Raw genomic sequence first — 56,620 nt, forward strand, 5'->3', positions numbered from 1 at the left:
CCCCGCCCGGAACGAACCGCCGCCCGGCTGACGAAGGCGCCCTCGCCCCTTTCCCTACCGCCCGACGCGAACCGCCGCCCGGCAGGCAAAGGCGCCCCCGGCCCCTCTCCCTTCCGTAGCCAGCCTTCCAACTCGCACCGAGCAAGACGCCGAGCCGGCGACGCTGCCGTCACCATCCGATACCAACTCACCCGCTTCAACCGAGCGGACGGCTTGGCATCGGATGGTGACGGCCGCGTCGCCGTCGTACGCGCAATCCCGGTGCCGGTCGGAAGGCGTGCTACGGAAGGGGGGAACGGCGGGGCGCGTTAGCCTGCCGGGCGGCGGTTTCCGGTTGCAGGGCGGCTGGCGAGGCCGGTGGCGGGCGGCGTTGCCTGGCTGCGGTTTCCCGGATGCGCTTGCCGGGTGGCGGTTCCCAGGCCCCGGTTCGCGGGCTGCGCTTGTCGGGCACAGGCTCCCAGGCACCCGTTCCCAGGCTGCGCTTGCCGGCCCCGAAGCCCGCAGCCTGACCGCCAAGCCCCCCATCGCACCGGATAATTCCTCCGTGGACGAAATGGACCTGCTCACCCACTCCAAGGGCCCGCTAACCCGAAGCCGGCTCACCCAGGACCTCACCGCCCTAGGCATCACCCCCGGCGACATAGTCATGTTCCACACCCGCCTCTCCGCCCTCGGCTACGTCGCCGGCGGGCCGCCCACCCTCATCGGCGCCCTCCAAGACGCCGTAGGCCCGCACGGCACCCTCATGGTGACCTGCGGCTGGAACGACGCCCCGCCGTACGACTTCGTCACCTGGCCGCAGGAGTGGCAGGACGCAATCCGGGCGGAGCACCCCGCGTACGACCCCGCCGTCAGCGAATCCGACCACAACAACGGCCGCCTCCCGGAAGCCCTGCGCCGCTGGCCCGGCGCCGTCCGCAGCCGTCACCCCGACGTGAGTTTCGCGGCCCTTGGCGCGGCCGCCGTCGACCTGATGGCCGACCACCCCTGGGACGATCCGCACGGCCCCGGCAGCCCCCTCGCCCGACTCGTCGCCCACGGCGGTCGGGTGCTGATCCTGGGCGCGCCCCTCGACACGATGACGCTGCTGCACCACGCCGAGGCCCTCGCCGACGCCCCCGGCAAGCGCTACGTGGACTACGAGCAGCCCATCCTGATCGACGGTGAACGGGTCTGGCGTCGCTTCCACGACATCGACTCGGAGGAGGAGGCCTTCGATTACTCGGTGGCGGTGCCGGAAGGCCTCGAGCCGTTCGAGGCCATCGCCAGCGAGATGCTCGCCGCGGGCCTCGGCCGGCAGGGGCGGGTCGGTGCGGCCGAGAGCTATCTCTTCGAGGCTGCGGAGACGGTCGACTTCGCGGTCAGCTGGATGGAGAACAGGCTGCGCCGCTAACGGGCTGCAGGTCCGCCATCAGGCCGTAGTGATCGCTCGGCCAGACCCCGCCCACCGGCTCGTCGAAGACGCGCTCGGACCACATCCTGGGCGGGGGCGGCGGGATGCGCCGGAACGGCCACCACGCATCCTCCATAAGCCCGTTCTCCGGCGTATACGTCACCGGAGCCGCCTCGCCAGGTCGTGCCTCAGCCCACGCGTCGCGGAAGCACACACTCATCCCCTCCAGGGACTGCCGCCCGTACCAGAAGCGCATACTGGCCGCGTCCGGGTCGGCATCCATATCGCCGACCAGCACCACGCTCCGTTCCGGCCGCCCCGCCAGAAACCGCGCCGCGACCACGGCCTGCAGCTCCCGCTCTCGCTCATGATCGATCTGGTAGTCCGGAAAGTGGTTGACCAGCAACAGCGGTGCGAACGGCTGCTGCGCCTCCACCCGGGCCACCAGCCCACTGCACGCGAAGTCCCCGGTACGAGACGTGACCTTGTAATCCAGCTCGTGCACCTCGCTCATCGGCCGACGCGAGGCCACCGAGATGCCCTGCCCGTCGGCCTCGCGGGCGGTCGAGTGCGCCACGTCGTAACCCTCGCCGAGCAGCTCCCGGACCTGGTCGTAGCCATCAGTCACGATCGTCTCCTGAAGCGCCACGAGATCCGGCCGCAGCCGCGCGAACCCCTCGGCCAGCACCTTCCGCCGGGCCGGCCAGTCGCCTCGGACCCCCCACACGTTGAGCGTCACCGCCGGGGTGCCCCGGAACCCACACGTCATGCAGCGCGCATAAGCGAGGCAGCCGCACGGCGGAGGCTGAACGGACCGGAGCAGCTGAGCGGCTAGGCGTCGGCGTCGTTGACGAGGCCGAAGGACTCGGGGAACTCCTCCAGGAACTCGCGCCGCTCGGGGTCGCTCTCCTCCTGCGCCATGGTGCCCAGCAGCTCCACCAGCTCCGCTCGCCGGCCCTGCGGGAGCCCACCCAGCGACGCGGCGGCGTTCTCGAGGACCTTCACCGCGTCATCCGGATTCATCTGCTCCTCGTCCGTGCCCTCGATGTACCACATGACATCGACCAGGGTCTCGGCGAGCGTCCGGGTCACCGACGGATCTGACCGCATCACGCCTCCTCCGCCTCCAGCCGCCCGGCAAGGTCCGGATCCGCCGTCGACAATAGTGCGGTCAGCGACCCCATCAGCAGCTCGATCAGCTCCTCGCGCGGCAGCGGCCGGTCCCGGGCCCACTCCAGCGCCGTGTCCTCGACCAGGCTGAACCAGCCGCGGACCAGCAGGCGTACTCGCGGAGTCTCCGACTCCGGCCCCAGCGCGTCGTGGACGCGGCCGGTGAAGGCGGCGCGCGTGTCCTCGTGGACCTGGATGACGTAGTCCGCGCCGCCCGCCGTGCCGCGCATCAGGGCCAGGTACGGCTCGCGGCGGCGTTCCAGGAAGGCGACGAAGGCGTCCAGGGACTGGTGCAGTTGGGCGGCCGGCGCCGCCTCCGGGTCCGGCGCCGTCTGCTTCAGCAGGCGCCTCGCGGCGGCCTCCAGCACCGCGACGTAGAAGTCCTTCTTCGTCGGGAAGTAGTGGAAGAGCAGGCCCCGCGAGATGCCCGCCTCGGTGGCGACCTCGTCCAGCGACAGCTCGTGGATGGGGCGTTCCACCAGCTTCTGCAGGCCGATGCCGATGAGCTGGCGGCGGCGGTCGTCGGCGGACAGGCGTTGCGTCATGGATCTCACCCTACTGAGCAGTGCTCAACACGCTACGCTTCTTGAGCACTGCTCAACAGCCGGAGGCGACCATGGACTTCACCCCCTCGGAGCGGGCCCAGGACTACACCGAGCGCGTGCGCGCCTTCATGGCCGCGGAGATCGCCCCCGTCGAGGAGGGCTACCTGCGCGAGCTCCTCGCCCTCCCCGAAGCCGAGCGCTGGCAGGTGCTGCCCGTCATCGATGAGCTGAAGGCGAAGGCGCGGGCGGCGGGCCTGTGGAATCTCTTCCTGCCGGACGACAAGGAGGGCGCGGGACTGACGGCCAGCGAATACGCGCCCATCGCCGAGCTGATGGGCCGCTCCTTCATCGCCGCCGAGATCTTCAACTGCAACGCCCCCGACAGCGGCAACATGGAGGTTCTCCACCACCACGGCTCGGCCGAGCAGCAGGAGCGCTGGCTGCGGCCGCTGCTGGACGGGCGGATACGGTCGGCCTTCTGCATGACCGAGCCGGACACGGCCTCCTCCGATCCGGGCAACCTCATCGCGACCGCCGTCCTCGACGGCGACGAGGTCGTCCTCAACGGCCGCAAGTGGTTCGCCACCGGCATCGGCCACCCGCGCTGCGAGGTCATCCTCTATCTCGGCCGCACCGACCCGTCCGCCCACCGCTACGAGCAGCACTCCATCGTCGCCGTACCGAAGAATGCGCCAGGTGTCACCGTCGAGCGGATGCTCCCGGTGATGGGGCGTTACGACGAGCCAGGCGGCCACGGCGAGGTGTCCTTCGACGACGTCCGGCTCCCGGCGAGCGCCATCGTCGGCGGCCCGGGCCAGGGCTTCGCCATCGGGCAGGGCCGCCTCGGGCCCGGCCGGATCCACCACTGTATGCGGCTGATCGGCGTCGCCGAGATGGCCCTCGAGGCCGCCTGCCGCCGTGCCGCCGAACGCACCGCCTTCCGCAAGCCTCTCGCCAACCTCGGCGGCAACCGCGAGCGGATCGCGAACGCCCGTATCGCCATCGAGCAGTGCCGCCTCCTCGTCCTCTATACCGCCTGGCTCCTCGACACCCAGGGGCAGTTGGCCGCGCTGTCGTACATCTCCCAGATCAAGGCGGCCGTGCCGCTGATGACGCAGGAGGTCGTCGACATGGCGATCCAGCTGCACGGCGGCGCCGGGCTCTCGGACGACCACCCCCTCTCCGCCGCCTGGACGATGGCCCGGGCGCTGCGGCTGGCGGACGGTCCGGACGAGGTGCATCGCGGGGTGGTCGCGCGGATGGAGCTGGGCAAGTACGGGATGGAGCGCTGATGGCTGCCGGTCGGGTGGACGAGCCCCGGCCCGTACGGGACGAGGACGCCTTCGACGTGGCGGCCGTGCACGGCTGGCTGGGGGAGCGGGCGCCGGGGGAGGAGCCGCCGCAGGTGCGGCAGTTCTCCGGCGGCGCCTCCAACCTCACGTATCTGCTGCGCTATCCGGCGGGCGGCGAGCTGATCCTGCGGCGGCCGCCCACCGGCACCAAGGCGCGCTCGGCGCACGACATGCGGCGCGAGCATCTGATCCAGTCGCGGCTGGCGCCGGTCTTCCCGTATGTGCCGCGGATGGTCGGGCTGTGCACCGACGAGGCGGTGATCGGCAGCGAGTTCTACGTCATGGAGCGGCTGCCCGGCGTCATCCTGCGGCGCGAGCTGCCGGCCGGCACCACGCTCGACCCGGGGCAGGCTTCGGGGCTTTGCCGCAACGTCCTCGACCGGCTGGTGGACCTGCACGGCGTGGACCCGCGGGCCGCCGGGCTCGCGGAGATCGGGAGAGGCGACGGCTACGTTCGGCGGCAGGTGTCGGGCTGGTCGGACCGCTACCGCCGGGCCCGTACCCGTAATGTCCCGTCCTTCCGCCGCGTCATGGACTGGCTGGACGCGAACCAGCCGCCGGACGCGGGCGCCCGCCTGATCCACAACGACTACCGGCTCGACAACATCGTCCTCGACCCCGAGTTGCCCTGGGACCGCCGCGAGGCCGTCCGCGGCATCCTCGACTGGGAGATGGCCACCATCGGCGACCCGCTGATGGACCTGGGCGGCGCGCTCGCCTACTGGGCGGAGGCCGGCGACGGCCCGGTCGCCACCCGGCTGCGCACCCAGCCGACGCACCTGCCGGGGATGCTCACGCGGCGCGAGGCGGTGGCGTATTACTGCGAGAAGGCCGGGCTGCCGGCCGACAACTGGGCCTTCTACGAGGTCTTCGGGCTCTTCCGGCTCGCGGTGATCATCCAGCAGATCTACTTCCGCTACCACCACCGCCAGACCCGCAACCCGCGCTTCAAGAACTACTGGATCGCCTGCCACTGGCTGCACCACCGCGCCCGGCGCGCGATCCGCGGCAGCGGCATCTAGGTCACACCGCGCCGGGCGCGTCGGCCAGCGGGATGACCCGGGCGGTCGCCGTCGCGGTGGCGATGAGGACCCCGTCGGGGCGGGTCAGTTCGGCCGACAGGCGTGCCAGGTCGCCGTCCCGGTGCAGTACGCGGCCGGTGGCGAGCAGGCGTCCGGGGCGGGCCGGGCGGAGGAAGTCGGTCTTCATCTCCAGGGTGGACTGGAATTCGTCCGGTTCCAGGGTGGCGAGCAGCGCCGGTCCGAGGGTGTCGTACAGCATCGCGGCGACGAAGGCGCCGAGGATGTTCCCGGCCGGATTGGTGAACTCCTCGGTCGCCGTAAAGGCCAGCTCGATGGTGCCGGCCTCGGGGTCGGCGGCCACGAACTCTAAGCCCAGCGTGCGGGCCGCGGGCGGCATCGGCAGCCGCCCGTGCACCCCGTCCCAGAAAGGGCCGGTGCGGTCGGCGCCGGTTTTGCGGATGTCGCGCACGAGGGCAAGCCTACGAGGCGTACGGCACGGATGTCTGCAGACGCCGCGCAGGCTGTTGTTGGTGCTTCGCGGCCTTAAAGCTTCCGCATGAAGGCGTACCGCAGCCGGTGATACTCCGCGCCCGGGTCGTAGAACGTCTGCCGCATCTTCGCCAGCTCGTTTTCCCGGTAAGCCGCGAGCGGGCGGGCCTCCTCGTGCTTCGCCCGGTGGTCTGCCTTCCCGCGCAGCCAGTCCGCCAGTTCGGGCGAGCCGGCCATCCGCTCCGCGACCGCCTCGACCTCTCCGGTGAAGGCGTCCGGCGAGGCCGGGATCACGTAGTCGACGAGTCCGAGCTCGCGCGCCCGCCGGGCGCTTACCGGACGGGCCTCGGTCAGCAGCGACCGCGCCTGCTCGACGCCCGTGCGCAGCGGCAGCGTGTACGTCCAGTACTCCGACCCGGTCAGGCCCATCTTCCGGTAGTGCGGGTTGAGTACGACCCCCTCGCGCGCCCACACCTCGTCGGCGGCCAGCGCGAGCATCACGCCGCCGGCCGCCGCATTGCCGCCCAGCGCCGCGACCGTGACCTTGTCCGTGGTGGTGAGGACGGCGTGCACCAGGTCGTTCATCGCGTTGATGTTCCGCCATGACTCGTCTGCCGGGGACGGGGCCGCCTCGATCACGCCGAGGTGGATGCCGTTGGAGAAGAAGTCCCGGGTGCCGCCGAGCACGAGCACGTCCGTAGGCCGGGACCACGCGTGCTCGTACGCGGAGAGCAGCCGTGCGCACTGCGCAGTGGCCATTCCGCCCGATGGGAAGGAGAAGTGCAGATACCCGACCGACCCCCGCTCCCGGTAGCGGATGTCCGTCCAGGTGCCGGGACCCGCCGACAGCGGCGCCGGCACCTCCGGCAGCCGCTTGGCCGCCGGGCCGAGGGCGAGGGTGGCCGGGACCTTGTACGTCGCCGGGCCGCCCGGCGTGCGTCGCGGCCGCAGCTGGGTCAGCCACACCGCGCCGTCCGCCGTCGCCCGGCACACCGCGCCGGCCCGCCGGGCCAGCAACTCGCCGGGGCGGCCGCGCAGTTCATCCTCTTCGTGGCCCCCGTAGAGGAAGAACTCCCGGCCGTCCAGCTCGTCCAGCACACCCGGAAAGGAATCGGCGGCCCGCAGCTTGCGCAGCACGATCTCGGTCGAGTCCAGCGCCCAGTCGATGCTGCGGATGTGCTGCCGCAGATACGGGCGGAGCCCGCCGGTCACCGCGGCCGTGCCCGCGCGTGCCGCCAAGGCGCTCTCCAGCGGCTCCGGTACGTACGTGCGCAGCGCGAACCGCTCCACCGCCAGGTGCACCGCGGCCAGCGCGGCATCGGCGATCTCCCCGCGGTACAGGTCGCTCTTCGCGACCCGGGGCAGCGGGCACTCCACCGACGCCCACACGTCCCCGGCGTCGAACTCCCGCGCCGCCTGCAGCACCGTCACACCCCAGCGGTCCGCGCCCTCGGTGATCGCCCAGTCCAGGGAGGAAGGGCCGCGGTCGCCGACCGGGCCCGGATGCACGATGAGGCACACCCGGGACGCCCAGACGTCCTCGGGCAGCGCCGTCTTGAGCATCGGCGCGACGATCAGGTGCGGCAGGTGCCGCTCTATGGCGGTGCGTAGCGCGTCGTCGTCGCTCATCACGTGCGACGCGACAGTATGGCCGCGGTCGGTGAGTTCGGCGTCCACCCGCTGGGTGAGGCTGTTGTAGGCGCTCGCGACGAGGAGGATGCGCAGGCCGGCTGCGGGCGCGGCGGAGCTGGGCATGACGGCGGACCTTCCGGGGGGAGTTGCGGTGGGGCGTCGGCGGGTACGGGACGGGGTCAGTCGACCGTGCCGGAGAAACCGGCGGCGGGTGCGCGTTCCGCGCGTTCTCTGCGCCACTGCTCGCGGTCCACCGGGTCCATGCAGACCATCAGGCCGACGAAGAACAGCAGCAGCACCGGGCCCACCAGCATCGGCGCGAGCACGGCGACCGGCTGCCGGCCCGCCTCGGCGATGCCGCCGGCGGCGGAGATCCGCAGCGCGGCCATGCCGGTGTAATGCATGCCGGAGACGGCGGCGCCCATGATCAGGGAACAGCCCACGGCGGCGCCGAAGTTGGTGACCGTGACGGCCAGCCACAGCGCCACGGTGGCGGCGACGACCGCGATGACCACCGACACGATCAGGATCGTGGTGTCGTACGAGATATGCCCGGCAAAACGCATGCCCGCCATGCCGAGGTAATGCATGGCGGCGACGCCGAGGCCGGTGAGCACACCGCCGGTGAGCAACGGCACGGGGCCCCGGCCGCCGTAACCGACGACGAAAGCGCCGATGCCGACGACCACGATGGCCACGGCGAGGCTGGCGAAGGTGACCGGGACGTCGTAGTCGATGTCCATGGATTCGATGCTGAATCCGGTCATAGCGATGAAATGCATCGTCCAAATGCCGGTGCCCAGCGCGATGGCGCCGAGGACCAGCCACCGGGCTCTCGCCGCGGTGGTGTGGGTCATGGCACGCAGCGTGCAGCGCAGGCCGAGCGCGGCGCCCAGACAGGCCACCGCGTACGCCGCGATGGGCGTTATCGGGCCGTAGGTGAAGTCGTTCACCGGGACCGCGGATAGGTGCATGCCGGCTCCTTCGGGGGTGGGGGAAACCGGCGGCAGAAGCTAGCAGGAGGTTAGTGGCGGGTGTGAGTGAGCAGAGTGCTCAAGAAGTATTTGGATTTGCTGACCGAATGAGCATCCGGCGCGTAAGCCCGGGCTCGCGCAAGGGTCGCTGAATTCGGTTCCACGGAAGCCTTGTTGTCTATGTCACAGGGCTTCCTCACGAAATGGTCGCAACTATTTCACTCGGTGCCGCAGGTCTTCACGGGACCGCCAGCGCACAGGCCCGCTCGCTGCCGGAGGCGCGACCGTGCTTGGTCATCAGCTCGGTGTAGTAATCGATGTACTTCTCGGACACCGGCAGATAGCGGTCGGGGGTGAAGCCCTCCGCGTCCTCGCGGTTCTCGGCGTGGAACAGCGGCAGGTCAGGATGCGCCATTGTCCGCGCTCGCTCGGCGAGCTGAGCGGTGTTCCGGTGGTCGGGATGCCCGCTGCGCCGCCAGTGCGTGACGACCGACTGCGGCGCCACCTCGCGGATCACTTCCGCAACCCGCTCCGCCACGTTTCCCCGGCGTCAGCGCCAGGATTACCGCCCGGCCGCCGCCCAGGATGTGCTCGGCGAGCATCGGCCCCGCGGTGAGATCCATGTCGCCGATATGCGCGCCGATGGCCAGGACGGGGCCGCCGAAGCCCTGTATGGCGAGAGCCCGCGACGCGGGGCCCAGCAGCGAGGCGGCTGCCGCGCCTGCGGCCGAGGCGAGGAGGGTTCTGCGACTCAAGGAGGACATTGGGTCGAAATTAACACCCTCTGGTCATTCAGGGCATCCAGCGCGCCAGTAGCTCCTCCTTGATCGCGGCCCGGGTGCCGAAGACCTGCAGGAAACCGGCCTCGCGCAGCAGCCGTTGGCCCGGCCGGCCGCGCAGCACGGAGCTTGCGCCGCGCGCCACGACCACGGCGGCGGCTCGGCGAAGGGCCAGAGCGGCGGCGTCGGCGCGCGCGGCCGCCATCGCCTCGGCGTCGGCCATATCGAGCGCGCGGCGGCAGGCGTCCAGCTCCGGGTCGGTGTCCCCGGTGCCGATGCCGAGCAGCGTGCCGCAGCGGCTCGCGAGGCCGAGGGACAGGGAGCCGTTGGTGCGCAGGCCCTGCGCGTCGCGGGCCGGCCAGTCGGCGTACGGGAGGGTGCCGGTGACCCGCTCCTCGGGCACGTACAGACCGTCGAAGCGCAGCTCGGCGGTGCGCGCGGCATCGACCGCGCTGAGCGGCAGCGGCTGCGCCGACAGCCCGTCGCCCTCCGCCGCGTCGAGGAACATCCACACGATCCGGTCGTCGGCGTCCCGCGCCGCCGCGTACAGCGTGTCGACCAGGCCCCACCCGGTGACGAACGGCGAGGCCCCGGTCAGCCGGTACCCGCCCGCAACCGCCTCCGCCCGCAGCCGCGGCTCTCCCGGCAGCTGCCCGGCGAGCGCGAGCCCGGCCCGGCGCCGCCCGGTGGCGAGCGGCTGCAGCCAGTTCTCGCGAATGCCCGGCCGCTCGGAAGCGGCCGCGGCTCGCACCGCGCCATGGTGCTGCAGCCACACAAAAGCCGTGGCCAGACACCCGCTCGCGACCACCTCCACCACCCGCGCGAACCCCGCCAGATCCAGCTCCTCCGGCCCACCGGCCTCGGGCGGTGCGGCGATCCCGTACAGCCCGGCCTCGGCCAGCGGCTCGAAGTGGCCCGGCGGGAAAGCCTCTTCGGCGTCCACACGGTCAGCCGCGGGATAGAGCACGTCATCGGCGAGCGTCCGGGCGCGCTTGAGGAGGTCGGCGGTCACGCGTGGGTCCTTCCGGTACGGGAGGCAGCGGCCGCTCTTGATCGTACGGGTGCCGCGTCGTCCCGCCGGAGGCGTAGCGCCGGGCCAGGGCGTGGAAGGCTTGCTTGGGTTCCCAGTGCCAGTCGGAGGACGGGTCCTCGGGCGTGTCCCGGATCGTCTTGACCAGCGCATAGCTGGCCATGTCGAGGTCGTGCCGGGGTTCGCCCGGCCAGTGCGGGGTCTCGGGGGTGACGAACTCGAAGGCCATCGCCTCGTGCAGCCCCATGGCCTCGAAGACGTCGAAGAGTTCGGTGACGTACCGGGCCTGGGTCTCTTCGCTGCGGACCAGGGGCTTGCTGAGTTGCGGTGGCTGCTTGGTGTAGTCGATGACCTGCCAGGCCATGCCGCCGGCGTCCGGGGCGCCCCGATACGCGCAGGTGCCGAACTCGGCGATGGCGACGGGTTTGCCGAAGCGCTGGTAGCGGCGCAGCTCGCGCACGTAGTCCTGGCGGCGCGCGTGGTGGGAGTAGTAGTCGATGCCGACGATGTCGAACTGGTCCCAGTCCACCTGATCGTCCTGCGCGGCGGCGTAGCTCAGCGGGCCGTGGAAGACGGACCTGCCGACGGCGGCGGCTCGCGCGGTGAAGCGGTCGAGCCGCCGCTGCACTTGCTCGGGGTCGATGGTGCCGCTGGTGAGGTTCTCGATCCGTTCCACGGCGTCGTCGCCGGGGATGATGCCGGGCACGAACAGCCAGAACTCGCACCCGACGCTCAGCTCGACCGACGCCCCCTGGCGCCGGAGGCCTTCCGCCTGCCGCCCGACCGCGGCCAGATGATCGAGGATCTCCCGCTGCGGCCGGTCGCCCAAGGTGGGTTCGGCGCGTACGTGCAGCCCTTGCTCGGCCACCTCTTGCGCGGTGAGTGTCAGCCGCTCGACGCGGTGGCCGGGTTCTCGCCCGGCCCGACGGTGTAGCACGCGCCGCGGTACCGCACGCCGCACCGCCCACCGCCCGGCGACGACGATGCGGCAACCGCCAGGCTCTGGTCCGCGGTGCTTTTCGCATGCTGCCGACGCTATGGAGAGCGGCCCGGGGCGCGCCTCGGCCGGCCGGCCAGGACCGCTCGGCCATCCGGCCAGATGCGCAGTTGACGCGACAGGCCGCTAGCGCCGCCGCGGCGCCGTCGAGCCGCGGACCACCAGCTCCGGGTGGAAGACGAACTCGCGGTTCGGGGCCGGGGTGCCGCCCGACATCTCGTCCAGGAGGGCGCGGACCGCGGCCTCGCCCATGGCACGTACCGGCTGGCGGACCGTCGTCAGCGGGGGATCGGTGAAGGCGATGAGAGGGGAGTCGTCATAGCCGACGACGGAGAGGGCGCCGGGGACCGGGAGGTCGCGTTCGCGGGCGGCGCGGATGGCGCCCAGCGCCATCAGGTCGCTGGCGCAGACGATCGCCGTGCAGCCGCGGTCGATCAAGGCCGCCGCGGCGGCGTGGCCGCCCTCAAGGGTGTAGAGCGAGTACTCGATCAGGTCGTCCGCGTCCGTGCTCGACAGCCCGAACAGCTCGGCGTTCGACTTGCGGAAGCCTTCGGCCTTGCGCTGTACGGGGACGAAGCGCTCCTGGCCGAGCGCGAGGCCGATGCGTTCGTGGCCGAGGTCGGCGAGGTGGGCGACCGCGAGGCGCATGGCCTCGCGGTCGTCCGGGGAGACGAAGGTGCCCTTCACGTCGGGGGAGTAGCCGTTGATCATGACGTGCGGCACGCCGCGGCCGCGCAGCAGCGCGTACCGCTTCATGTCGGCCGTCGTGTCCGCGTGCAGCCCGGAGACGAAGACCATGCCGTCCGCGCCGCGCTCCACCAGCAGCTCGGTGAGCTCGTCCTCGGTCGCCCCGCCCGGCGCCTGGGTGGCCAGCAGCGGGGTCCAGCCGTTCTGGATCAGGACCTGGCAGATGACCTGGGCGAAGGCGGGGAAGATCGGGTTGTCGAGCTCGGGCATGATCAGGCCCACCAGGCCGGCGCTGCGCTTGCGGAGCTTCACCGGGCGCTCGTAGCCGAGGACGTCGAGCGCCGCGAGCACGGCGTCGCGGGTGGCGACGGCAACGCCCGGGCGGTCGTTGAGAACCCGGCTCACCGTCGCCTCGCTGACGCCGGCCTGGGCGGCTATGTCGGAAAGACGGGCGGTCACAGCGTCGACTTTATCGTCCTCACGCCGCCGGCCCCCACCATGCGCAGGTGTCGGCCGGGATACGGATCGTGGCGCCGTCGGCCAGGACCGGTCCTGAGGCCAGCAGCAGCCGTCCTTCCGGCGCGACCGGCACCTCGGCCTCCGTTTCACCGGCATTGGCGATGCAGGTGAAGCCGTCCCCGCGGCCGAAGGCGAGAACGCCGGGCGGGGTGTCCTCCCGCCAGGTCAGGGGGCCGTGCAGGCGGCGGCGCTCGGTGAGGGCGGCGCGGTAGAGCGCCAGCGTGGAGCCGGCGTCGGCGGACTGGGCCGCGACCGACAGCCCGTCCCAGCCCTCCGGCTGCGGCAGCCAGCTGCCGCCGGTGCCGAAGCCGTACGGGGCGGCGTCGCCGGACCAGGGCAGCGGGACGCGGCAGCCGTCGCGCAGGCCGTCCTGGCCGGTGGCGCGGTGGAAGGCGGGGTCCTGGCGGGCGGCGTCCGGGAGGTCGGTGACCTCGGGGAGGCCGAGTTCCTCGCCCTGGTAGACGTACGCCGAGCCGGGCAGCGCCAGCGACAGCAGGGCGGCCGCGCGGGCGCGGGCGAGCGAGCCGTAGCGGGTGCGCGGGCGGACCACGTCGTGGTTGCCGAGCACCCAGGTGGGCGGGGCGCCGACCTGCTCGGTGGTGGCGAGGGAGTCGTCGATCGCCGAGCGCAGGGCGGCCGGCTGCCAGGGGCAGTCCACGAAATGGAAGTTGAAGGCCTGGTGGAGTTCGTCCGGGCGTACGTAGAGGGCCAGTCGCTCGGGAGTGGGCGCCCAGGCCTCGGCGACGCCGATGCGGTCGCCGTCGTAGGAGTCGAGGAGCTTGCGCCAGGCGCGGTAGATGTCGTGCACCGGGTCCTGGTCGAAGAACGGGAGCACCTGCTTGCCGATCAGCCGGGCCTGCTCGCCGTGGCCGATGTCGGGCAGTCCCGGCGCCTTGACCATGCCGTGGGCGACGTCGATACGGAACCCGTCGACGCCGCGGTCGAGCCAGAAGCGCAGGATGTCCTCGAACTCGGCGCGGACCTCCGGGTGGTCCCAGTTCAGGTCGGGCTGCTCCGGAGCGAAGAGGTGCAGATACCAGGAGCCGTCGGGCGTGCGGGTCCAGGCGGGGCCGCCGAAGACGGACTCCCAGTCGTTGGGCGGCTCGGGGCTCGGCGGCCGGAAGTGGTAGCGGTCGCGGCCGGATCCGCCGAGCGCCTCCTGGAACCACGGGTGCCGGTCCGAGGTGTGGTTCGGCACGATGTCGACGAGGACGCGCAGGCCGAGGCGGTGGGCGTCGGCGATGAAGTCCTCGGCGTCGGTGAGCGCGCCGTACATCGGGTCGACGGCCCGGTAGTCGGCGACGTCGTAGCCGCCGTCGGCCTGCGGGGAGGCGTAGAAGGGGGTCAGCCAGACCGCGTCCACACCCAGCTCGGCCAGGTACGGCAGCCGGCTGCGGGCGCCGGCGAGATCGCCGTTGCCGTCGCCGTCGGCGTCCGCGAAGGACCGTACGTAGATCTGGTAGATGACCGCGTCCCGCCACCAGCCGGCGGCAGAGTTGTCGAATGTCATGGTGCGGGGGTCAGCCTTTCGTTCCGCCGGCCGTCAGGCCGGTGACCAGGTGGCGTTGGGCGTAGAAGAACACGGCGGCGGCCGGGATCGCGATCAGCACCGAGGCGGCGGTGAGCGCGCCCCATTCGCTGGTGTGCTGGCCGACGAAGCCCTGCAGGCCGGTGGCCAGGGTCTTCTGCTTGTCGGAGGAGAGGAAGGCGGTGGCGAAGGCGACTTCGCCCCAGGCGGTGATGAAGGCGTAGAAGCCCGCGACCGCCAGGCCGGGGCGGGCCAGCGGCAGTACGAGGCGGAAGAAGGTGCCGAACGGGGTCAGCCCGTCCACCATCCCGGCCTCGTCGATCTCCGTCGGGATGGTGTCGAAGTAGCCCTTCATCAGCCAGGCGCACAGCGGCACGGCGGTGGAGCAGTACGCCAGCACCAGGCCGAGGGCGGAGTCGATCAGACCGAGGGTGCTGAAGGTGGTGTAGAGCGGCACGATCAGCACGGCGATCGGGAACATCTGCGTGACCAGGAACAGCCACATCAGCGGGGCCCGGCCGGGGAAGCGCAGCCGGGAGGCGGCGTAGCCGGCGCTCGCGGAGATGAGCACGGCGATCACCGTGGTGAGTCCGGCGACGATCACCGAATTGAGGAACCAGCGGGGGAAGGCCGTATCGGCGACCACGTAGCGGAAGTTGGTCAGGCTCAGCCCGCCGTCGAAGCTCGCCGGGTCCTTCCAGCCGTCGGGGCCGCGCAGCGATACGTACAGCACCCAGGCGATCGGGATGACGGCGCACAGGCAGGCGGCGATGACGGTCAGGTGGAGGGCGATCGAGGAGCGGCGGCTGCGCTCTCGTAGCGCATGGGTGGCGGTCACAGCACGGCCTCCTGCCGCTTGAGGGCGCGGCGGTACGCGCCGGCGAAGACGAGCAGCATCGAGAGGATGATGACGCCGTACGTGGCCGACATGGCGTAGTCGCGGACGTCGGCGAAGGCGAGCTTGAAGGCGTACGTGGCGAGGATGTCGGTGTCGGCGCCGGCGTTGCGGCCGATCACCAGGTAGATCACCGGGAATTGGTTGAAGGTCCAGATCGTGCCCAGCAGGATCACCGTCGAGCTCACCGAGCGCAGCCCCGGCAGTGTCACGTACCGGAAACGCTGCCACGGGCTCGCGCCGTCCATCTCCGCGGACTCGTGCAGCTCGCGCGGGATGGCCTGCAGGCCGCCGAGGATGGCGAGCATCATGAACGGGACGCCCAGCCAGACGTTCACCGCGACCACCGAGACCTTCTGCAGGAACGGGTCGCCGAGCCAGTTGAGGCCGTTCATGCCGAGGCCGTTGAGTACGGCGTTGATCAGCCCCGACTCGCTGTTGAAGAGCAGCCGCCAGGCGAAGGCGGCGACGAAGGCGGGCACCGCCCAGGGGAGGATGAGCAGCACCCGGTACAGGGAGCGCCAGCGCATGGCGCGGTTGAGGAGCATCGCCAGGCCGAGGCCGATGCCGTAGTGCAGCGTCACGCAGGCGACCGTCCAGATCACCGTCCAGGCCAGCCGCGGGTAGAAGTGGCCCTCCGCGCCGGACAGGACGTCCAGGTAATTGGCGAGACCGGTGAAGCCGTAGGTGGCGGGGATCTTGTTGACCCCGTAGGTGCCGCCCATATTGGACTCGGTGGCGTCGGTCAGCGACAGCCACACGCCGCGGCCGAGCGGGTAGCCGACGACCACCGTGAGGACGGCGAGGGCGGGCAGCACCATGGCCCAGGCGTACCAGTGGCGGTCGAAGGAGCGGCGCAGGGTGCGCCATGGCCCGTTACGGGCCGCGGGCTGCTCGCGCCCGGCGGCGCGGGCGGGTTCGGTGAGGGTGGACAAGGCGGTTCCTCCTGGCGGCGGTCCTGATCAGCGGGTGGAGAAGTCCTTGAGGTAGCTGGACTTCCATTCCTTCGCGGTGGCGTCGAGGCCGTCCTGGACCGAGGAGGAGCCGGTGAGGATCTTGGCGTAGTTCTGGTTGAAGGAGGCGAAGAGCTCGCCGGAGACGGTGATCTGCGGGCGGGGCTTCGCGGATTCGAGGGCTTTACGGAAGGCGGCGCGCACCGGGTCGGCGGTGACCTCGCCGCGGTAGGCGGACTCGCGGGTGGGAAGCGTGCTGTTGGCGACGGCGGCCTTGGCCTGGCTGTCGGCTGAGTTCATGAACTTAACGAAGAGGTACGAGGCGTCGAGCTTCTCGGACGCCGCGTACACGGCGAGGTTATGGCCTCCCGTAGGGGCGCCGGCCGTCTTGCTGCCGCCGGGGATGGGGGCGATGCCGAGGTTCTCCGGCTTGCCCTTGAAGGCCGGGGACTTGAGCAGCCCGGCGGTCGCCCACGGGCCGTCGACGATCATCGCGAGCTTGCCGGAGCCCATCTGGGCCTGCATGTTGTTGTATCCCTCGGTGGTGTCCGGGCGCTTGGCCGCGCCGGAGTCGATGAGGCTCGTGGCGGCCTCGATGCCCTTGACCGAGGCGGGGGAGTTGACGGTGATCTTCTTGGCCGCGGCGTCGACCATGTCGCCGCCCTCGCCGTACAGGAACGGCCAGGAGTAGTAGCTGTCCGGGTTGACGTAGGTGGCGGTGACGCCCGGGGTCTTCGCCTTGAGCTTCTTCGCGGCCGCCTCGATCTCCTTCCAGGTCTTCGGTGGCTCGCTGATCCCGGCCTTCTTCAGGATCGCCTTGTTGTAGAGCAGGCCGAGCGTGTCGGTGACCTGCGGCACCGCGTAGGTGCGGCCCTCGAACCGGGCGCCCTGCAGCGGCCCCTCGAGGTAGTCGTCCTTGCCGGCCACGGCCGGGGTGTCGTCGAGCGGGGCGAGATAGCCGAGCGCGGCGAAGCCGGGGGTCCAGCCGACCTCGGAGCGCAGCACGTCGGGCGCGCCCTTCTTGGCGCGGGCCGCGGTCTTGAACTTCTGCTGCGCCTGGTCGAAGGGGACCTCGACGCGCTTCACGTCGATCTTCGGGTACTTCTTCTCGAAGGCGGCCACGAGCTTCTCGTACACGGGCGCCTCCGCCTTGCCCGCGGTGTCCCACCACGTGATCGAACCGGACACGTCCGCCGGGTTCTTGGCGCCGCCGCCCTCGCTGTCGCTGCCGCCGCAGGCGGTCGCGGCGAGCGCGAGCGCGGCGAGGGCGGCGGTCCAGGGGAGGGCGGAGCGGCGCAGACGTATGCCCTGATGCATGAGAGGTCTCCTCGACGTTGCGGGCCGTGGCAGGCGAGGCCCGGTTGCGTGCGAGAAGTTAACACGCTTGCAGCCTTGCAGAAAGGTCTTGCAACAACCTTTCTTGGTTTGGGTAGCGGGTGTTGACCCTTGTGCGATGCGCTTCTACGGTCCTCCTTGCGATCGCACGCCGATGCTTGTGCAAGATCTTGCATACAGCAGCCGAAGGGTTCACCAGCCCCCACCCGTAAAGGAGTGACCCCCGTGCGCCAGCTCACCAGACGGATCACGCTGCCCCTCGCGGCCACCTCACTGGCCGCCGCGGCCGGCCTGTCCTCGCCGTCCGCCACGGCGGCGGAGGACCCGGCCAAGGACGTCATCGCCAACCTGTGGTCGTGGAACTGGAAGTCGGTCGGCAGCGAGTGCACCGACGTCCTCGGCCCGGCCGGCTACGGCGCCGTATGGGTGGCCCCGCCGGCCGAGTCCCTCGCCCACCCCGACGGCCACTGGTGGGACATCTACCAGCCGTACAGCTACCAGCTCAGCGGCCGCTTCGGCAGCGAGGCCGACTTCGCCGCCATGGCCGACGCCTGCAACGCCGCCGGCGTGAAGGTCTACACGGACGCGGTCGTCAACCACACCGGCGCCCAGACCGGCACCGGCTACGCGGGCACCAAGGTCACCGACAAATACCGGCCCGCTATGTACGAGAAGGCCGACTACAACGTCGACGCCTGCGACCGCACCATCACCAACTGGGACGACAAGTGGGAGGTCCAGCACTGCGAGCTACTCGAGCTGCCCGACCTGAAGACGTCCAGCGTGTCCGTACGCGAGAAGCTCACCGGCTATCTCAACTCCCAGATCAAGCTGGGGGTGTCGGGCTTCCGGGTGGACGCCGCCAAGCACATCCCGGCCGATGAGCTCCAGTCGGTCGTCGACGGCCTGCAGACCACCGCCGACGGGTCGAAGCCGTACGTCTTCCACGAGGTCTACCCGGGCAAGACGCCCACCCCCGACGAGTACTACGGCAGCGGCGACGTCCTCGACTTCGCGTACGCCGACCAGCTCAAGGCCGCCTTCCAGGGCGACATCGCGAGTCTTAAGGACTTCGGCGGCGACAACCTGCTGCCCGGCGAGAACGCCGTCTCCTTCGTCACCAACCACGACACCGAGCGCAACGGCCGCCACCTGACGTACAAGGACGGCGACACGGCCGTGCTCGCCAACGTCTTCCAGCTCGGCTGGAAGCGCGCCACCCCGGCCGTCTACGCCGGCTTCACCTTCACCGACCCCGAGGGCTCACCGCCCGCCGACGGCAACGGGTTCGTCACCGACACCAAGTGCGGCGACGGCTGGTACTGCCTCGACCGCGACCCGCGCGTCACCGGCATGGTCGGCTGGCGGGCCGCGGTCGGGGACGCCGACGTGACGGACTTCCAGTCGCCGCAGGCGAACGTGATCGGCTTCGGCCGCGGCGCGAAGGGCTTCGTGGCGATCAACAACTCGGGCTCGGCGGCGACGGCGGAGTTCAGCACGGCCGTGCCCGACGGGACGTACGCCAACGCGCTGGACGACGGCGAGACCAAGGTGACCGTCTCCGGCGGCAAGGCGAAGCTCGACCTCCCCGCGAAGGGCGCGGTCGCCTTTCACCCGGAGGCGGGCTGACCGAACGCTGCTCGCAGGAACTCGCGGTAGACCTGTCCCGAAGCCCGCAGCGCGACCGTGGCGTTGGGCGGCTGCGGGCACCACGGCCGGGTGTCGACGATCAGCTCGCCGAGGGTCCGGCCGCCGCTCGTCTCGACGCTCGCGTGCGCCCGCACGGTCTCGGTGAAGAGCTCTGGCCGTACGAGATAGGCCACCGTCATCGGGTCGTGCACGGGTGACGCGACCTCGCCGCCGCCTTCCTCCCCGGAGGCGGCGGCCTGGTCGTGCTCCAGGCGGTGGCGGATGAGCTGTGCGGCGCCCCGGGCGGCCGGCGTACCGATCCCGTCCAGCACGTCGCAATCAGCGCCCGACAGCGGCGCGCTGTGGGTGGCGTCGAGCGTGACGATCACGACGTCCCTGATGCCGGCGCTGAGGACCGCCTCGGCGGCCTCCGGGTCCACCCAGAAGTTGAACTCGGCCGATGCCGTGACGTTCCCATTGCCGTGCGCCCCGCCCATGATCACCAGTCGCGGGATACGCGCGGCCAGCCGCGGCTCGGTGGCCAGGGCGAGGGCGACGTTGGTGAGCGGCCCGGTGGCCACGAGCGCCACATCGGCGTTGGCATCATCCATGTACGCGTCGATGAGGAAGGAGACGGCACCCTGGTCCTCGGCCCGCGACACCGCCACCGGGAAGTCGAGGTACTCCGGGTGAAGCTGGCTGGCCCGATTGAGCACGGCGCGCGGGACCGGGAAGTCGGGCCGTACGAACGGCCGCGTGGCGCCCGCGTACACCGGCACCCGGGCGCCCGCGTGGTCCAGGACCCGCAGCGTGTTCTCGGTCGTGTGCGCCACGTCCACATTGCCGTTGACCGTGGTGATGGCGATCGGGTGCAGCTCCGGGTGCGCCGTGGCCGCGAAGATCGCGACCGCGTCGTCGGAACCCGTATCGCAGTCGTGGATGAACCTGACGGCCACGGTGCCTCCTCATCTCCGGCCGGATGCGCTGTCCGCCATCCAACCCGATCACCGCGGCGCCAGCACCACCCACACCGGACCGGGCGCGAACCGCAGCCGGCCGCCGTCCTTCGCCGTGTACGTCGTCCCGCCCCCGGCCGACGGCCGCGACCAGCGCGCGTCGTACGCCCGCCCGTCGCGCAGCACCACGGCGGAGCCGGATCCGGTGGTCTCGGTGTACGGCGTGACGTTGCCGCCGCGGTCGCTGAAGCGGGACGGGCGCACCTTCACCTTCTGGATCACGACGGTCGCCGCGGAGACCCGGCCGCCGTCGGTGGTACGGGCCGGGGCGCCGTCCATCGCGACCAGCCAGCGGCGGTCGTCGGCGGACCAGGAGAACTGATAGGCCGCCGCCGGGAAGCGGACCCGCTCCTCGGTCACGGCCCGCCCGCCCTTCGGCGTCGGGCCGAAGCGGAAGCCGATGTCCTGCGCGCGGCTCGCCCCGTCGGCGGCGTCGAGGGCGCGCTCGGGGCGGACGAAGAGATTGTGCGGTGCCGGGCGGTCCTTGCCGCGGTAGTACGCCTTCGAGGAGGCCGTCACCTCTTGCAGCGGCGCCGAGTGGATCAGCGGCAGCAGCTTGCCCTGCGCGCCGGAGTAGGCCAGCGCCGGGCGGTCGAACTGCCGCAGCAGCTCCAGGTCCGACTCGCGGGCGCTGCGCACCGGGCCGACCACGTCGGGTATCCGGGACGCGTACACGGCGAGCAGCCGGGTCAGCCCCGCCTCGACCTGCTCGACGTAGACGATGTCGGCCGAGCCGAGGCCGGTGTGCGGGCGGGCGGCCCGTACGTTGTCCACCTTCACGGCCAGCACCGGGCCGTTGCCGTTGGGTTTGCCGGTGAGCCAGGACTTCCCGGACGACTTCTCGTCGTCCAGTGGCTTGCAGCCGATCAGGACGGCGAGCAGCACTCCGGCCACGGCGAGCGCGTGTAAGCGACGTATCCCCGACATGGCCTCACCCTTCCCGCGCTGCCGCGCGGCAACCGGATCAGCCGCCCGCTACCCCCACCAGAACGCGACCGCGATCATCGCGTACAGCGTCACCAGCGTCGCGCCCTCGAGCCAGTCTGAGGCGCCGTCGAGCACGACAAGTACCGTGATGAACACGGCGATCAGCAGCACGGCCAGCAGCAGCGGCGGCAGCACCAGCGTGAACGACGCGCCGACCAGCGGAGAGAGCAGCACCAGTGCAGGCGCGACCATCATCGCGACCTGCACGGGGCTCTGCAGGATCACGGACATGGCGACGTCCGGCTTGTTGCGGTACGCCAGTTGCACGCCGACGACGTTCTCCACGGCGTTGCCCGCGATGGCCACGATCACCAGACCGGCGAAGGCCTGCGAGATGCCGAGCGAGTCCATCGCGGGGGTGAGCGCGTCGACGAACCAGTCCGACACGAAGGCGGCGGCCACACCCGCGAAAGCCAGCATCCCGATGGCGACCTTGAGCGGCCAGCGCGGCCCTTCATGGTCCGCGGGAGCCTCGTTCACCCGTCCGGCCTCGCCCTCCGGGCGCTTCAGCGAGGCGGGGAGGGACGCGGCGAAGAGCAGGAGAAGAAGGATGGAGACCACGATCGACAGGGTGCGCTCGTGGCCGGCCGCCGGCGTGTGCAGCTGTGCGGTGAGCGCCGGTACGGTCAGCGCGGCGACCGACAGCACCAGCATCTGGCAGATCCGGCGCACCGACGCCTGCTCGAACTTCTGCGTGCCGTTCTTGAGCCCGCCGGCGATGAAGGCGAGGCCGAGGACGAGGAGCACGTTGGCGAGGATCGAGCCGACGATGGTGGCGGTGGCCACCTCGTACAGCTTGCTCTTGAGGGCGAAGAGCACCACGAACAACTCCGGCAGATTCCCCAGCGCACTCTGCAGCACCCCGGTGGCCCCCGCCCCGAGCCGGTCCCCGAGCGCCTCGACACTGCGCCCCACCAGCGCGGCCAGCAGGGCGAGGGCGATCGCGCTGACGGCGAACGGGGCGACGGTGCCCCCGATACTGGCGAAGTGCGCGACCGCCGCGGCGGCCATCGCGGCGACGGCGACGGCCAGCAGCCGCGTGTCGGAGCGGGTGAGGTGCATGGTCGCGATCATGCGATGCGCTGCCTGTCGATCGACGGCAGCGCGAATCCTCGGCGCGCCGGGTCGCTCATCCGACAGGTGTGCGCGGCCTCACTTGTCGGGGACGACCGTCAGCCCCGCGATGAGCTCCTCGATGTCCGGACGCATCCGCATCGCCTCGTCGCGGCCGGCGGGGTTGCACCACAGGTCGACGGCCACTCCGGCGTCCGCGACATACCAGACGTACTCGAGCGTGGTCGACGGCTCATCGTCGTCGTAACGCGTCAGCCGCAGGGCCCGCAGGCCGGGTGCGCCACCCGGCCCGGTGAACGCCTCGAGCAGGGGCGGCTCGACGTCGTCACCATCGTTGAGCCCCATGCTGTCGCGCAGCTCCTCGACCCCGCCGTCCTCGGCCGTCTCGAGCATGTAGTGGACGGGCACCGGGCTGACGAACGGGTCCGGCTGGTAGAGGAAGGAACCGGCGCTCGCGGGGTAGTTCTTCTTCAGTGCGCCTATGCGGCGCGCCGTCTCGGCGAATATCCGGCGGTAGCCCCGGAGACGCCGGTCGCGCCGAGGCATCCCGTACACGTCCTCCCAGCGGCCCATCGCCACGTACGTGCCCCAGGCGGCGTATGACCGACAGCCCTTCGGTAGCTTGTCCGGGACAGCGATCCAGGGGCGGGGCAGCCGTCCGGGGGCGAAACTCACGAGATACACGAGCAGCGACGCTACCGTCCCCACACATAGACCTCGGCCCCGGGCTGTCGCACCGAGAAGCGTCCCTCCGGGGACGCCGTCCGCAGGAGCTCCCGCAGTTCGGTTTCGAAGTCCGGGAGGCGGTCGCCGAACAGGTGCGGGGCGGCGAAGGACATCGAGAAGACCGAGGCCACGATGTCGTCGATGGTGCGTTCCAGTGGTTGGCCGCCGGGGATGGCGAGGTGTTGCGGGCCCGTGAAGCCTGCCGCCGCGAAGACCGCCTCCTCGCCTCCGGGGGTGCCCTGCGGGAGCGAGCCGCGGCCGGCTCGTCGGACCGGGCCGAGCCAGGAGCGTACGAGGGCGTCGATCTCCGGCTGCGGGACCGGGGGATGGGGGGGCCCGGCCGGGCCGCCGGGGTCGTCCTTCTGGTCGGAGACGTGCAGCAGGACGCCGCCGGGGCGCAGCATGTCCCGTACGGTCGCCGCCACCCGCGGCTGGTCCATCCAGTGGAAGGACTGGGCGAAGACCGCCGCGTCAATGGCCCCGAGGCCGGCGGGCAGTTCCTCGGCGCGGAGTTGCAGCCACGCGGTTTTCCCGGCGACTCCCTCCTTCGCGGCTCGCTGCTCGGCTTCGGTGATCATGCCGTGGTCCGGGTCCACGCCGACGACCTCGTCGAAGAGGTGCGCCAGCGTGAGCGCGACGATGCCAGGACCGCAACCGACGTCGAGCAGCCGCCCGCGCCGGTCGGGGCGCAGCGCCCCGGCGATCGCATCCGCCAGCCCGGGTGCGTACGGGAGGCGGCCACGCTCGTAATAGGCGGCCGTGCCCGCGAAGAGGGTCTCGTCCCACTCCCAGCCTTCGATCACGACGCCTCCGTTCTTACGGGCCCACCGCCACCGGCAGCCGCTCGTAGCCGCGCAGCACCCGGGTTCTGCGGCGCTGCGGCACCCCGGACACCCGTAGCCCGGGAAAGCGCTCGTAGAGCATACGCAGCGCGACCCGCGCCTCCAGCCGCGCCAGGCCCGCGCCCAGGCAGTAGTGGACGCCGGAGGAAAAGGCGATGTGGTCGGCGGCGTTGGGGCGGGTCACGGCGAAGGTGTGCGGGTCGTCGAAGACCGCCGGGTCGCGGTTCGCGCCGGCCAGCAGCAGGATCAGCGACTGGCCGCGGCCGAGCCGGACGCCCTCGATGACGGCGTCCTCGTACGCGACGCGCATGGTGAGCTGCACGGGGGAGTCGTAGCGCAGCACCTCGTCGACGGCGTTACCCCACAGGTCCGGGTCGCCCTTGAGCTTGCTCAGTTGCGCGGGGTGGCGGTCGAGGAGGGCCACCGCATTGCTGATCAGGCTGACCGTGGTCTCGAAGCCGGCCGCCAGGACCAGCAGGCCCACGGCGCGCAGCTCGACCTCGTCGAGCGCGTCGTCGCCGCCGAGGACCGCGAGCCGGCTCAGGAGGTCGTCGCCGGGGTCCGCGCGGAGCCGGCGCACATGCGCCGTGAACCAGTCCGCTAGCGCCACCATCGCCCGTTCCGCCTCGCGGAACTGGCGCCAGGACAGGCCGGGATCGAGCAGCAGCGCCGCCGAGTCGCCCCAGCGCAGCAGGTCCTGCCGGTCCTTGGGGTCGACGCCGAGCAGGTCGCCGATCACCGCCACCGGCAGCTGCGACGCGTACCGGGCGACCAGGTCGAAGCCGCCCACCGACGCCAGCGCGGCCAGCAGCTCGTCCGCGGTCTCCGCGATCCGGTCCTCCAGCACCGCTACGTGCCGCGGGGTGAAGGCCTTCGCGACCAGCCTGCGGTAGCGCGTGTGCTGCGGCGGGTCGACGGCGAGCATCGACGGCGGGTCCACCGGGCCGCGGGCCCGGTCCCGCGTGACCCGGTCGAGCAACCGCCGCAGGTGCGGCGGCAGTTCACCGTGGCCGCCGCCGACGCCGAAGCTGTCGCTGCGCAGCACCGCGTTCGCGGCGGCGTGGCCCGGCACCGCCCCGAGCGCTCCGGTGAGGACCACGGGACCGCGCCGCCGGAGCCCGTCGGCTATCGCCATCGCGTCGTCGCGGCCCGGGTCCATCAGCAGCGGGGCGACCGGATCCCCGCGCAGCGACGCCAGCCGCAGCGCGCCGCGGGGCAGCCCCTGCGAGAGCCCCCAGCGCGCGGCCGAGGCCGCCCGTTCCCGTGCCGCACTCCGCAAACCCTGCTCCGGACTCATCGGCTCCCCTTCCGTCGTCCGTCCGACGATGCCAGCACCCGCCGCGGCACGTCCTCCAGCATGGTGGTGATCTGCTTCTCCGTGACGCCGCGTTCGCGGACGTACGGCAGCACCTCCTCGCCGAGGTGCAGGTAGTGCCACTGGGTGAGCAGCCGCAGGACGTCCGGGTCGATCCAGTCGTTGTAGCAGGCCGCGTCCTGCGAGAGCACCATGCTGTCGGCGTAGCCGCGGCGGCACATCTCGACCAGTGTGGCGGCCCGTTCCTCGAAGGTGAGGTCCACATTGATGCCGAAGCGGTCCATGCCGAGGACGAAGCCGGCATCCGCGAGCCGCGCGAGGTGGTCGCAGTCGGTCGTATCGCCGCTGTGGCCGAGGACGATGCGGCCCGGGTCGACGCCCTCCTCGTCGCACAGCACCCGCTTGACGTGCGTGCCGCTGCGGGTGGTGGGGTGCGTATGCACGGTGATCGGGACGCCCGTGCGGTGATGGGCGCGGGCCACCGCGCGCATGATCCGCTCGACGTCGGGCGTCATGCCCTCGGCGTCTATCGCGCACTTGAGCATCCCGGCGCGGACGCCCGTATCCGCGATGCCGTCGGTGATGTCGGCGGTGAACATGTCCACCATCGGGTCCGGCACGTCCGCGCCGAGCATGTCGTTCAGCGCCGGGCCGCGGTAGCGGAAGTAGAGCGGGGCGCTGTCGTACGTATAGATCCCGGTCGCGACGATGATGTTGAGCTCGGGCACGCGCTCGGCGACCCGCTGGATCAGCGGGATGTTGCGGCCCAGGCCGACCACGGTCGGGTCCACGACGGTGCGGACGCCCTGGGCCGCCAGCTCGCCGAGCTTCTTGGCCGCCTGGGCGACGCGGGTGTCGTCGTCGCCCCAGTCGGTGGGGTGGTTGGCCTGCACATCGGCGGTGGCGATGAAGATGTGCTCGTGCATGTACGTACGTCCGAGATCGCCGCTGCCGACCTCGCCCAGCACTGTCGGGATCATGAAACCTCCAGGACCGATGAGTTTCTGTACGACCTGGAGTCAGTCATGCATAGTCGGGTTCACCGAACAACAGAGGAGACCGCACATGCGCACCCTGATCAGCACGGCCTTCGTCTCACTGGACGGCGTCGTCGAGGCCCCGGGCGGGGAGCCCGGCTACCGCAACTCGGGCTGGACCTTCAAGGGCGTCGAGTTCGTGCCGGAGGCCTTCGAGATCAAGGGCCGCGAGCAGGACGAGACCTCCGCGCTGCTGCTGGGCCGCACCAGCTATGAGGCGTTCAGCCCGGTCTGGCCGAAGATGGAGGAGTTCGCCAGCCTGGTCGACAAGCCCAAGTACGTCGTCTCCACCACGCTCAAGGAGGACGACCTCGTCGACAACTGGGGCCCGACCACCATCCTGCGCTCGCTCGACGAGGTGGCCGAGCTGAAGAAGACCGACGGCGGCAACATCGTCATGCACGGCAGCGCGACGCTGAACCACGGTCTCTCCGACGCGGGCCTCATCGACCGCTACCACCTGCTGGTCTTCCCGCTCCTCCTCGGCGCCGGCAAGCGGCTCTTCAGCGAGACCGACAAGGACACCCAGCACCTGAAGCTGGTGGAGGCCGAGTCGTACGCGAACGGCCTGCAGAAGAACGTCTTCGACGTGGTCCGTTGAGGACGTATCAGTCGAGGATGCGGAAGACGCCGATGTCGTCGGCGAGGGCTCCCTGGTCCGGCGAGGTCTGATTCAGGGAGCCTTCGACCCCGATCCAGCCGTGGAAGGTGCCGTTGTCGTCGATGGCCTGCAGCATCGGCTTGACGTGCGAGTTGCCGCTGTAGCAGTACTCGCCGCGGTCGATGGCGTGCTGCAGCCGCCAGCCCCACAGGGTGTCGCGGCGGTGCCCTATGGGGGAGCGGGCGGGGGAGATGTAGTACTCCGTGGCGCCCGCTCCGCCGCCGTTGGTCTCGCCGCCGATGCAGCTGCCCTCGGTGCACTTCTTCCAGTTCTGCAGCCAGAAGGGGCTGCCGTCGCCGTGATCGATATACGGGTCGGCGCTGACCTCGCTGGTCTTCCACAGGTAGTAGCGGTGGATCATCTTCGACCAGTCCGTGCCGGCCAGTGACGCGAGCGGGACCCGCTTGTCCCAGGCCCAGTTGGAGCCGGCGCCGAAGCCGTGCGTGGCGCCGTAATTGCTGCCCGCGATCTCGGCATTGGCGAGCGCCCCGCCCGCCTTTGAGGTGAGGGTCCAGTCCTCGGTCTGCCCGCCGTTCCAGGCGACGTGCAGCCGGTCGCCGCTGACGGAGTAGGTGCCGGTGAGGGTGCTGGAGGCGGCGGTGGACTGGTAGCCGCCGGCCGTCTGCACGTAGCAGTCGCGGGCCGTGCAGCCGCTCGCCTTGATGCCGGTGGAGGCGCGGGTGACCCGCTTGGTCTGCGACCAGTGCCAGTGGGTCTCGCTGACCTTGCCGTCGGCGGAGAAGGTGTACTGGCCGAGCCGGACCCAGTTCTTCGTCGACCCGGCCTTCAGCCCGCCGACGGCGATGGTGAACCGCGCCTTGCCGAGCGGGAGTTCGGCGGCGTGCACGGTGGTGGCGGGCAGGAAGGTGGCGGCGACGGCTGCGATGACGAACAGCGCGAGCGCGGTGAAGCGGCGGCGCATGACATCCTCCCGGACGACGGTGGGGGATTCGGTCTGGGCCGTAAGCCCACCGCGAAGCTAGCGTCGCCGGCTTGCGCGCCGGTTGCGCGACGGAGGCGTCGGTGATGACCGCACAGGGCTGTCCACCACTGTTGCTCTGGGCAACAATTCTGGCTCATGGGACCTGAGCTGACGCGCCGCAGACTGCTGATAGCCGCCGGCGCGGGGACGGCCGCGTTCGCCCTCGACGGGACGTTACGCACCGCTGCCGCCGCCGCGCCGACCGACACCGATCTGGTGGTGTACGGCGGCACTTCCGCCGGCATCGCCGCCGCCGTGCAGGCGCGGCGGATGGGCGCCACGGTGGTGCTGCTGGAGCCCGGCCGGCACCTCGGCGGCCTGACCACCGGCGGCCTCGGCGCCACCGACACCGGGAACGGCGGGGCCATCGGCGGGATCGCCGGGGAGTTCTACCGCCGTATCCACGCCGCGTACAACGGCACCCCGGTCACTCCGGACTCGCCCGCCCGCTACGTCTTCGAACCGCATGTCGCCGCCGCCGTCTTCGCCGAGCTGCTCGACGAGGCGGGGGTGCCGGTGGTGCGCGAGGCGCGGCTCGCCTCGGTGGAGAAGCGCGGGAACCGGCTGCTGCGGCTGATCACCGCGGGCGGGACCGCGTACCGCGGCCGGATGTTCATCGACGCCACCTACGAGGGCGACCTGATGGCGAAGGCCGGAGTGGCCTTCACGACGGGCCGCGAGGGCAACGCCAAGTACGACGAGACCCTCAACGGCGTCCAGCACCGCACCGGCCACCAGTTCGTCCACCGCGTGGACCCGTACGTGACCCCGGGCAGCCCGTCGAGCGGCCTGCTGCCGGGCGTATCAAGCGCCGCCCTCGCGCCCAACGGCACCGCGGACGACAAGATCCAGGCCTACAACTACCGCATGTGCCTCACCAAGGCCGCCGACCGCATCCGCTTCCCGAAGCCGTCCGGCTACGAGCCGATGCGCTACGAGCTGCTGCTGCGCTATATCCAGGCGGGCTGGACCGGACCGTTCTTCACGACGACGCAGATGGGCGGCGGCAAGACCGACTCCAACAACAACGGCGCGTTCTCGACGGACCACATCGGCTTCAACTACGGCTATCCGCTGGGCTCGTACGCCCAGCGCGAGTCGATTGCCGTCGAGCACCGCACCTACCAGCAGGGCTTCATGTGGTTCCTCGCGAACGACCCGCGGGTGCCCGAGTCGATCCGCACATCGGTCGGCGCGTGGGGGCTGCCGGCGGATGAGTTCACCGGCTACGGCGGCTGGCCGCCGCAGCTGTACGTGCGCGAGGCGCGGCGGATGGTGTCGTCGTACGTGATGACCGAGCACGAGTGCCGCGGCCGGGTGAAGGTGCCGGACCCGGTCGGGCTCGCTTCGTACACGATGGACTCGCACAACTGCCAGCGCCTGGTCGTCGACGGCGCGGCCCGCAACGAGGGCGACGTCCAGGTCGGCGTGCCCGCCCCGTACGGGATCAGCTACCGCTCGATCGTCCCCGTCGAGTCGCAGTGCGCGAACCTCCTCGTCCCGGTGGCGCTCGCGGCCTCGCACATCGCGTACGGATCGATCCGCATGGAACCGGTCTTCATGATCCTCGCCCAGTCGGCGGCGACGGCGGCCCGCATGGCCATCGACACGAACGCGCCGGTCCAGCGCGTCCCGTACGCGAATCTCGGGACCCGCCTGCGCGCCGACGGCCAACTGCTGGACTGGCCGCCGACCGTGCCCGGCCAGGTCGTGGTCGACAACGCCTCACCGAGCGGCGTCACGACCGACGGCGTCTGGACGTCCAGCACCTCCATCCCCGGCTACTACGGCACCGACTACCTCCACGACGGCAACGGCAACAAGGGCATCACCCGGCTCCGCTTCCGCCCTGACCTGCCGGATGCCGGCACGTGGACGGTGGCGCTGCGCTGGACCGCCGACCCGAACCGGGCTAGCAACGTGCCGGTGGACGTGGAGACCAGTGCGGGCACCACCACCAAGACCGTGGACCAGCGCACCCAGGGCGGCCAGTGGGTGCTGCTGGGGAGCTGGGACTTCACCGCGGGCACCGGCGGCAGCGTGCTCATCCGCACGGACGGCACGGACGGTTATGTGGTCGCGGACGCCGTGCGGTTCACGCCGACGTGACGTGTCGTCGGAGTAGGCGCGGTGGTCAGCGCAGGTGGTCCTCCACCCGCTCGACCTTCGCCTCGAGCTGTCCGGTGTAGCCGGGGCGGATGTCGGCCTTCAGGACCAGGGAGACCCGTGCGGAGCCCTGGCCGGCGGCCTCAACTGCGCGTTTGACGACGTCCATCACCTCGTCCCACTCGCCTTCGATGTTGGTGAACATCGCGTTGGTGGAGTTCGGCAGGCCCGAGTCCCGGACCACCTGCACGGCCCGGGCCACGGCCTCACTGACGCCGCCGTCCGGGTCGTCGCCGGACGGGCTGACGCTGAATGCGACGAGCATGACGTTCCTTTCTCCGTTTCGGCCCTGCTAGTGCACCGCTTCGCCCGCGTGCGGCTCCAGGACGCCGAAGAGGATCAGGGCGAAGATGAGCAGGCCCAGCAGGACGCGGTAGATCACGAAGGGCAGGAAGGAGTGGGTCGTGATGAAGCGCATCAACCAGGCGATCACCGCGTAGCCCACGAAGAAGGCGATCACTGTCGCGAGGATGATCGTGCCCCACTGGACGTTCGGCTGTTCCGCTACGTCCTTGAGCTCGAAGAGGCCCGAGGCCAACACCGCCGGGATCGCCAGGAGGAATGAGTAGCGGGCCGCCGCCTCGCGGTTGTAGCCGAGGAAGAGGCCGCCGGTGATCGTGGCGCCGGAGCGGGAGACGCCCGGGACCAGGGCCAGCGCCTGTGCGGCGCCGAAGAGGAGGCCGTCGCGGGTGTTGAGGTCCTGGAGGGACTTGCGCTGAGTGGGAGCGCGGTGCTTGCCGCCGATGTCGCCGTCGCGGGAGGCGCGCCAGTCGGCGAAGCCGAGGAGGAGGCCCATGAGGATCAGGGTGGTGGCGGTGAGGCGCAGGTCGCGGAAGGGTCCCTCGATCGAGTCCTTGAAGACGAGGCCGAGTACCCCGATCGGGATCGAGCCGATGATCACCAGCCAGCCCATCTTGGCGTCGTGGTCGCCGCGCAGGGACTTGTTGACCAGCGAGCGGGACCAGGCCGAGATGATCCGGACGATGTCCTTGCGGAAGTAGATGATCACCGCCAGCTCGGTGCCGATCTGCGTGATCGCGGTGAAGGCGGCGCCGGGGTCCTGCCAGCCGGCGAAGGCGGCGGTCAGGCGCAGGTGGGCGCTGGAAGAGATCGGGAGGAATTCCGTCAGCCCCTGGACGAGACCGAGGATGACTGATTCGAACCAGGTCATAGGAGGGGCTGCACAGTCCTTACGAAACGAAACGGAACGAAGCGTCGCCGGGGCCAGGGGCCGGAAGAGATCCTATGGGCCCGGGGTGAGGACGCCGACCGCAGGGTCGGCCACCGGCGCCGCGGCCCGCGCCGCCGCGCCCCGCCGGCGCCGCCGCCAGGCCACGCCCGCCCCCACACCCGCACTGATCACGATGAAGCCGAGCGCGGCGAAGAAGCCGGGGGAGAGGGGGTCGGAGGCGCTGGATCCGGCGACCACGTACGCCGCCGTGTTCGGCACGCAGCCGACCGCCGTCGCCAGCAGGAACGGCGTCCACCCCATCCGGGAGACGGCCGCACAGTAGTTCGCCGCGGCGAACGGCACCCCCGGGAAGACCCGCAGCGCCAGCATCGACCGGAAGCCGCGCCGGCTCAGCTGCCGGTCCGCCGCCGCCAGCCACCGCGCCCGCTGCACCGGTCCGCGCAGCGCTGCCTGCCCGAGCACCCGCCCGAGGCCGAAGGAGATCCCGGCCCCGAGCACCGTGCCCGCGACCGCCGCGGCCAGCCCGCCCTGCAGGCCGAAGAGCGCACCGGAGGCGAGGTTCAGCAGGGGCCGCGGCACGAGAGCCGCCGTGCACAGTCCGTAAGCGAGCCCGAAGAACGCCACCGCGGGCGCGCCGGTGACGGCGAGCAGCCGGCCGTTGGAGATCAGCTCATGCGGCTGGAAGACGGCCACCGCGACCGCGGCGGCCGCGAGCAGCGCGACGAGCAGCCCCAGGCGGGACCACGGGTGGGTCACGGCCCGGAGGCAGGCTGCGGGGAGGCCGTCGGAAGCGGCGACGGGTCGGTCCATCGCTGGAGCCTAACCGACGATACGTCCGGAGTGCCGTGACGGAGACGACCGGGACAGGCTCGTTACGGTGGCGGGCATGCTGGCAGACACCGTCCTCACCCGGCTCACGGCGGCGTATCCGACGGCCGCCGATCCGGTACGGGCCGAGCAGACCGTCGCGTACATGAAGGGCGTCGTCCCCTTCCTCGGCATCCCCGCCCCGGAGCGGCGCGCGCTCGACCGCACGGTTCTGGCCGGGCTGCCGCGCCCGGACGAGGAGGACTGCGCGGAGATCGCGCTGCGCTGCTGGCAGCTGCCCGAGCGCGAGTACCACCTCTTCGCCGTCGACTATCTGCGCCGCTATGTGAAGCGGCTGAGCTCCGGCTTCCTGCCCACCGTGCGCGAGCTGATCACTCACCGCTCCTGGTGGGACACGGTGGACGCGCTCGCCGCGCACGTCGTCGGCGGTCTCGTCGCCGCCGACCCGAAGCTGGCCGCCGACATGGACCGCTGGATCGAGGACGACGACCTCTGGGTCGCCCGTACCGCCCTGCTCCACCAGCTCCGCTTCAAAGCCGCCACCGACACCGACCGCCTCTTCGGCTACTGCCTGCGCCGCGCGAACCACCCCGACTTCTTCATCCGCAAGGCGATCGGCTGGTGCCTGCGCGAGTACGCCAAGACCGATCCGGCGGCCGTCCGCACCTTCGTCACCGCGCACCGCGGCGAGCTGTCGCCGCTGTCCGTACGCGAGGCGCTCAAGAACCTCTGAAGAAAACCCTTCGACGTCGCACCCCGCCATGCGCGATCATCAGCGGCATGTTCCGGCACGCCTTCTCCGCGACCACGTCTGCAGCAGCAGACGCGCTGAAGGCTGCCCTGGACTTCTTCGCAGCAGCAGCAGCCGACGGCGCCCGAGGCTGACCCTTCCCGGATAGCGATCCGCGGACCCCCGAGGGGGAGGGTCGGCGGGACGCGCGGGGTCCGCAGCTGCCAGACATCATCAGTTGCGAGGAAGAGACATGCCCAAGCAGGCATACGTGCGCACCAAGCCGCACCTCAACATCGGCACCATGGGCCACGTCGACCACGGCAAGACGACGCTCACCGCCGCGATCACCAAGGTGCTCAGCGAGCGCGCCGGCGGCTCCGGCTCCTTCGTCCCGTTCGACCGTATCGACCGGGCCCCGGAGGAGGCGGCGCGCGGCATCACGATCAACATCGCGCACGTCGAGTACGAGACCCAGACCCGGCACTACGCCCACGTCGACATGCCCGGGCACGCCGACTACGTCAAGAACATGGTCACCGGCGCCGCCCAGCTGGACGGCGCGATCCTGGTCGTCTCGGCGACCGACGGCGTCATGCCGCAAACCGCCGAGCACGTCCTGCTCGCCCGCCAGGTCGGCGTCGAGCACGTCGTCGTCGCGCTGAACAAGGCCGACGCCGGCGACCCCGAGCTGACCGACCTGGTCGAGCTGGAGGTCCGCGAGCTGCTGGCGAAGCACGGCTTCGACGGCGACGGCGTCCCGGTCGTACGGGTCTCCGGGCTCAAGGCGCTCGAGGGCGACCCGCGATGGTCGGCGGCGATCGAGGCGCTGCTCGACGCGGTCGACGTGTACGTGCCCATGCCGGAGCGGTACACGGACGCGCCGTTCCTGCTGCCGGTGGAGAACGTGCTCACCATCACCGGGCGCGGCACGGTCGTCACGGGCGCGGTCGAGCGCGGCACGGTGCGCGTCGGCGACAAGGTCGAGGTGCTGGGCGCGGAGATCGAGACGACGGTCACCGGCCTGGAGACCTTCGGCAAGCCGATGGAGTCCGCCGAGGCCGGCGACAACGTCGCGCTGCTGCTGCGCGGCGTCGCCCGGGACGCGGTGCGCCGCGGGCACATCGTCGCCGAGCCCGGCAGCGTGGCGCCGCGGCGGCGGTTCACCGCGCAGGTGTACCTGCTGCCCGCGGCGGAGGGCGGCCGGCACTCCGCGATCGTCACCGGCTACCGGCCGCAGTTCTACATCCGCACCGCGGACGTGGTCGGCGACATCGACCTCGGCGAGGCGGGCGTCGCCCGGCCCGGCGACACGGTCGAGCTGTCGGTCCAGCTCGGCCGCGAGGTGCCGCTCGAGCCGGGGCTGACCTTCGCCATCCGCGAGGGCGGCCGCACGGTGGGGGCGGGCACGGTCACGGAGGTGCGGTAGGGCCGCCTCCGTAACGCCCCTGCCACGACCGCTGCCGCATCCGCATCGCGCGGGTGCGGCAGCGGTGACAATAGGGCGGTGGATACGGACGACGAGCTGACGGACGATGAGCTGACGGACGAGCCGATACCCGTCACCGCCGCGGTCGACGGCGGCACGGCCAAGCTGCTGCCCGATGTCGACCGGCCGAACGCGTGGCTGCTCACGGTGGACGGCGCGCCGCAGTCGTACGTCGATCTCGACGACCCGACGTACCTGGAATTCGAGTACGCGCGCCGCGTCGCGCACGTCATCGACGCGACCTTCGCCGAGGGCCGTCCGCTCGACGTCCTGCACCTCGGCGGTGGTGCGCTCACCCTGCCGCGCCGGCTGGTGGCCACCCGCCCCGGCTCCCGGCAGCTCGTCGTCGACAACGACCGCCCGCTGCTCCGCCTCATCACCGACCACCTGCCGCTGCCGGCCGACAGCGGGGTCACGCTGCTGGCGGAGGACGCCCGTACGGCGCTCGAGCAGGTGCCGGCGGGCGCGTACGACCTGATCATCGCGGACGTGTACGGGGGCTCGCGGTCCCCGGCCCGTATCGCCTCCGCCGAATACGCGCTGGCCGCCGCGACCGCGCTGCGCCCCGACGGCATCTACATCGCCAACCTCGCCGACTCGGCCCCTTTCCGCTTCCTCGGCTCCCAACTCGCCAACGCCGCCCCCGTCTTCGCGGGCCGCTGCCTCATCGCCGAACCGGGCGTCCTGCGCGGCCGTCGCTTCGGCAACGCGCTGCTGGTGGCGGCCCACCAGGAGCCGGAGGTGGGCGAGTTCGCCCGCCGGGTGGCAGCGGACCCATTCCCGGCACGGGTGGTCCACGGCGCCTCCCTCGACCGACTGTGCCCGGGCGCTCAGCCGGTGGCAGACGCAGACGCGGTCCCGTCCCCGGAACCGCCGCGGGGCGCCTTCACGGTGGGCTGAGCGGCGACGGGCACCTGCTCGCGGCGGGTGAGGGTGCGTACTTCGGGGATGAAGAGGACCGCGGCGGTCAGGAGCACGATCAGCGCCGAGCAGCCCCACAGCGCGCCGTCGATTCCCAGGACGCCCATCGCGGGGCCGGCGAGCGCTGTGGCCAGCGGGATGCCGGCCAGCGAGCCGAGCATGTCGTACGACGCCACTCGCGACAGTTTCTCTTCGGGTATCTCCTGGTGCAGGGCCATCATCCAGGTCACCGCGAACATTTCGACGGACAGTCCGCTGACGAACATCACCGCGGCGAGCGGCATCGGTTGCAGCGGCAGCGCGAGTGCGGCCGAGGGCAGCGCGAGGGGGAAGACGGAGAGGATGCCGGCGAGGAGAATCCGCTTGGGTTTGTAGCGGGTCATCAGCAGGGCCCCGCCCACGGTCCCGGCCCCGAAGGCGGCGAGGGCGTAGCCCCACGGTGCCGCGCCGCCCAGGCTGTCGCGGGCGACCAGCGGTCCGTACACCGACTCGGCGGCGGCTACCACGGCGTTGACGACGGCGAATTGCACCACGATGGACCACAGCCAGGGCCGGCTGATCACTTCGCGCCAGCCGTCGCGCAGGTCGCGCAGCATGCCGGGGCCCGGCTCGCGTTCCGGGATGTGGCTGACGTCGAGGAAGGTCCGTAGCGCGCCGGCGACGGCGAAGGCCGCGGCGTCGACGGCGAGCACCCAGCCGGGGCCGATGGCGGCGACGAGGGCGCCGCCGAGGGCCGCGCCGCCGATGTTGGCGCCGTTGACCCCCAGCCGGAACAGGGCGAATGCCTTGCCGGCCTGGTCGCCGGTCACCGACGACAGGAGCATGCCCTCGGCGGCCGGCGCGAAGAAGGCCTGGCCGGTGCCGCCGAGGGCGCTGAGGAGTGCCATCTGCCAGAGCTGGGCGGTGCCGTTGATGACGAGGATCGCGAAGATGGCTTGCGAGACGCAGTTGAGGACGTTGGCCGCGACCATCACCCGGTGCCGCGGCAGGCGGTCGGCTATCGCGCCGCCGATCAGCAGGAAGACCACGAGCGGGATGGTCCGCGCGGCGGCGACGAGCCCCACGTCCCCGGCGCTTCCGCCGGCCTCCAGGACGGCGAAGGCGGAGGCGATGAGTGCGCCGGAGGCGCCGAGTCCGGTGACGACGGCGGCGGCTGCGAGGAGGCGGTAGTTGCGCGGCGAGGCGACTGGTGGGGGAGCGGTCACGCCCGAACTATCTCCTGGTTTATGGGTACTTCGCCAGCTGATTTCTGAGACGGCGGGGCTTTCCGCTTGACGTCATGATCAAGAGTGGCTATCCATAGGTCTCGACCATTCATAGCTGGAAAGGGTAAGCGTGCGGCGTCTAATCGCCAGCGCTGCGACGGCACTTGCCGTCGGTGCGGTTCTGGCCGGTGGCAGTCCGGCGGTCGCCGATTCGGCGACATCGAATGGTGACGTGGCCACCATGGGGCAATTCACCTGCGAGGAGTGGGGCCGGTACGGGGTGACTGACCGCCGTACTCCCGTGCACGTGGGGCCGAGCGGGTCCTCGACGGTCACCGGCTAGATAGCCGGCGGCGAGCGGGTCCGCGGATACTGCCGCTGCATCAACAGCGCGGGGAATGTCTGGTACGAGATAACCGGCAATCTGGGCAACGACTTGGAAGAGAAGGACGCCCGGTTCATCTACTCCGGTTACCTGTAAGGGGGAAATGTGCGCAAGGCTGTCCTTGCCGCGGCCGCGGTTGCGGTCGGCGTCATCGCCGGCGGGACCGCAGTCGCCAGTCTGACGGCGGATTCCCGTATGTGAGTGGTGGAACAAGCCCGGTGTGACCGACCGTCGCACCGCGTACTACCTCGACGCGGGCAGGGAGATCACGGGCTACTACCGGTGCATCAACAGCCACGGCAACGTGTGGTACGAAATAACCGGAAAGCTGGAGGAAAACGGCGGCGGTCATTTCGTCTACTCGGGCAATCTGTAGACAGGTAGACCCACTGAAGCGGACGGAACACGTGTCGTGTTCCGTCCGCTTCGGCCGTCTTCAGGTCACTGCTCGAGCGGGCGCAGGCTCTTCATCATCTTCTCGATGGTGCTCTGCGGGACCTCGTCCTTCACCTTGAAGTCGGTGAGAAGGACAAAGGTCTTGAGCTCGCCTTCCTTGTCCTCGAAGCTGAAGGCGACTGCCTTGCCGTTCTGTCCGGTGCACTTATTGGTCTTCGTCGCTCCCGTGGTGGTCGCGATGACGTACTTCCCGGACGTGCCGTACGAGTTCGAGAAAGCCTTGGGCTTGGTGTATTCGAGCTTGCCGGCCTTGACTTCCTTCTTGGGGTCTTTGTAATACCCGTACGCGGCCCAGGCCATGGCCTCGTTAGTGGCCGCTTCGCCGGTGTTCTTCGCCCCCTGCGCGCCCTTGGTGCCGACCGAGGCTCGCGTATAGGTGTCGTCTCCGGACTTGCACCACTTCTGCTTGAACACCGCCGGAGCCGAGAAGGATACGGCCGGCCCGGGGAAATCCGACTTGTCGTACGGGTCCTCAAGACCCCAACCGGTGTCGGCGCCCAGCACCTCCCAGCTCGGCGGGACGTCGAAGAGCGTGCCGTGCTTGGGGTTGGAAACCGGCTTCCAGCCCGGGACTACGGCCTTCAGGCCGCCGTTTGCGCCGTCGCTGCGTGGGTCGTCGGAGGTGCTCTGGCTGGGCTCGTCGGTCTTCTTTGTTGCCTTGGGTGACTTCGAGGTGCCCGCGACCGGGTCCTTGCCGCCGTCGTCGCGGTTCATCAGGACGACGCCGACCACCACCGCCGCGGCCAGGACCGCGACCGCTGTGACTATTGCCACTATGGAGGAGGTCTTCGGGCCCTGCTTCTGGGGCGGCTGCATGCCGCCGGGGGGTGTGGGGGGTGACCAGCCGGGGGCCGGCTGTTGGTACGGGTTCGGCTGCTGCCCGTACGGCTGTTGCTGGCCGTACTGCGGGGGCTGCTGGTACGGATTGGGTCCCTGTTGGTTCGGGTGCTGCTCGCCCCCGGGCTGCTGTCCTTGCCACATGGGCAGCACCATATCCGGCGGCGCCGCCGGGCCGCGCTTGCTACTGGCTGGTAACGTGCGGCGCATGCCCGAGACTCTGCCGGATATCGGCGAAATGATGGCGGCCACCGTGCCCATGGCCCGCACCCTCAATCTCGTCTTCGAGGAGACGGGCGCCGAGCGCGCGACCGTCCGCCTGCCCGACCAGCCCGCGTACCACAATCACGTCGGCGGGCCGCACGCCGGCGCGATGTTCACGCTCGCCGAGACGGCCAGCGGTGCCATCGTTCTCGCGGCGTTCGGCGACCAGTTGCAGCGGGCGGTGCCGCTCGCCGTGCGGGCCGAGATCGGCTACGCCAAGCTGGCCATGGGGGACGTCACCGCCACCGCGCGGCTCGGCCGTCCGGCCGCCGAGGTCGTCGCGGAGCTGGATGCGGGCAGTCGGCCGGAGTTCCCGGTCGAGGTGGACATCACGCGGGCGGACGGGGCCGTTACCGGGCAGATGCGGATCATCTGGACGTTGCGTCCTAATGACCCCAAGACCCCCTGAGTCTGCCTGACTCAGGCGTTCTCGCCATGCAGCCGGGCCAGGCCCACGTACCCCTCCGCGTTCAGCCGGATGTGGTCGCGCTCCTCGTCCGTCAGCGGGCGCCGCACCTTCGCCGGGACGCCGGCGACCAGCGAGCCCGGCGGCACCTGCATGCCCTGCGGCACCAGTGCCTGTGCCGCGACCAGCGAACCGGTGCCGATCACCGCGCCGTTGAGCACCGTCGCGCCCATGCCGATGAGGACGTCGTCCTCGATGGTGCAGCCGTGCACCACCGCGTTGTGGCCGATGGTGACCCGGTCGCCGATGGTGACCGGGAAGCCGGGGTCGCAGTGGACGCTGGAGTTGTCCTGGACGTTGCTGTCGGCGCCGAGCGTGATCGGGCCGCAGTCGGCGCGCAGTACGGCGTGGTACCAGACGCTCGAGCCGGCGGCGAGCGTCACCTCGCCGACCACGACGGCGGTGGGGGCGGTGTACGCCTCGGGGTCGACCTTCGGTTCCTTGCCGCCGACGCCGGTGATCAAAGCCCGCTCCGCCATCGCTCTGCTCGCTCTCTTCCGCTGGGAAAACCGCTTCGGGGGGTGTCCTCGTGCCGCGCCCTACCGCACAGTACGGTGTCCGGGTGCCGACCGAGCGAAGCAGCCCCCTGAGCCGGGCGCTGTCCCGTGCCGTGCACCGCGGCTGGCGCTGGGTGCAGCGCACGGGGGCGGTGACTGCCCAGCGCCCCGGGCCGTATCGCTTCCGCCGGATCGGGCACGGCACCAAGCTCGCCTTCCCGCAGGGGACGGTCTTCGGCGAGCCGTGGATCGAGCTCGGCGACCACTGCATCGTCGGGCAGCATGTCACCCTCACCGCCGGGCTGATGCCCGATCTCGACCTTGGTACGGACACGGTGCTGCGGATCGGCAACGGGGTGGTGCTGGGGCGCGGCAGTCATGTGGTGGGGGACCGGCCGGTGGATATCGGTGACGACGTCTTCTGCGGGCCGTATGTCTACATCACCACGACGAATCACAGCTACGACGATCCGCACGAGCCCGTCGGCAAGCAGTGGCCGCGGACCGCGCCCGTCGTGATCGGGGCGGGCAGCTGGCTCGGGGCCGGGGCGCTGATCCTGCCGGGTGCGCGGCTGGGGCGGAATGTGGTCGTCGCGGCCGGTTCGGTCGTACGGGGCGAGGTACCCGACCATGCCGTGGTCGCGGGAGCGCCGGCGAAGGTCGTACGCCGCTGGGATCCGGAGGCCGGCTGGCAGCCGCCGCTGCGGACGCCGCCGCCGCGGCCGATCCCGGAGGGGATCACGCCCGAGGAGCTCCTTGCCCTCGCCGACTGGGACCCGTCCGGATGGGACGGCAGCGGCGAAAAGGGGACACTGGACCCGTCGAGCTGAGGAGGTGGCCGCGGTGAATAACCGCACGCTGCGCATCCTGCTCACGGTGGTCGTCGTCATCCACGCCATCGCGCTCGCGCTCTACGCGTGGCGCAACCACTGGTGACTCAGCCACTGGTGACTCATCCGGACGCCAGCAGCACCGTCCCCGCGAGCGCGAGTCCCGCGCCCGCGGCCTGGATCCCGCGCAGCCGCTCGTGCAGCAGGCCGCGCGCGGCCAGCGCGGTCACCACCGGGTAGAGCGAGGCGAGCACGGCCGCCACCGTGACCGGGCCTGAGCGGGTGGCCAGCGCGTAGGTGCCGTTCGCGGCCACGTCCGCCAGGCCGACGAAGGCGAGCGCGGGGAGGGCCGGTATGAGCGAGCGGGCACCGCCCTCCGGGAAGGCCGCGCCGCCGCGCAGGGTGCCGGCCCACAGGACCGGGGCGCCGACCGCGACGTTGACCACCCGCTGCACGAACAGCGCCAGGAACAGCCCGTTGAGGGTGGTGGACGCCTCCGCGATGAAGGCCATCGTGGCGCCGAAGCCGAGCGCCGCGACGAGCGTGAGCCAGACCGTCTGCCGCTGCACCGGCGCCCCGCGCAGCTGCGGGCCCGCCGCCAGCACCACGCCGGTGACGGCCACGGCTATCCCGCCCAGCTGCAGCAGGTCGGGACGTTCCGCGTGGATCACCAGGCCGGCGCCGAACGGCACCACGACGCCGACCGTGCCCAGCGGCGAGACCACGCCCATCGGGCCGAGGGCGAGCGCCTTGTAGAAGCAGAACATCGCGAGCGGGCCGACCGCCCCGGCCGCGACCGCGAACCAGAGCCGGTCGCTCGCCTCGCTCCACGCGCCCGTCGCCAGCACGATCACGCCGAGCGCGGCCACCGCGATGGTCTGCGAGACGACCACGACGGTGAGCGCCTTGATACGTCGCGTCAGGATCCCGCCGCCGAAGTCGGCGAAGCCCCACAGGAGGCTGGTGGCGAGGGCGAGAACCGCTGACATGGAGGTGACCTGCCTTGAGTACAGTGTGGTGGACGGTGAAGTACAGCAGACCGTAGTACATTGAAGTGAACTTGGCCATCCAGAATAATGGACGGACGTTGTGACGGACCTCGATCACCTCACGCAGTCGCTGGCGCGCAACCTCCACCGCTACCGCGCGGAGGCCGGTCTGACCCTGGAGGCCCTCGCCGCACGGGCAGGGGTCAGCCGCGGCATGATCATCCAGATCGAGCAGGCGCGGACGAACCCCAGCGTGGCGACCACCTTCAAGCTCGCCGACGCGCTCGGCGTCAGCCTGACGGCGCTGCTCGACTACGAAACCGGCCCGCAGGTGCGGGTGATGGCGCCCAAGCAGCAGGTGCAGATGTGGTCGACGGAGGCGGGCAGCTCCTCGCGGCTGCTGGTCGACGCGCAGGCGCCGGGCCCGTTCGAGCTGTGGACGTGGCGGCTGGCGCCGGGCGACGCGAGCGCCTCCGATCCGCACCCGCCGGGCACGGTCGAGCTGCTGCACGTAACCGCCGGTGAACTGACCCTCGTCGTCGACGACGAGCCGTATCCGGTGCCCGCCGGACACTCGGCGAGCTTCGAGGGCAGCCGCCCGCATACGTACCGCAACGACGGTGACCAGCCTGTGGACATGACCCTGGCCGTCTCGATCCCCGCCGTACGCTGAAAGCCATGCGTCCGCCGATCGGAAACTTCAGCGAAGCCCACCCTGCCCCCGAGGTCCTCGACCGCCTCGCCGAGCCCGTGGCCGCCGCGGTGCGCGCCTGGCGTCAGGTCGTACCGGCCGCGGAGCTGCTCTACGTCGACAGCGACCCGGAGGTCGCCGACACCGCCGTCTTCTGCGAGACCTACGGCGAGGAGCTGCTGGAGCAGTCGGCCAACTGCGTGATCACCGCGGGCAAGCGCGGCGGCGAGCTCAGCTACGCGGCCTGCGTGGTGCTGTCCACCACCCGCGTCGATGTCAACGGCGTGGTGCGCAAGCAGCTCGGCGCCCGCAAGGCGTCGTTCGCGCCCATGGACACCGCGGTCGGCGAGACCGGGATGGAGTACGGCGGCATCACCCCGATCGGGCTGCCGCGCGACTGGCCGGTGCTCGTCGACGCCCGGGTCGCGGACGCGCCGCACCTGGTCATCGGCAGCGGGCTGCGCCGCGGCAAGCTCATCGTCCCGGGCAAGGCCCTCGCCGGGCTGCCGGGCGCGGTGGTGATCGAGGGGCTCGGGGCGTGACCGCCGCGGTGCGGCGGGCGCGGCCGGAGGACGCCGCCGAACTGGTGCGGCTGCGGCGCGAGATGTTCCAGGCCATGAAGGGGCGCGACGAGCCGGGGCCCTGGGAGGCCGACGCCCGCGCGATGCTGCGGCGGCAGCTCGCCGACCCGGGAACGCGTACCGGTGCCTTCGTCATCGACGGGCCCGGCGGCACCCTCGCCGCCTGCGCCGTCGGCACCATCGAGGAGCGGCTGCCTGCGCCCGGCCACCCGGACGGGCGTTTCGGCTTCGTCTTCAACGTCTGCACCGACCCGGAGCACCGCGGCCGCGGCCACGCCCGCGCGGTCACCCGGGAGCTGCTGTCGTGGTTCGCCGAGCAGGGCGTCACCCGCGTCGACCTGCACGCCACCAAGGACGCCGAGCAGCTCTACCGCGAGTTCGGCTTCGCCGAGCATCCCATCGCCCTCTCGCTCGACCTCCCGGCCGGCCCGTAGCACCGGATCCCGCCGCGCGGGCGCGCCCGCTGCCTCCTACCGTGGGGGGATGGGCACGTGGTTCGACCAGCACATCGCAGGTTCGGGCCGGCTGCCGCTCTTCGCCTTCTTCGTCGGGCTCATCGCCGCCTTCGCGGCCATCCGCGTCAGCGTCCGCATGATCCGCGCGGGCGTGCGCTGGTGGCCGGGGAACATCAAGGCCGGCGAGACGCACATCCACCATGTCGTCTTCGGCGTGGTCTTCATGGTCATCGGCGGCGCCATCGGCCTCGCCCTGCCGGACGAACTCACCGGCTGGCGGACCGGCGTGGCGGCGATCTTCGGCATCGGGACCGGGCTGGTGCTGGACGAGTTCGCGCTGATCCTGCACCTGGAGGACGTCTACTGGACCCGGCGCGGCCGCACCTCCATCGATGCCGTCTTCGTCGCCGTCGCGCTGATCGGGATGATCCTGCTCGGGCTGCAGCCGATCGGCCTGGACGACTGGGAGCTCTACGGCCGCAAGGCGCACCCGGTGCCGTTCATCACCACCCTGCTCGGCTCCTTCGCGCTGGCCGTGATCACCCTGCTCAAGGGGAAGATCTGGACCGGGCTGCTGGGCATCTTCCTGCCGCCGCTGCTGGTCATCGGCGCGATCCGGCTCAGCCGGCCGCGTGCGCCGTGGGCCCGATGGCGTTACGGCGACCGGCCGCGCAAGCAGCAGCGGGCCGAACGGCGCGAGCGGCGGCTGCGGGAGCCGGTGGTGGGGGCGAAGGTGTGGGTGCAGGAGCTGCTCGCCGGGCGGCACGATCTGCCGGAGCGGCCGGGTCGCGGCGACGCCGACCGCCGCCGCGACGAGGACCGCTCAGGGCGTCCCTGATCGTTCACGGCGCCCCTGACCGCTCACCGCGACCCGCCCGCCCGCGCCGCCTCCGCAGCCGCTCGTCCGCCGCCGCGAACACGAGCGCCGCCGCGATCCCGACCAGGTGCTCCTTCGCCGCCAGGTTCGGCTCCACGATCAGCTCCAGCAGCATCAGCCCCGGCACCAGCACGAGCAGCAGGCGCGACCGCCACCGCCAGGCCAGCACCATCGCGATCCCGACCACCGCCGCCGAAGGGCCGGTGTCCCGCTCGTGCGCGACGGACGCCGCGAGACCGCCGGGCACGTCGGGGCCGAGCCATACGCCCAGCCGGGCGTAGAGCGTCCCGGCCAGCGTGGCGACCAGCGCCACGGCCAGCGTGCGCCACCCGCCCAGTGCGAGTCCGCCGAGACCGAACGCGACCAGGACCTGCAGCACCGCACCCCAGGACGGCAGATCAGGCGCGGGCACGAACATCGAGAGCGGGGTGCGCGCCAGCGCCGTGGGCAGCGGCAGCGACGGCCGTACCACCGCCGCCCGCTCGATGAAGTCCGCGCCGGACTCGCTCTGCTGCCCGTACGAGAACATCAGCACCAGGGCCGCGCACACCGCCCCCAGCCACATGCCCCGCAGCCCGCCGCCGGTCCGCCACGCTTCGCGCAGCCCGCCGGCCAGCCGCCGCCACTCCTCGCGCAGCACGCGCCCGGCCCTCAGCGCCGCCGCACCAGCGGGAACGGCAGCGTCTCCCGGATGGACAGACCGGTCAGGAACATCACGAGGCGGTCCACGCCGATACCCAGTCCGCCGGTGGGCGGCATCGCGTACTCGAGCGCGGTGAGGAAGTCCTCGTCCAGCTCCATCGCCTCCGGGTCGCCGCCGGCCGCGAGCAGCGACTGCTCGGTGAGTCGGCGGCGCTGGTCGACCGGGTCGGTGAGCTCGGAGTAGGCGGTGCCCAGCTCGGTGCCGAAGGCGACCAGGTCCCAGCGCTCGGCGAGGCGGTCGTCGGTGCGGTGCTTGCGGGTGAGCGGGGAGACGTCGGTGGGGAAGTCCTTGTAGAAGACCGGGAGTTGGGTGCGCTCCTCGACGAGGCGCTCGTACATCTCCAGGATCAGGTCGCCATGGCCCATCCGGTCCGTGTACGGCACCTGGGCGCGGTCGCACAGCGCCCGCAGCCGGGTGTCGGGGGTGCCGGGTTCGACTTCCTCGCCGAGCGCCTCGGAGATCGACCCGTAGACGGTCCTGACCGGCCACTCGCCCGCCAGATCGTGCTCGGTGACCTTGCCGTCCTCGTCCGTGCGCCGGGCGACAGGGCTGCCGTACGCGGCCGTCGCGGCGCCCTGGATGAGCTCGCGGGTGAGGTCGAGCATCACGTCGTAGTCGGCGAAGGCCTGGTAGGCCTCCAGCATGGTGAATTCGGGGTTGTGCTTGTAGGACGTGCCCTCGTTGCGGAAGGTCCGGCCCAGCTCGAAGACCTTCTCCATGCCGCCGACGCACAGCCGCTTCAGATACAGCTCCGGCGCGATGCGCAGATACAGGTCGAGGTCGTAGGCGTTGATGTGGGTGGTGAACGGGCGGGCGTTGGCGCCGCCGTGCACCTGCTGCAGCATCGGCGTCTCGACCTCGAGGTAGCCGCGGTCGAGGAGCCCCTGGCGCAGCGCCTGTACGGCCGTGCTGCGGGTGCGCACCACGTCGCGGGCGGCCGGGTTGACCGCCAGGTCGACGTAGCGGCGGCGCACCCGCGCCTCGGCGTCGGCGAGGCCGCGGCGCTTGTCGGGGAGCGGGTGCAGGCACTTGCCGGTCAGCCGCCAGGAGGTGACGAAGACGGACAGCTCGCCGCGGTCGGTGGTGCCGACCTCGCCGTCCGCCTCGATGTGGTCGCCGAGGTCGAGCCCGGCGAGCTGCGCCATGCCGTCCGCGCCGGCGCCGTCGCGGCTGAGCACCAGCTGCAGGTCGCCCGACCAGTCGCGCAGCGCCAGGAAGGCGATGCCGCCGTGGTCGCGGACCAGCAGCACCCGCCCGGCGACCCGCACCCGATCGCCGGTCCTGCTCCCCGCCGCCAGGCCGGGGTGGGCGCGGCGGATCTCGTCGAGCGTGTGGGTGCGCGAGGCCGTCACCGGATACGGGTCCACGCCCGCCGCCCGCAGCCGGGCCAGCTTGTCCAGGCGCACCCGGACCTGTTCCGGCGGCCGTACGGACGGGGCGCTGACGAGCGGGGCGATCCCGTGTGCCGCCGCCACCTCCTCCTCGCTCAGCGGCGGCAGTTCGCCGAGCGCGGCCGGCGGCCGCACGCCGGTGCGCGGGGCCTCGCGGCGCCACGGGAGGTCGACGAAGCCCTCCGCGATTCCGGCCGCCAGGCTGATCCGGCCGAGGGCGCCCGGTTCGCCGTAACAGAGGAAGCGCGGCAGCCAGCGCGGGCGGTACTTCACGTTCGACCGGTAGAGCGCCTCCAGCTGCCACCACTTGGAGAAGAACAGCAGCAGATGCCGCCACAGCCGCAGCACGGGTCCGGCCCCGATGCGGGCGCCTTCCTCGAAGACGGAGCGGAAGACGGCGAAGTTGAGGGAGGCCCGCCGGATGCCGAGCTGCGGGCCCTGTTCGGCGAGCTGGGCGACCATGAACTCCATCACGCCGTTGGGCGAGGAGCGGTCGCGACGCATCACGTCGAGCGACACCCCGTCCCGTCCCCACGGCACGAAGGACAGCAGCGCGGCCGGGTTCCCCTCGGCCGTACGGGCCTCGACCAGCAGGCACTCGCCGTCGGCGAAGTCGCCGAGGCGGCCGAGCGCCATGGAGAAGCCACGCTCCGTCTCGGTGTCGCGCCACGCGTCGGCGAGGCGGATGACCTCGTCCATCTCGGCGTCGGTCAGCTCGCGGTGGCGGCGGATGCGGACGGTCATGCCGGTGCGCGCCACCCGGCCGACGGCCTGCCGCACGCCGCGCATCTCGCGGTCGTTCAGGCGGAAGTCGTCGAAGACCAGCACCGCCTCGTCGCCGAGCTGCAGCGCGCCGAGCCGGGCCCGGTTGTACGCGCGGGCGCCCGCCTCGCTCGCGCCCATCGCCGCCGGGGTCCAGGCGTACGAGCGGGCCACCGCCAGCCAGGCGTCGATCGCCGCGCCCCAGGCCTCGGGGTCGCCGACGGGGTCGCCGCCGGCCAGGCAGACGCCGGCCTCGACGCGATAGGTGACACAGGCCTTGCCGCTGGGCGCGAAAACGGCGTTTCTGTCGCGGCGGGTGGCGAAGTAGCCGAGTGAGTCGTCGGAGCCGTAACGGGCCAGCAGTGCGCGGATGCGCACCTCGTCCTCGGCGTCGAGCCCGGCGCGGGCGCGCTGCGAGCGGAACAGGGTGGCGGCGGCGGCGAGCAGCGCGAGGGCGCCGAACAGGCCGAGGAGGAAGTGCAGGATGCGGGCCGGCCGGCCGTCGAAGTTATGGGCGCCGGAGAGCCCGCCGAAGACCTCGTTCGCCGCCCAGCCGAGCCGCTGCCCGGCCGGCAGCCCGCCGGGGAAGACGGTGACGAGGCCCCACCCGGCGAGCACGGCGAGGGCGAGCCCGCCGGCCAGCACCGCCAGCGCCCGCCAGAACGCACCGCGCCGCACCCGCGCGGCGAACTGCTCCCGGGCCAGCAGCAGCACCGCCAGCACGACCGCGGCGAGGAGGAAGGGGGCGAGCGCGTCGCCGACGTCGTGCTCGACGACGAGCACCAGCGCGGCGATGGCGAGCAGCACACCCCAGTAGCAGGCGAGCACCCACCAGGCGGCGCGCTTCCGTGCGGAGGTGGCCACGGCCAGCAGCATCAGGAAGGCGGCGTAGGCGAGATTGGGGGAGGCCGGAAAGATCCAGTCATCGATGAAGTGCGTGACCGGCCGCAGCAACCGCCGCAACGGCCCGATCAGCGCGGTCACGGCGCAATACAGCCCAAGCGTCCCGAGCGCGCCCCCCGCCCACCGCGGCACGCGGTCGGCGAGCCGGGCCGGGCGGGACGCGGCGGGGGTGCCGTGCGTCGCGCTCATGGCTGCTCCGGGCGGATTTGCGTACAGGTTGGGGCAAATCTACCCAGGCGGGCGACGGGGCGCGATCCGAGTGCCGCGCTCACAGCACGAGATCGGCGGCCACTGGCAGGTGGTCGCTGGCGGCCTGGGCGGTGGTGAGGAGGTGGGTGGCGGTGGTGCGGACTGTTGGGCTGGTGAGGATCCAGTCGATGCGGTCGCCGTCCGGGGTCAGGGGGCGCCAGCCGTGGTACGTGCCGTACAGGGTGCCGCGGCTTTCTGCGGTGTCCCAGGTGTCGGTGAGGCCCGCGCTGCGGAGGAGGGTTTCGTAGGCCGGGTTGGCGTGGGCCGCGGCGTTGAAGTCGCCGGTCACGATGCAGGGGAGTTGTGGGCGGAACTGGCGGAGGCGGCGGGCGATCAGGGCGGCGGAGCGTTCGCGGGAGGGCTGGCTTATGTGGTCCAGGTGGGTGTTGACCGCGTAGAAGCGGCGGCCCGTGATGCGGTCGGCGAAGCGGACCCAGGTGACCATGCGGATGTTGTCGTTGCCCCAGGTGTTCGACGCGATGCGGTCCGGGGTGTCGGAGAGCCAGTAGTGGCCGTAGTCGCGCGGGTCGAGGCGGCGGGTGTCGTAGAAGACCGCCATGTACTCGCCGCGGCTGCCGCCCTCGGAGCCGGTGCCGATCCAGTCGTAGCAGGGGCCGAGGTCGGTCTGTATGTCGCGGAGCTGGTGGAACTTGCCCTCCTGGGTGCCTATCAGGTGCGGGGCGTGGGTGCAGAGCAGCGCGGACAGGAGGGGGCGGCGCTCGGCCCAGGAGTGGGGTATCTCGTCGGAGGCGTAGCGGACGTTGAAGCTGAGGGTGCGGAGCGCCGGGCCGGTGGCGAGGGGCGGGGCGCCGCCCGCGGGCACCCGGGCGGCGGCCTGTGCGAGGGAGGCGGCGGGGCCGAGGTGCGGGGCGAGGGCGCCGGCGGCGGCAGCGCCCAGCAGCCGGCGGCGGGTGACCAGCGGGGCGGACCGTTCGGCCATGGTGGGCGGCTCCGGAAGGCGGGCGGACTCTGCCCGGTCACGCTATGGCGGCACCGGTGGCCGCGCGCGCCGGACGCGGCGGCCGGGGGACGTAGGACTCGGGACCCGGGATTCAGCCGTTGCGCCGCGGGCCGTGGGCGGTCAGCCATTGTTCGGCGTACGCGACGGCCGGCTCGAGGTCGAAGAGGCGGGTGGTGGCCGCGCCGACCGTCCCGCGCCGTACCGGGTGGTCGCGTTCGAAGTCGGCGCCGAGCAGCTCGAAGCAGTCGCTGTCCGCGACGGTGTCCCGGACGGTGAGCCAGCGGCGGCCCTGCGGTGTCGTCACCGCGAAGGACACGTCCTCGGCCGCGGGGTCGGGGACCCGGTATTCGGCCAGGTGGAAACAGGTGCAGGTGCCGAAGCCCGCGCCCAGGAGCAGCACCCGCGCGCCGGCCGCTTCCAGCCGCGCCAGCGGGCTGTGCTCGCCGAAGCGGCAGTCCAGCGCGTGCCCGCGGGTGATCTCGCCGGCCCGCGGGCCGATCGCGGCGAACGACGTCTGCGGGTGGTCGCTGCGCACCGCGCCGGGCCAGGTCCGTACGGTCTCCGGGATCACCCCGATCCCGGTGGTGGGGGTGATGAGCGGGTCGTACGCGGGCATGGCCGCCCGGATGACCGGCCACCACTCCGCCACGACCGGGGGGTTGGACCAGTCCGCGGGGTCGGAGTTCTCGCCCGTGAGCGCCGGCACCACCAGCGTCCCGCCGCTGCCGAGCACCGCCAGCAGCGCCTGGACCACCGCCACCGGGCCGCCCGCGACCCAGCCGAGCGCGCTGAGCGACGAGTGCACCAGCAGCGTCTCGCCGGATTGGACGCCGAGGGCTTCCAGGTCGGCGGTGATCGTCTCGCGGGTGCAGAGCGGGCCGGCGGGTGCGGCGGGGCCGGCGGGGGCGGCGGAAGATGGTGTGGTCATGATCAGAGGTTAGGCCCGCGGGAGTTCAGTCGGCCGCCAGATCCCAGTCGAGTTCCCAGAGCCGGATGCCGTCGTCGCCCGCCGAGATGAGGTTGCGCTGGTCGGCGGTGAGCTCGAGGTGCCTGATGCGTTCCTGGTGGCCTTCGAGAGTGTGCAGGCAGCGTCCGTCGGCGACGTCCCACATCCGTACGGTCCGGTCGTGGCCGGCCGAGAACGCGAACCGGGCGTCGGGAGTGAACCGCACGGCGGAGATCCAGCCCTCGTGCCCTTCGAAGACGCGCAGGCAGCGCTTCGTTCCGGCGTCCCACAGCCGGATCCGGTCGTCGTCCACGCACGTGGACATGGCCAGGCGGCCGTCGGCGCTGAGGCACGTCGACAGGATCGGCTCGCGGGGCCCGGACCAGGTCCGCAGGCACGTACCGGCGCCGAGGTCCCACAGGCGCACCACGCCTCTGGTGTCGCCGACCGCGGCGAGCCGTCCGTCGGCGGAGAGGGAGATCTCGTCGATCGCGCCGCGCTGCTCGGCCGGGGTGTGCACGCAGCGGTCGGCGTCCAGATCCCACCGCCGGATGACGCCGTCCACGCTCCCGAACAGGACGTGCCTGGCGTCGCCGATGAGCAGGACGGTGCGCATCATCTCCGGGTCCGGAACCACCTGGTGACGCTCGCCGCTGTCCAGCCGCCATCGGGTGATCGCGCGCGGTTTGGTGCCGTAGCACAGGGCATGCCGGCCGTCGTCGCTCAGCGCCACCTCGCCGACCCGGCCCTGGTGGTCGTCGAGCACCTGCGTGCACTCGCCGCGGTCCAGGTCCCAGATCCGGATGGTGCCGTCGCCCTGGCCGCTGATGGCGAGCCGGGCGTGGGCGGCGGTGCCGATCGCGGTGATGGCGCCGTAGGAGAGCGGGCCGGCGTCCAGCGGCCGCGACCAGGCCGCGCGCAGTCCCACGCGGCGTACCGTGCGGCCGAGTTCGTGCCAGGCGGCCAGGACTTGGGGCGCGCGTTCGTAGCCGGGGATCGCCCGCGCGCGGGTGAGCAGGTCGAGGGCGGGCCGGCTGCGGCCGTCCGACAGCGCCTGGCGGGCTTCGGCGAGGAGTTCCTCGGCCTGGCCGCCGAGCCGGCTCACCTCCGCGTATTCGCGTGGCTTGATCACGAGAGGCTCGGCGGCATAGCCGGCGTCGGGCAGCCGCCAGTGGTGCATGGGCAGTTCGGGGTGCCCGCCGACGGAGACGCCGAACCGGCCGTCGTGGTCCGGGAATCCGACATGATGCATGCCGTACTCATCGGTGGTGAAGGTGCGCAGGCACCGGCCGCTGTCCAGCTCCCAGATCCGGATGGTGTGGTCGCCGGTGGTGCCCGAGAGCAGCCGGCGTCCATCGCCGCTCAGCGCCACATGGCTGGCCGCGGCGGTCTGGCCCGTCAGCGTACGGACCAGCCGGCCGCTCGCCACCTCCCACACTTGGATCACACAGTCCCGGACGGCGATCGCGGCGAGCCGGCCGTCGGGACTGAAACACATCGCATGCGCCGGTGAGTCGGCGGCCAGTACCTGGCACCCGCCATCGGTCATGCTCCACAGCCGCGCGCCATTCTCCTCGGCGGTGAGCACGTGCCGGCCGTCGGCGCTCACCTCGTACAGCGAGTCGTCCAGCGCGCCGTCGAACGCGGGCCCGAGCGACCACCGGTAGGCGCCGGTGCGCGGCTCCCAGACCTGGACGCGGCCGTCCGCGCCCTTCCACACGCCGATGCGCCCGTCGGCGCTCAGCCTGACCGGGCACCCCGTCAGGTGGGCGACGCCGGGGATGAGGCCGGCGCGCGTGCCCGCCCGGAGATCCCAGAACTGCACCGTGCCGTCGCGGCTCATGGACAGGGCGTACGACCCGTCCGGGGTGAGATCGACGCCGAGCACCTGCGTGCGGTGGCCCTTGACGGCCTGCAGCTGTTCGCCGGTGGCCGTGTCCCACAGCCGGAGCACGCCGTCCCAGTGGCCGCTCAGTGCGAGCCGCGCGTCGGAGGAGAAGTGGATCGGGAGGTAGCCCATCACCTCGTGCCGGGCGAGGAGTTCGACGGGGGCGAACGGGACGGCGAACGGCTCGCGCACGACACGGGTCCCGGTGCGGCGGGCATCGGCCACGCTCCCGGAGGCCGCGACCCGCAGCGCCGCCTGCACGTCGTCGTCGTTGCTGTCGTCGCTGGTGTCGTCGGGACGCTCGCGGGCGACGTCGTCGAGGAGGCGGCGGGCCGCTTCGAGATCGCCGCGTTCGAGATGGATACGGGCCAGGTGCAGGCGTATCTGCCAGGAGGTGGCGGGCTCTTGAGGGATCGCCTCCAGCTGGGCGACGAGTTCCACGTCGGTGATCGCGCCGGTCCGCCAGCGCAGCAGGCCGCCGTTGTACGCGGCGCCGAGGTGGTGCGGATCGACGGCGAGCGCCTCGGCGAAGGCCTGCCCGGCGTCGGCGGTCCGGTCCAGGTCCAGGAGGGAGAGGCCGCGGTTGTTGAGCTCGTCGGCGCGGAGATCGGCCTCCCGCGGCGTGGGGCGCGGATACGCCGAGCCGGTCGCCTGCTCGTAGATGCCGGTCAGCACGTCCGCGATGTCCGCCATCGAGGGCGGCCGGTCGGCCGGGTCCTGGCGCAGGCATCGCCGGAGGAGGTTGCCGGCCTCCGGCGGCGGCGCGACCGGATTCCCGGGGTCGGCGAGGTAGTCGTCCAACGCCATACCGGCGACCGACCCGGCCGACCAGTGCACGCCGCCGGTGAACATCTCCAGCACCGAGACCGCGAAGCTGTAGACGTCGCTGCGCCGCCCGACGGGCCGGCCCGCGAGCTGCTCCGGCGAGGCGTAGGCGACCGTCATGCCGCCCGTCGGCACCAGAATGCTGGCATCCGGCGCCGTTTCGAGGGTCGTTGGGGCGACGACGGCTTTGGAGCGGGCGAGGCCGAAGTCGGTGATCTTGGCGGCACCCGCGCCGTCGAGCAGCACGTTGGCCGGCTTCACGTCCTGGTGCACCAGGTCCCGGCGGTGGGCGTGCTCGAGCCCGCGGGCCAACTGCACCGCCGTGTCGAGGACGCGGGCGAGAGCCTGCGCGGGGCCCCCGGCGTAGAGCCGCCCGTCGCCGATCCACTCCGCGAGGCTGCCGCCGTCGACGTACTCGGCGAACACCCGGGGGACGCCGTCCAGCACGCGCACGTAATGGCAGGCGCAGACATTCGGATGCAGCCCGAGCGACACCCACGCCTCGGCCTCCCTGACGAACAGCTCCTGATCGCCGGGGCGTTGGAAGAGCTCCGGCCGCGAGCTCTTCACCGCCATGTCGATGCCCCAGGCGAGGTGCCGGACCCGGTGCACGACGCCCATCCCGCCCCGGCCGAGCTCGCCGATCACCCGGTAGCGGCCGTCGACGGTCTCGCCGGCCGACCAGATGGCGGACGAAGTAGGTGCCTTCACTGCTCTTCCCCCTGCTGGTGACGACTGGCGCCGGAGCCGGTTGGTGACGGTAACTTACCGATGGGTACGTCACCGGACTCCGTTGGGAGCAACAATCATGCCCGCCACCACGACCCGTCCAGGCGCCTCCCGCACCCGTTCCTGGTGGGGCTGGGGATACGTCGACTCCCACCCCGACGACGCCGAATGCATCTCCTTGGGCGCCCTGTTGCCGGGCACCCTGGCCCGCCCGCTGCCGATACCGCGGGTCGCCGACCTGTCCATCGGCCGCCCCGTCATCACGCCTGCGCCCGCCCTGGCGCATCTGGTCACGGCCGCTCCCGAAGCGCGCGCCGCGCACGCCATGGGAAAGGCCTACCGCGATGTCATGCGGGCCCTGCGCGGCCGGCCCGGCCGGATCCCGGACCTGGTCGCCCGCCCGGCCGGCGACCAGGACGTGGCCGATCTGCTGGAGTGGGCGGGAGAGCAGGGGGTCGCCGTCGTCCCCTTCGGTGGCGGCTCGTCGGTGGTCGGTGGCGTGGAGTACCGGGGCGACGCCCACCGAGCCGTGCTGTCACTGGACTTGACCGCCATGGACCGGGTCCTGGAGATCGACGCCGACAGCCGTGCCGCCCGCATCCAGGCCGGAGCCCTCGGCCCCCTGCTGGAGGATCAGCTGCGGCCGCACGGCCTCACCCTCCGCCACTTCCCGCAGAGCTTCGAGTTCTCCACCCTCGGCGGCTGGCTGGCCACCCGGGCCGGAGGCCACTACGCCACCGGCCGCACGCACATCGACGATTTCGTGCAGTCCCTGCGCGTGGTCACCCCCGCCGGGGCGGGCACATCCTGGCGGCTGCCAGGCTCCGGCGCCGGGCCCTCGCCCGACCGGCTGTTCCTCGGTTCCGAGGGCACCCTCGGCGTCATCACCGAGGCGTGGATGCGCCTGCAGGAACGCCCCCGGCACAAGGCGTCGGCCTCGGTGGCCTTCGCCGACTTCCACCGCGCGCTGGAGGCGGTGCGTGCCATCGCCCAGTCCGACCTGGCTCCCGCGAACTGCCGCCTGCTCGACCCCGGGGAGGCCGCGATGTCCGGTGCCTCGCAGGACGGTTCCACCGTTCTGGTGCTGGGCTTCGAGTCCGCCACCGCCCCCGTCGGCTCCCTCCTCGCGACCGCCCTGGACCTGGCCCGCAGTTACGGCGGCCGGAGCGAGGAGCCGACCGACGGCTCCGACGCCGCGGCCGACGGGGCCGACGGGGCCGTGAGCGCCTGGCGGTCGGCGTTCCTGCGGATGCCCTATCTCCGGGACGGCCTGGCCCGCATGGGCGCGGTCGTCGAGACCTTCGAGACCGCGGCCACCTGGGACCGCATCCCCGCTCTGATCGACGCGGTCCGTACCGAGGTCGGGGCCGCCGCGGCGAAAGCCACCGGCCACCCGGCCACCCTCAACTGCCGCCTGACCCACGTGTACCCCGACGGCGCCGCCCCCTACTTCACCGTGGCCGTGGCCGGACGCCCCGGCGACGAGATCGCGATCTGGGATGACATCAAAGCTGTAGCCAACGATGTCCTGCACCGGCACCGCGCCACGATCACTCACCACCACGCCGTCGGCCGCGACCACCGCTCGGGCTATGACCGCCAGCGCCCGGAGCCGTTCGCGCTGGCGCTGCGCGCCGCCAAAGGCGCGCTGGACCCGCACCACATCCTCAACCCCGGCGTCCTGATCGACTGACGGGCCAGCCCGGGCCGACCGGCATGCGGTACGCCCGGCAGGCCGCGTTCGCGAAGATCTCGCTCCGGTCCTGCGGGGAGAGCCCCGCGCACAGCTGCTCGGTGACCTCGAGCACCCGGCCGTACGACGCCGTGAGCAGGCAGACGGGCCAGTCGGAGCCGAACAGCAAGCGCCGCGGGCCGAAGATCTCCAGGGCTGTGTCCGTGCAGGTCCTGACGTCACGGCCGGGGGTGGTGAGCAGGCCGGACAGTTTGCAGAAGACCCGCGGCCCGGCGTCCGCCAGCTGCCGCAGTGACCGCGCCCAGGCGCGGTGCGCCTCCGCGTCGTCCGCCGGTGGCTGGCCCAGGTGGTTGAGGACGAAGGTGGTGCCGGGGCAGGCGCGCACGGCCGCGACCGCGGTGGGCAGTTGCCAGGGGCGGACGAGGAGGTCGAAGGCGAGGTTCGCGGTGCCGGTGGCGCGCAGGCCGCGCAGCACCGCTGGGCGGGTGAGCCAGTCCGGGTCCGGCTCGGCCTGGACGGGATGACGGATGCCGACCAGGGCGGCGCCGCCGGGCAGTTCGCGCAGCGCGGTGAGGTGCTCGGTCACCGCCGGGGAGGCCAGGTCGGTCCACCCGACGACACCCGCGATGGGGCCGGGCGCGGCGGCGTGCGCGAGCAGTTCCGCGGTCTCCTCCGGCGCCGGCTGCGTCTGTACGAGGACGGTGCGGCCGACGCCCGTGGCCCGTAGCAGCGGTGCCAGGTCGTCCGGCCCGTAGCTGCGCCGGATCGGCGCGAGGGCGGGGGCGTCGAGCCAGGGCTGGTGCCGTATGGAGAGATCCCACAGATGGTGGTGCGCGTCGACGCGCCAGGCCTCGCTCACCGTGGCGGCTCCTGCTCCCAGGTGAGCCCGGACTCGGGTATGTCCTCGTCCTCCAGCCGGCGTACGTCCGCGGGGGCCAGGAGGCCCGCCGCCCGCAGGCCCCGCGCCACGAGGCGGGCGATCTCGATGGCGCCGCGCGACCGGACGTGGGTGTCGTCCTGGGCGCCGCGGGGGTGGTTGGGGTGGTCGCCGGGGCCGAGCCACAGGAAGGCGTCCTTGCTTGCCTCGGGGCCCAGTTGCTGCCAGAGCGCGTGGCTGGCGGCCTGTACGTCGATCAGCGCCACCTGCTCCTCGGCAGCTACGGAGCGCGCCGTCTCCGCGTAGGGGCCGTGCGTTTGCTGCGCGCTGCCGTCGGGGCCGAAGCTGCGGCGCTCGACCGGGGTGAGCAGCACCGGCACCGCGCGGGCGGCGCGTACGGCCGCGACTAGGCGCAGGAGGTGGTGGCGGTAGGTGGTGGCGGGGTCCGTGTAGCGGGTGGGGTCTTCCGCCTTCTGGTCGTTGTGCCCGAACTGGATCAGCACCAGGTCGCCCGGCCGCAGCGTGTCGACCAGCGCGTCGAGACGTCCCTCCGCCAGAAAGCTCAACGAACTGCGGCCATCGCGGGCGTGGTTGGCCACCGCGAGGTCGCGCCCGAGGAAGAGGGGGAGCGCCATGCCCCAGCCGGCCATCGGAGCGGCGGAGGCGGGTTTGGCGGCGGCGGTGGAGTCACCGGCGATGTGTACGGTGCGGGGTCTCCCGCGCGCCGCCCAGGGGGCGTCCAGCTCGGAGAACAGGGACAGCCGTGCCGCGCTCGCCTCGACCAGGGCGCTGATGCCCGGGATCACGCGGCGAGGAGCGGCCCCCGAGGTGTCGGTACGCCAGAACTCCGGTGGCAGCGGCGTCGGTTCCGGCGCCGTGCGGATCTCCTCGACCACGCGCATGAAGCCCCCGCTGCGCTCCAGCGGGCTCAGCAGCGCGCTGCCGTGCCCGAGGTGGGCGACGAGATTCTCCAGCAGGTCGGTGCGCGGATGGACGCTCTCCTCCGGCGGGTGGCCGTCGCGCTCCAGCAGCACCTGGTCGTCGGTGTAGCGGAGCGTGATCCGGCCCCGGTCGCCGTGCACCACCACATACGGCGGCGAGTTGCGCTCGGCGCAGAGTGTGGCGGCGACGGTGACCGTCGTGCCGCGGGTGGTGCCGATCCGTACGCAGGCGGTGTCGTCCGCCTCGATGTCGTGGGCCCGGTAGAGCTCCGGTTCCACCGTGGCGACGTCCTCCTCGCGGTCGCTGCCGTCGAGCCGCAGCGC

General features: G+C 71.9%; 53 protein-coding genes and 1 pseudogene (1 of these 54 cut by a window edge). 17 read left to right on the forward strand and 37 right to left on the reverse strand.

The features are described from left to right. Positions 1-544 precede the first annotated feature (544 nt). Complete coding sequence (gene aac(3) / locus G5C51_RS03340; protein ID WP_165231288.1) at positions 545-1,393, forward strand: aminoglycoside 3-N-acetyltransferase; 849 nt, start codon at positions 545-547, stop codon at positions 1,391-1,393. Here aac(3) and G5C51_RS03345 read toward each other — a convergent pair. The 3 genes from G5C51_RS03345 to G5C51_RS03355 form a co-directional block, all read right to left on the reverse strand. After that, a complete protein-coding gene (locus G5C51_RS03345) occupies positions 1,362-2,162 on the reverse strand; it encodes an endonuclease/exonuclease/phosphatase family protein (protein ID WP_165231291.1) in 801 nt (266 codons plus the stop codon). The two genes, aac(3) and G5C51_RS03345, sit on opposite strands and share 32 nt — an antisense overlap. Positions 2,163-2,224: 62 nt before the next feature. Continuing rightward, entirely contained in the window at positions 2,225-2,503 is a 279-nt protein-coding gene (locus G5C51_RS03350) for a hypothetical protein (RefSeq protein WP_165231295.1), read from the reverse strand. After that, complete coding sequence (locus tag G5C51_RS03355; protein WP_165231298.1) at positions 2,503-3,108, reverse strand: TetR/AcrR family transcriptional regulator; 606 nt, start codon at positions 3,106-3,108, stop codon at positions 2,503-2,505. Before G5C51_RS03355 ends, G5C51_RS03350 begins: the two co-directional genes overlap by 1 nt. A gap of 41 nt (positions 3,109-3,149) precedes the next feature. On the opposite strand from G5C51_RS03355, the gene G5C51_RS03360 reads away from it, so the two are divergent. Both G5C51_RS03360 and G5C51_RS03365 read left to right on the forward strand, forming a co-directional pair. Next, complete coding sequence (locus tag G5C51_RS03360) at positions 3,150-4,400, forward strand: acyl-CoA dehydrogenase family protein (protein ID WP_338117997.1); 1,251 nt, start codon at positions 3,150-3,152, stop codon at positions 4,398-4,400. Continuing rightward, positions 4,400-5,482, forward strand: a complete 1,083-nt coding sequence (locus G5C51_RS03365; protein WP_165231300.1) for a phosphotransferase family protein — start codon at positions 4,400-4,402, stop codon at positions 5,480-5,482. Before G5C51_RS03360 ends, G5C51_RS03365 begins: the two co-directional genes overlap by 1 nt. Before the next feature lies 1 nt (position 5,483). Here G5C51_RS03365 and G5C51_RS03370 read toward each other — a convergent pair whose 3' ends face one another. The 11 genes from G5C51_RS03370 to G5C51_RS03420 all read right to left on the reverse strand — a co-directional run bounded on the left by G5C51_RS03370 (position 5,484) and on the right by G5C51_RS03420 (position 17,282). Then, the gene (locus G5C51_RS03370; protein WP_338117998.1) at positions 5,484-5,951 is read right to left on the reverse strand and encodes a PaaI family thioesterase; all 468 of its coding nucleotides are present in this window, start codon (positions 5,949-5,951) and stop codon (positions 5,484-5,486) included. Positions 5,952-6,025: 74 nt separating this feature from the next. Continuing rightward, positions 6,026-7,726, reverse strand: a complete 1,701-nt coding sequence (locus tag G5C51_RS03375) for an enoyl-CoA hydratase-related protein (protein WP_240929354.1) — start codon at positions 7,724-7,726, stop codon at positions 6,026-6,028. Between the two features lie 56 nt (positions 7,727-7,782). Next, positions 7,783-8,577, reverse strand: coding sequence for an MHYT domain-containing protein (locus G5C51_RS03380; RefSeq protein ID WP_165231303.1), 795 nt, complete (start codon positions 8,575-8,577; stop codon positions 7,783-7,785). 238 nt (positions 8,578-8,815) lie between these two features. Further along, entirely contained in the window at positions 8,816-9,115 is a 300-nt protein-coding gene (locus tag G5C51_RS42480; protein WP_240929355.1) for a PIG-L deacetylase family protein, read from the reverse strand. Between the two features lie 254 nt (positions 9,116-9,369). After that, the gene (locus tag G5C51_RS03390) at positions 9,370-10,368 is read right to left on the reverse strand and encodes an acyl-CoA dehydrogenase family protein (protein WP_206313366.1); all 999 of its coding nucleotides are present in this window, start codon (positions 10,366-10,368) and stop codon (positions 9,370-9,372) included. Further along, on the reverse strand, positions 10,325-11,254 hold the full coding sequence (locus G5C51_RS03395; RefSeq protein WP_420824780.1) for an abortive phage infection protein: 930 nt from the start codon (positions 11,252-11,254) through the stop codon (positions 10,325-10,327). Before G5C51_RS03395 ends, G5C51_RS03390 begins: the two co-directional genes overlap by 44 nt. A 255-nt stretch (positions 11,255-11,509) precedes the next feature. Beyond that, positions 11,510-12,529, reverse strand: coding sequence for a substrate-binding domain-containing protein (locus G5C51_RS03400; RefSeq protein WP_165231310.1), 1,020 nt, complete (start codon positions 12,527-12,529; stop codon positions 11,510-11,512). Positions 12,530-12,548: 19 nt separating this feature from the next. Further along, on the reverse strand, positions 12,549-14,099 hold the full coding sequence (locus tag G5C51_RS03405; protein WP_165231313.1) for a glycoside hydrolase family 13 protein: 1,551 nt from the start codon (positions 14,097-14,099) through the stop codon (positions 12,549-12,551). A gap of 10 nt (positions 14,100-14,109) precedes the next feature. Beyond that, positions 14,110-14,955, reverse strand: coding sequence for an ABC transporter permease subunit (locus G5C51_RS03410; RefSeq protein WP_165231316.1), 846 nt, complete (start codon positions 14,953-14,955; stop codon positions 14,110-14,112). Continuing rightward, on the reverse strand, positions 14,952-15,833 hold the full coding sequence (locus G5C51_RS03415; RefSeq protein ID WP_165231475.1) for a carbohydrate ABC transporter permease: 882 nt from the start codon (positions 15,831-15,833) through the stop codon (positions 14,952-14,954). The genes G5C51_RS03410 and G5C51_RS03415 overlap by 4 nt, the downstream gene beginning before the upstream one ends. A gap of 141 nt (positions 15,834-15,974) precedes the next feature. Continuing rightward, entirely contained in the window at positions 15,975-17,282 is a 1,308-nt protein-coding gene (locus G5C51_RS03420) for an extracellular solute-binding protein (protein WP_165231319.1), read from the reverse strand. Positions 17,283-17,525: 243 nt separating this feature from the next. On the opposite strand from G5C51_RS03420, the gene G5C51_RS03425 reads away from it, so the two are divergent. After that, positions 17,526-18,929, forward strand: a complete 1,404-nt coding sequence (locus G5C51_RS03425) for an alpha-amylase (RefSeq protein ID WP_338117999.1) — start codon at positions 17,526-17,528, stop codon at positions 18,927-18,929. Here the strand turns inward: G5C51_RS03425 and G5C51_RS03430 are convergent. From G5C51_RS03430 to G5C51_RS03460, 7 genes are all read right to left on the reverse strand, one after another. Next, positions 18,911-19,885 (reverse strand): nucleoside hydrolase, encoded by a 975-nt coding sequence (locus G5C51_RS03430; RefSeq protein ID WP_165231325.1) that lies wholly within the window; start codon positions 19,883-19,885, stop codon positions 18,911-18,913. The genes G5C51_RS03425 and G5C51_RS03430 overlap by 19 nt on opposite strands. A 48-nt stretch (positions 19,886-19,933) precedes the next feature. After that, positions 19,934-20,872 (reverse strand): DUF3048 domain-containing protein, encoded by a 939-nt coding sequence (locus G5C51_RS03435; protein WP_165231328.1) that lies wholly within the window; start codon positions 20,870-20,872, stop codon positions 19,934-19,936. A 48-nt stretch (positions 20,873-20,920) separates the two neighbouring features. Continuing rightward, positions 20,921-22,006, reverse strand: a complete 1,086-nt coding sequence (gene cax, locus G5C51_RS03440) for a calcium/proton exchanger (RefSeq protein ID WP_206313367.1) — start codon at positions 22,004-22,006, stop codon at positions 20,921-20,923. A gap of 78 nt (positions 22,007-22,084) precedes the next feature. Next, the gene (locus tag G5C51_RS03445; protein WP_165231331.1) at positions 22,085-22,690 is read right to left on the reverse strand and encodes a hypothetical protein; all 606 of its coding nucleotides are present in this window, start codon (positions 22,688-22,690) and stop codon (positions 22,085-22,087) included. Positions 22,691-22,701: 11 nt separating this feature from the next. Continuing rightward, entirely contained in the window at positions 22,702-23,535 is an 834-nt protein-coding gene (locus tag G5C51_RS03450) for a class I SAM-dependent methyltransferase (protein ID WP_338118000.1), read from the reverse strand. Between the two features lie 13 nt (positions 23,536-23,548). Further along, positions 23,549-24,871, reverse strand: coding sequence for a cytochrome P450 (locus tag G5C51_RS03455; protein WP_165231334.1), 1,323 nt, complete (start codon positions 24,869-24,871; stop codon positions 23,549-23,551). Continuing rightward, positions 24,868-25,869, reverse strand: a complete 1,002-nt coding sequence (locus tag G5C51_RS03460; protein ID WP_165231337.1) for a phosphotriesterase family protein — start codon at positions 25,867-25,869, stop codon at positions 24,868-24,870. Before G5C51_RS03460 ends, G5C51_RS03455 begins: the two co-directional genes overlap by 4 nt. Positions 25,870-25,954: 85 nt before the next feature. Between G5C51_RS03460 and G5C51_RS03465 the strand changes: the two genes are divergently transcribed. Beyond that, on the forward strand, positions 25,955-26,527 hold the full coding sequence (locus tag G5C51_RS03465; RefSeq protein ID WP_165231340.1) for a dihydrofolate reductase family protein: 573 nt from the start codon (positions 25,955-25,957) through the stop codon (positions 26,525-26,527). Positions 26,528-26,534: 7 nt separating this feature from the next. Here the strand turns inward: G5C51_RS03465 and G5C51_RS03470 are convergent, their stop codons facing one another. Next, entirely contained in the window at positions 26,535-27,509 is a 975-nt protein-coding gene (locus G5C51_RS03470) for a hypothetical protein (protein ID WP_165231343.1), read from the reverse strand. A 156-nt stretch (positions 27,510-27,665) separates the two neighbouring features. Between G5C51_RS03470 and G5C51_RS03475 the strand changes: the two genes are divergently transcribed. Then, positions 27,666-29,678 carry an FAD-dependent oxidoreductase gene (locus G5C51_RS03475; RefSeq protein WP_240929356.1) on the forward strand — a complete coding sequence of 671 codons (2,013 nt, stop codon included), beginning with the start codon at positions 27,666-27,668 and terminating at the stop codon, positions 29,676-29,678. Positions 29,679-29,703: 25 nt separating this feature from the next. Here G5C51_RS03475 and G5C51_RS03480 read toward each other — a convergent pair whose 3' ends face one another. The 3 genes from G5C51_RS03480 to G5C51_RS03490 form a co-directional block, all read right to left on the reverse strand. Then, a complete protein-coding gene (locus G5C51_RS03480) occupies positions 29,704-30,000 on the reverse strand; it encodes a thiamine-binding protein (RefSeq protein ID WP_165231346.1) in 297 nt (98 codons plus the stop codon). 27 nt (positions 30,001-30,027) lie between these two features. Then, positions 30,028-30,906, reverse strand: a complete 879-nt coding sequence (locus G5C51_RS03485) for an undecaprenyl-diphosphate phosphatase (RefSeq protein ID WP_165231349.1) — start codon at positions 30,904-30,906, stop codon at positions 30,028-30,030. Between the two features lie 72 nt (positions 30,907-30,978). After that, entirely contained in the window at positions 30,979-31,737 is a 759-nt protein-coding gene (locus G5C51_RS03490; RefSeq protein ID WP_165231352.1) for a TVP38/TMEM64 family protein, read from the reverse strand. Positions 31,738-31,813: 76 nt separating this feature from the next. On the opposite strand from G5C51_RS03490, the gene G5C51_RS03495 reads away from it, so the two are divergent. From G5C51_RS03495 to G5C51_RS03505, 3 genes are all read left to right on the forward strand, one after another. Beyond that, entirely contained in the window at positions 31,814-32,488 is a 675-nt protein-coding gene (locus G5C51_RS03495) for a DNA alkylation repair protein (RefSeq protein WP_165231355.1), read from the forward strand. A gap of 250 nt (positions 32,489-32,738) precedes the next feature. Continuing rightward, positions 32,739-33,914: an elongation factor Tu gene (tuf, locus tag G5C51_RS03500; protein ID WP_165231358.1), complete on the forward strand. Its 1,176-nt coding sequence runs from the start codon at positions 32,739-32,741 to the stop codon at positions 33,912-33,914. Between the two features lie 78 nt (positions 33,915-33,992). After that, positions 33,993-34,874: a spermidine synthase gene (locus G5C51_RS03505; protein ID WP_338118001.1), complete on the forward strand. Its 882-nt coding sequence runs from the start codon at positions 33,993-33,995 to the stop codon at positions 34,872-34,874. Here G5C51_RS03505 and G5C51_RS03510 read toward each other — a convergent pair. Beyond that, positions 34,805-36,100 carry an MFS transporter gene (locus G5C51_RS03510; protein WP_165231361.1) on the reverse strand — a complete coding sequence of 432 codons (1,296 nt, stop codon included), beginning with the start codon at positions 36,098-36,100 and terminating at the stop codon, positions 34,805-34,807. The two genes, G5C51_RS03505 and G5C51_RS03510, sit on opposite strands and share 70 nt — an antisense overlap. Before the next feature lie 605 nt (positions 36,101-36,705). Between G5C51_RS03510 and G5C51_RS03515 the strand changes: the two genes are divergently transcribed. Beyond that, positions 36,706-36,861, forward strand: coding sequence for a hypothetical protein (locus tag G5C51_RS03515; protein ID WP_165231364.1), 156 nt, complete (start codon positions 36,706-36,708; stop codon positions 36,859-36,861). 65 nt (positions 36,862-36,926) lie between these two features. On the opposite strand, the gene G5C51_RS03520 is transcribed toward G5C51_RS03515, so the two are convergent. Further along, positions 36,927-37,922 (reverse strand): DUF8017 domain-containing protein, encoded by a 996-nt coding sequence (locus G5C51_RS03520; RefSeq protein ID WP_165231367.1) that lies wholly within the window; start codon positions 37,920-37,922, stop codon positions 36,927-36,929. A 64-nt stretch (positions 37,923-37,986) separates the two neighbouring features. Here G5C51_RS03520 and G5C51_RS03525 point away from each other — a divergent pair, with 64 nt between their 5' ends. Further along, positions 37,987-38,451: a DUF4442 domain-containing protein gene (locus G5C51_RS03525; protein WP_165231370.1), complete on the forward strand. Its 465-nt coding sequence runs from the start codon at positions 37,987-37,989 to the stop codon at positions 38,449-38,451. Between the two features lie 11 nt (positions 38,452-38,462). Here the strand turns inward: G5C51_RS03525 and G5C51_RS03530 are convergent, their stop codons facing one another. Beyond that, positions 38,463-38,987, reverse strand: coding sequence for a gamma carbonic anhydrase family protein (locus G5C51_RS03530; protein ID WP_165231373.1), 525 nt, complete (start codon positions 38,985-38,987; stop codon positions 38,463-38,465). Between the two features lie 83 nt (positions 38,988-39,070). Here G5C51_RS03530 and G5C51_RS03535 point away from each other — a divergent pair, with 83 nt between their 5' ends. Further along, complete coding sequence (locus G5C51_RS03535; protein ID WP_338118002.1) at positions 39,071-39,835, forward strand: acyltransferase; 765 nt, start codon at positions 39,071-39,073, stop codon at positions 39,833-39,835. A gap of 122 nt (positions 39,836-39,957) precedes the next feature. On the opposite strand, the gene G5C51_RS03540 is transcribed toward G5C51_RS03535, so the two are convergent. Continuing rightward, entirely contained in the window at positions 39,958-40,824 is an 867-nt protein-coding gene (locus tag G5C51_RS03540) for an EamA family transporter (protein WP_165231379.1), read from the reverse strand. A 100-nt stretch (positions 40,825-40,924) separates the two neighbouring features. On the opposite strand from G5C51_RS03540, the gene G5C51_RS03545 reads away from it, so the two are divergent. The 4 genes from G5C51_RS03545 to G5C51_RS03560 are packed head-to-tail and all read left to right on the forward strand — an operon-like array spanning position 40,925 to position 43,389. Further along, positions 40,925-41,497 carry a cupin domain-containing protein gene (locus tag G5C51_RS03545; protein WP_165231382.1) on the forward strand — a complete coding sequence of 191 codons (573 nt, stop codon included), beginning with the start codon at positions 40,925-40,927 and terminating at the stop codon, positions 41,495-41,497. A gap of 5 nt (positions 41,498-41,502) precedes the next feature. Further along, positions 41,503-42,057 (forward strand): YbaK/EbsC family protein, encoded by a 555-nt coding sequence (locus G5C51_RS03550; RefSeq protein WP_165231385.1) that lies wholly within the window; start codon positions 41,503-41,505, stop codon positions 42,055-42,057. Further along, positions 42,054-42,530: a GNAT family N-acetyltransferase gene (locus tag G5C51_RS03555; protein WP_165231388.1), complete on the forward strand. Its 477-nt coding sequence runs from the start codon at positions 42,054-42,056 to the stop codon at positions 42,528-42,530. The genes G5C51_RS03550 and G5C51_RS03555 overlap by 4 nt, the downstream gene beginning before the upstream one ends. Before the next feature lie 49 nt (positions 42,531-42,579). Beyond that, a complete protein-coding gene (locus G5C51_RS03560) occupies positions 42,580-43,389 on the forward strand; it encodes a hypothetical protein (protein ID WP_165231391.1) in 810 nt (269 codons plus the stop codon). A 4-nt stretch (positions 43,390-43,393) separates the two neighbouring features. Here G5C51_RS03560 and G5C51_RS03565 read toward each other — a convergent pair whose 3' ends face one another. The 5 genes from G5C51_RS03565 to G5C51_RS43960 all read right to left on the reverse strand — a co-directional run bounded on the left by G5C51_RS03565 (position 43,394) and on the right by G5C51_RS43960 (position 52,767). Next, positions 43,394-44,068, reverse strand: a complete 675-nt coding sequence (locus G5C51_RS03565; RefSeq protein ID WP_165231394.1) for a hypothetical protein — start codon at positions 44,066-44,068, stop codon at positions 43,394-43,396. 11 nt (positions 44,069-44,079) lie between these two features. Beyond that, positions 44,080-47,376, reverse strand: coding sequence for a bifunctional lysylphosphatidylglycerol synthetase/lysine--tRNA ligase LysX (lysX, locus tag G5C51_RS03570; protein ID WP_165231397.1), 3,297 nt, complete (start codon positions 47,374-47,376; stop codon positions 44,080-44,082). Between the two features lie 79 nt (positions 47,377-47,455). Further along, positions 47,456-48,376: an endonuclease/exonuclease/phosphatase family protein gene (locus tag G5C51_RS03575; RefSeq protein WP_165231400.1), complete on the reverse strand. Its 921-nt coding sequence runs from the start codon at positions 48,374-48,376 to the stop codon at positions 47,456-47,458. A gap of 112 nt (positions 48,377-48,488) precedes the next feature. Next, positions 48,489-49,325, reverse strand: a complete 837-nt coding sequence (locus G5C51_RS03580; RefSeq protein WP_165231403.1) for an AAC(3) family N-acetyltransferase — start codon at positions 49,323-49,325, stop codon at positions 48,489-48,491. A gap of 25 nt (positions 49,326-49,350) precedes the next feature. Then, the gene (locus G5C51_RS43960; protein WP_165231406.1) at positions 49,351-52,767 is read right to left on the reverse strand and encodes a protein kinase domain-containing protein; all 3,417 of its coding nucleotides are present in this window, start codon (positions 52,765-52,767) and stop codon (positions 49,351-49,353) included. 97 nt (positions 52,768-52,864) lie between these two features. On the opposite strand from G5C51_RS43960, the gene G5C51_RS03590 reads away from it, so the two are divergent. Further along, complete coding sequence (locus G5C51_RS03590) at positions 52,865-54,478, forward strand: FAD-binding oxidoreductase (RefSeq protein ID WP_165231409.1); 1,614 nt, start codon at positions 52,865-52,867, stop codon at positions 54,476-54,478. Here G5C51_RS03590 and G5C51_RS03595 read toward each other — a convergent pair. The 3 genes and pseudogenes from G5C51_RS03595 to G5C51_RS42815 all read right to left on the reverse strand — a co-directional run. Continuing rightward, the gene (locus G5C51_RS03595) at positions 54,453-55,337 is read right to left on the reverse strand and encodes an amidohydrolase family protein (RefSeq protein WP_165231412.1); all 885 of its coding nucleotides are present in this window, start codon (positions 55,335-55,337) and stop codon (positions 54,453-54,455) included. The genes G5C51_RS03590 and G5C51_RS03595 overlap by 26 nt on opposite strands. Continuing rightward, entirely contained in the window at positions 55,334-56,098 is a 765-nt protein-coding gene (locus G5C51_RS42810; RefSeq protein WP_276617588.1) for a rhamnogalacturonan acetylesterase, read from the reverse strand. The genes G5C51_RS03595 and G5C51_RS42810 overlap by 4 nt, the downstream gene beginning before the upstream one ends. Beyond that, positions 56,078-56,620, reverse strand: a pseudogene (locus G5C51_RS42815) (Gfo/Idh/MocA family protein); its annotated part runs 639 nt beyond the window's last position; the annotation flags it as partial. The pseudogene G5C51_RS42815 and the gene G5C51_RS42810, both read right to left, overlap by 21 nt.

This window comes from Streptomyces coryli (genome assembly GCF_011044975.1).
Classification (GTDB): domain Bacteria; phylum Actinomycetota; class Actinomycetes; order Streptomycetales; family Streptomycetaceae; genus Streptomyces; species Streptomyces coryli.

What these genes read in the sequence shown, in the direction of transcription:
- G5C51_RS03345 (WP_165231291.1), bottom strand. Translation starts at nt 2,162, where the DNA reads ATGACGTGTGGGTTCCGGGGCACCCCGGCGGTGACGCTCAACGTGTGG.
- G5C51_RS03350 (WP_165231295.1), bottom strand. Translation starts at nt 2,503, where the DNA reads ATGCGGTCAGATCCGTCGGTGACCCGGACGCTCGCCGAGACCCTGGTC.
- G5C51_RS03355 (WP_165231298.1), bottom strand. Translation starts at nt 3,108, where the DNA reads ATGACGCAACGCCTGTCCGCCGACGACCGCCGCCGCCAGCTCATCGGC.
- G5C51_RS03365 (WP_165231300.1), top strand. Translation starts at nt 4,400, where the DNA reads ATGGCTGCCGGTCGGGTGGACGAGCCCCGGCCCGTACGGGACGAGGAC.
- G5C51_RS03375 (WP_240929354.1), bottom strand. Translation starts at nt 7,726, where the DNA reads ATGCCCAGCTCCGCCGCGCCCGCAGCCGGCCTGCGCATCCTCCTCGTC.
- G5C51_RS03380 (WP_165231303.1), bottom strand. Translation starts at nt 8,577, where the DNA reads ATGCACCTATCCGCGGTCCCGGTGAACGACTTCACCTACGGCCCGATA.
- G5C51_RS03405 (WP_165231313.1), bottom strand. Translation starts at nt 14,099, where the DNA reads ATGACATTCGACAACTCTGCCGCCGGCTGGTGGCGGGACGCGGTCATC.
- G5C51_RS03415 (WP_165231475.1), bottom strand. Translation starts at nt 15,833, where the DNA reads ATGGTGCTGCCCGCCCTCGCCGTCCTCACGGTGGTCGTCGGCTACCCG.
- G5C51_RS03420 (WP_165231319.1), bottom strand. Translation starts at nt 17,282, where the DNA reads ATGCATCAGGGCATACGTCTGCGCCGCTCCGCCCTCCCCTGGACCGCC.
- G5C51_RS03435 (WP_165231328.1), bottom strand. Translation starts at nt 20,872, where the DNA reads ATGTCGGGGATACGTCGCTTACACGCGCTCGCCGTGGCCGGAGTGCTG.
- cax (WP_206313367.1), bottom strand. Translation starts at nt 22,006, where the DNA reads ATGATCGCGACCATGCACCTCACCCGCTCCGACACGCGGCTGCTGGCC.
- G5C51_RS03455 (WP_165231334.1), bottom strand. Translation starts at nt 24,871, where the DNA reads ATGAGTCCGGAGCAGGGTTTGCGGAGTGCGGCACGGGAACGGGCGGCC.
- G5C51_RS03460 (WP_165231337.1), bottom strand. Translation starts at nt 25,869, where the DNA reads ATGATCCCGACAGTGCTGGGCGAGGTCGGCAGCGGCGATCTCGGACGT.
- G5C51_RS03465 (WP_165231340.1), top strand. Translation starts at nt 25,955, where the DNA reads ATGCGCACCCTGATCAGCACGGCCTTCGTCTCACTGGACGGCGTCGTC.
- G5C51_RS03470 (WP_165231343.1), bottom strand. Translation starts at nt 27,509, where the DNA reads ATGCGCCGCCGCTTCACCGCGCTCGCGCTGTTCGTCATCGCAGCCGTC.
- G5C51_RS03475 (WP_240929356.1), top strand. Translation starts at nt 27,666, where the DNA reads ATGGGACCTGAGCTGACGCGCCGCAGACTGCTGATAGCCGCCGGCGCG.
- G5C51_RS03480 (WP_165231346.1), bottom strand. Translation starts at nt 30,000, where the DNA reads ATGCTCGTCGCATTCAGCGTCAGCCCGTCCGGCGACGACCCGGACGGC.
- G5C51_RS03485 (WP_165231349.1), bottom strand. Translation starts at nt 30,906, where the DNA reads ATGACCTGGTTCGAATCAGTCATCCTCGGTCTCGTCCAGGGGCTGACG.
- G5C51_RS03490 (WP_165231352.1), bottom strand. Translation starts at nt 31,737, where the DNA reads ATGGACCGACCCGTCGCCGCTTCCGACGGCCTCCCCGCAGCCTGCCTC.
- G5C51_RS03495 (WP_165231355.1), top strand. Translation starts at nt 31,814, where the DNA reads ATGCTGGCAGACACCGTCCTCACCCGGCTCACGGCGGCGTATCCGACG.
- tuf (WP_165231358.1), top strand. Translation starts at nt 32,739, where the DNA reads ATGCCCAAGCAGGCATACGTGCGCACCAAGCCGCACCTCAACATCGGC.
- G5C51_RS03520 (WP_165231367.1), bottom strand. Translation starts at nt 37,922, where the DNA reads ATGTGGCAAGGACAGCAGCCCGGGGGCGAGCAGCACCCGAACCAACAG.
- G5C51_RS03525 (WP_165231370.1), top strand. Translation starts at nt 37,987, where the DNA reads ATGCCCGAGACTCTGCCGGATATCGGCGAAATGATGGCGGCCACCGTG.
- G5C51_RS03530 (WP_165231373.1), bottom strand. Translation starts at nt 38,987, where the DNA reads ATGGCGGAGCGGGCTTTGATCACCGGCGTCGGCGGCAAGGAACCGAAG.
- G5C51_RS03540 (WP_165231379.1), bottom strand. Translation starts at nt 40,824, where the DNA reads ATGTCAGCGGTTCTCGCCCTCGCCACCAGCCTCCTGTGGGGCTTCGCC.
- G5C51_RS03550 (WP_165231385.1), top strand. Translation starts at nt 41,503, where the DNA reads ATGCGTCCGCCGATCGGAAACTTCAGCGAAGCCCACCCTGCCCCCGAG.
- G5C51_RS03560 (WP_165231391.1), top strand. Translation starts at nt 42,580, where the DNA reads ATGGGCACGTGGTTCGACCAGCACATCGCAGGTTCGGGCCGGCTGCCG.
- lysX (WP_165231397.1), bottom strand. Translation starts at nt 47,376, where the DNA reads ATGAGCGCGACGCACGGCACCCCCGCCGCGTCCCGCCCGGCCCGGCTC.
- G5C51_RS03575 (WP_165231400.1), bottom strand. Translation starts at nt 48,376, where the DNA reads ATGGCCGAACGGTCCGCCCCGCTGGTCACCCGCCGCCGGCTGCTGGGC.
- G5C51_RS03580 (WP_165231403.1), bottom strand. Translation starts at nt 49,325, where the DNA reads ATGACCACACCATCTTCCGCCGCCCCCGCCGGCCCCGCCGCACCCGCC.
- G5C51_RS03590 (WP_165231409.1), top strand. Translation starts at nt 52,865, where the DNA reads ATGCCCGCCACCACGACCCGTCCAGGCGCCTCCCGCACCCGTTCCTGG.